Origin of the sequence: Mesorhizobium sp. M0052, from assembly GCF_040323255.1 — a bacterium.
In the GTDB taxonomy this organism is placed as follows: Bacteria; Pseudomonadota; Alphaproteobacteria; order Rhizobiales; family Rhizobiaceae; genus Mesorhizobium.
This window is the reverse complement of record NZ_JAMYUS010000020.1, coordinates 1-56945: the sequence shown is the minus strand read 5'-3', so window position 1 is coordinate 56945 and position 56945 is coordinate 1. Positions and strand designations below refer to the sequence as shown.

Below are 56945 nucleotides of genomic sequence, written 5' to 3'. Positions count from 1 at the left end.
CCGCAACACCGGCATGCGGCTCGATCTCGGCTTCATGGAATCGGTGCGCTCGGTCAATCGCTCGGCGCTGGAGCGCCGCGTCGCCAGCCTGACCAAGCGTCGTTCGATCAAGGCCGACAACCAGGCGGCATGGCTGCTGCGCGCCGTCTCCTGCATGGATTTGACGACGCTGAATTCCAACGACACCGAAGAGCGCGTGCGCCGCCTGTGCGCCAAGGCGATCAACCCGTTCCGCCGCGACATCGTCGAGGGGCTTGGCATCGAGGGCGAAAAAATCCGCCCGGCGGCGGTCTGCGTCTATCATCCATTCGTCGCGACGGCTGTTGATGCCGTGCGCGGCACCGGCATCCATGTCGCCGCCGTCTCCACCGCTTTCCCGCACGGCCTTGCGCCGCTGTCGACCCGCCTGCAGGAGATCGAGGCATCGGTGCGCGACGGCGCGGACGAGATCGACGTCGTCATCCCGCGCGGCCTGGTCTTCGGCGCCAAGTGGCAGGAGCTCTACAACGAGATCGTCTCGATGCGCGAAGCCTGCGGCGATGCGCATCTCAAGGTCATTCTCGGCACCGGCGACCTCGCCACGCTGCGAAATGTCATGCTAGCCTCGATGGTGGCGATGATGGCCGGCGCCGATTTCATCAAGACCTCGACCGGCAAGGAAAGCGTCAACGCCACGCTGCCCGTCGGCCTTGCCATGGTGCGCGCCATCCGAGCCTATTTCGAGGAGACCGGCTTTCTCATCGGCTTCAAGCCGGCCGGCGGCATCTCTACCGCCAAGGCCTCGCTCGACTGGCTGGTGCTGATGAAGGAGGAGCTCGGCCGGCCCTGGCTGGAGCCAGACCTGTTCCGCTTCGGCGCCTCGAGCCTCCTCACCGATATCGAGCGCCAGCTCGAGCATCATCTGACCGGGCATTATTCGGCCAATCACCGCCACGCAATGGCGTGAGGCGGATGAAGGCCTTGAACGTCGTGTTCCTTCGCGCCTCCCTCTGTCCTGCCGGACATCTCCCCCACTTGGGGGGAGATTGGCTAACGTCGGCGATTTCGCCAATTGTCGACGTTTCAGAGCCGACAGGCGCGAAGGCTAATCTCCCTCCTTGTGGGGGAGATGTCCGGCAGGACAGAGGGGGGCGCCACAGAGCGCCTGCCAAGACGATTATCTGGAGCGCGTCATGAACATTCTCGAACGCTATCACGCCATGGAATACGGCCCGGCGCCGGAAGCCCGCACCGAGGCCGATGCCTGGCTTGCCGGACGCGATTTCGGCAAGGCGCTGTTCATCGACGGCGGCTGGAAGGCAGCAGGCGGCGGCAAGACCTTCGAGACCAGCGAACCCTCATCCGGCAAGCTGCTGGCCAAGATCTCCGATGCCGGCGCCGCCGATATCGACGCAGCCGTCGCCGCAGCCACCAGGGCGTTGCCGAAATGGTCGGCATCCTCGGGCTACCAGCGCGCAAAAGTGCTTTACGCCATTGGCCGCGCGATGCAGCGTCATCAGCGCCTGTTCGCAGTGCTTGAGTCAATCGACAACGGCAAGCCGATCCGCGAAAGCCGCGACATCGACGTGCCGCTGGCCATCCGCCATTTCATCCATCATGCCGGCTGGGCGCAGGCGCTGGACAAGGATTTCCCAGGCCACAAGGGTGTCGGCGTCGTCGGCCAGATCATCCCATGGAATTTCCCGCTGCTGATGCTGGCCTGGAAGATTGCGCCGGCGCTCGCCGCCGGCTGCACGGTGGTGCTGAAGCCGGCCGAGTTCACGCCGCTCACCGCCATCCTGTTTGCCGAGATCTGCGAGCGTGCCGGCGTGCCCAAGGGCGTCGTCAACATCGTCCAGGGCGGGCCGGAAGCGGGCGTCGCCATCGTCAACCATCCCGGCATCCAGAAGATCGCCTTCACCGGCTCTTCGGAGGTCGGCAAGATCATCAGGAAAGCCACGGCTGGATCGGGCAAGAAGCTGTCATTGGAGCTTGGCGGCAAATCGGCCTTCATCGTCTTCGAGGACGCCGATCTCGACAGCGCCGTCGAAGGACTGGTCGACGGCATCTGGTTCAACCAGGGCCAGGTCTGCTGCGCAGGCTCGCGGCTTCTGGTGCAGGAAGGCATTGCCGACGCGTTGATCGCAAAGGTCAAGGTCAGGATGAGCCGGCTTCGCGTCGGCAGCCCGCTCGACAAGAACACCGATATCGGACCGCTGGTCGACGCCACACAGCTCGACCGCGTCAAGGGCCTGGTCGCAGAAGGCGCCAGACAGGGCGCCGTCTGCTGGCAGCCCGACGCGGTGCTGCCGTCTTCCGGCTACTACCACCTGCCGACGCTCGCCACCGGTGTTTCGCCGGCAAATATATTGGCGCAGGAAGAGGTGTTCGGCCCGGTTCTGGCCACCATGACCTTCCGCAACACCGAGGAAGCGGTCGAACTCGCCAACAACACGCGCTATGGGCTGGCCGCCTCGGTGTGGAGCGAAAACATCAACCTCACGCTGCATGTCGCGCCGCAGCTGAAGGCCGGCGTCGTCTGGGTCAACGGCACCAACATGTTCGACGCCGCCTGCGGCTTCGGCGGCTATCGCGAAAGCGGCTTTGGCCGCGAGGGCGGGCGCGAGGGCATGTTCGAGTATCTCTCGGCAAAGCTGCCGCTCGGCCCGGTGATCAAGCCGACGGCGGCTTCGGCGCAGCCGGTCGAGCAATCGGATGGCGGCGCCATCGATCGTACCGCAAAGCTGTTCATCGGCGGCAAGCAGGTGCGGCCCGACGGCAATTATTCGCTGGCGATAGCCACTGCCAAGGGCAAGCTCGCCGGCGAAGTCGGTCTCGGCAGCCGCAAGGACATCCGCGACGCCGTTGCCGCCGCCCGCGCCTGCAAGGCCTGGCCGGAGGCGACCGCCTACAATCGCTCCCAGGTGCTATATTATCTCGCCGAAAATCTGTCCGGCCGTGCCGGCGAGTTTACCGCACGCTTGACCGAACTGACCGGCGCCAACGCCAAGGCCGCGCGGGAGGAAGTGGAACAATCGATCGAGCGCCTGTTCCTCTATGCCGGCCTTGCCGACAAGTATGAGGGCAGGGTGCATCAGCCACCGGCCCGCGCCGTCACGCTCGCTTTGCACGAGCCGGTCGGCGTCCTCGGCATCGTCGCCCCGGACAGCGCGCCGCTGCTCGGCTTGATCTCCCTGATCGCACCTGCGCTTGCCATGGGCAACACGGTGGTGGCCGTGCCGTCGGAAAAATACCCGCTGCTTGCCACCGATCTCTACCAGGTGATCGAATATTCCGACGTTCCGGCAGGCGCCATCAACATCGTCACCGGCCGCACGGCGGAGCTTGCCGGCGTGCTGGCCAAGCATGACGATGTCGACGGGCTCTGGCTGTTTGCCGATGCCGACACTTGCGCCAAAGCGGAGGCCGATTCCGTCGGCAATCTCAAGCGCGTCTGGACCGGCAACGGCCGCAGCCTCGACTGGGCGTCCGACGAGGCCGCCGGCGATGCCCTGCTGCGCCGCGCCGTCGAAGTGAAGAACGTCTGGGTGCCATACGGCGACTAATGCCGCCGAAGCGCGCTGTGCTTGAGTGAACCATGGCAGCGTGACTCGTTGTCCGGTTGTCATACATGTTGTTGCATCAGAGCAAGCGATGTGCATTACATCAGCCGTCGCGAAGGTGATCGCGTTCGGGCTTGACGCTTGGACATGTGTTCTTTAACCAGAAAAAACATTTGTTATTTAAGGACTGATGGATTGTGCAGGCCGCATAGTCGCGCCTGTCTGGCACAGGACGCCCCAGTCAGCCGGCAGTAAATCGGGCCGAGCAGTGGCCAAAGAGGGCGAGGAGAAACGGATGGCGGATCTAGCAGGCAAGGTCGTTGTCGTCACCGCGGCGGCACAAGGCATCGGCAGAGCGAGCGCATTGGCCTTCGCCAAGGCAGGTGCCATCGTGCACGCCACCGACATCAACGAGGCGCTGCTGGCCGAACTCGCCAAGACCTCCGGCATCAAGACCCGCAAGCTCGACGTTCTCAACGACGATGCGGTGGCATCCGGCTTCGCCGAAATCGGCCGCGTCGACGTGCTGTTCAACTGCGCCGGCTTCGTCCATTCCGGGTCCATCCTCGAGATGAAGGATGCCGATCTCGACTTCGCCTTCAACCTCAATGTCCGCGCCATGATCCGCACCATTCGGGCGGTACTGCCCGGCATGCTGGAGCGCGGCGATGGCTCGATCATCAACATGTCGTCCGTCGCCGGCGCCGGCAAGGGCGTGCCCAACCGCTTCGCCTATGGCGTCTCCAAGGCGGCCGTGATCGGTCTCACCAAGGCGGTTGCCGCGGACTATGTCGCCAAGGGCATTCGCTGCAACGCCATCTGCCCCGGCACCGTCGAGAGTCCGTCGCTGCAGGACCGCATGCATGCGCAGGGCGATTACGAGGCGGCCCGCGCAGCCTTCATTGCCCGCCAGCCGATGGGCCGTCTCGGCACGCCCGAGGAAATCGCCGACCTTGCCGTCTACCTCGCCGGCGCCACTTACACCTCGGGGCAGGCCTATAATATCGACGGCGGCTGGTCGATCTGAGCATAGTCTCGATACGCAGGTTCCGGGTCGACCAGTCCTAAAGTCCGGCTTGCCCCAGGTCGGATCCGTTAGCCAGAGTCGGCCAGTCCTCGTCGCTTTGGCAGAGTGAGTTGAAAACGGCCTTGGGCCGCAATTTGGAGAGCAAGATGAAACTGCTGCGCTATGGCGAGATAGGGAGCGAACGCCCCGGCCTGCTCGATGCGGATGGAACGATCCGCGATCTTTCGGGTCATGTCGCCGACATTGCCGGCAAGGCGCTCGATCCGGCATCGCTCGAGACATTGTCGAAGCTCGATCCGAAGTCGCTGCCGGTGGTTTCCGGCAAGCCGCGCCTCGGCGCCTGCGTCGCCGGCACGGGCAAGTTCATCTGCATCGGCCTGAATTATTCCGATCATGCCGCCGAAACCGGCGCCACCGTGCCGCCGGAGCCGATCATCTTCATGAAGGCGAGTTCGGCCATTGTCGGCCCCGACGATGATGTGCTGATCCCGCGCGGCTCGGAAAAGACCGACTGGGAGGTTGAACTCGCCGTGGTCATCGGCAGAAAAGCCAAATATGTCAGCGAGGCCGATGCGCTGGATTATGTCGCCGGCTATGCCGTTGCCCATGACGTGTCCGAGCGAGCCTTCCAGGCCGAGCGCCAGGGCCAGTGGACCAAGGGCAAGAGCTGCGACACGTTCGGTCCGACCGGGCCGTGGCTTGTCACCAAGGACGAGGTTGCCGATCCGCAGAACCTCAAAATGTGGCTGACGGTCAACGGCAAGACGATGCAGAACGGCTCGACCAGGACCATGGTCTACGGCGTCGCCTATCTCGTTTCCTATCTCAGCCAGTTCATGTCGCTGCATCCTGGCGACATCATCTCCACCGGCACCCCGCCCGGCGTCGGTCTCGGCATGAAGCCGCCGGTGTTCCTGAAGCCCGGCGATGTGGTGGAACTGGGCATCGAGGGGCTCGGCCAGCAGAAGCAGACCTTCAAGGCGGATGCCTAGCCGCCTCTTCCCTTAGAGCGTTTCACCGTTTGCCGGCGAAACGGTCTATCTCTTTGTTTGCTGGGCGGCTGGCGCCTCTTGTCAGCGCCAGCCCAGAGCCGGCGCGACGTGCTTCAGGATCGCCTCGATGACGTGGGCGTTGTACTCGACGCCAAGCTGGTTGGGGACGGTCAGAAGCAGCGTGTCGGCCTCGGCGATCGCTTCGTCCTCTTTCAGCTGATCGATCAGCACATCGGGCTCCGCGGCATAGGAGCGGCCGAAGACGGCAAGCTTCTCAGGCTCGATATAGCCGAAATGATCTTCGCTGCTGCCGCCGCCGAAATAGGCGCGGTCGCGGTCGTTCACCAGCGCAAAGATGCTGCGGCTGACCGACACGCGCGGCTCGCGTGTGTGGTCGGCCGCCTTCCACGCCGCGCGATAGGCGCGGATCTGTTCGGCCTGCTGGATGTGGAGCGGCTGGCCGCCCTCATCGAACTTCAGCGTCGAACTTTGCAGGTTCATGCCGAGCTTGCCCGCCCATTCGGCGGTCGCGTTGGTAGCGGCGCCCCACCAGATCCGGTCGCGCAGGCCGGCCGAGAATGGCTCGAGCCGCAGCATTCCCGGAGGATTGGGGAACATCGGCCGCGGATTGGGTTGCGCGAAACCTTCGCCGTGCAGCACATTCAGGAAAACCTCGGCATGATTGCGCGCCATGTCGGCATCGCTTTTGCCGTCCTGCGGCACGTAGCCGAAGTAGCGCCAGCCGTCGATCACCTGCTCCGGCGAACCGCGGCTGATGCCAAGCTGCAGCCGGCCACCGGCGATCAGGTCGGCAGCACCCGCATCCTCGGCCATATACAGCGGATTCTCATAGCGCATGTCGATGACGGCGGTGCCGATCTCGATGCGGCTGGTGCGGGCGCCGACCGCGGCCAGAAGCGGAAACGGCGAAGCGAGCTGGCGGGCAAAATGATGGACGCGGAAATAGGCGCCGTCCGCGCCCAGCTCCTCGGCGGCGACGGCCAGGTCGATCGACTGCAGCAGCGCGTCGGACGCCGAGCGCGTCTGCGATTGCAACGAGGGCGACCAATGGCCGAAGGAAAGAAAGCCGATCTTCTTCATGCGCGTATCCTGTTCTTTGATTGCAGTTGCCTACTTCGTCGCCCACGCGATCGGGTTCAATCGACACTGACACAACGCAGTGTCAATGCCGCCGGCCCTTGACGGTTTCGCGACGATACCCATCGGTGCGCAAAGGACCAAGGCCATGGTCCCCGGCGATGCCCTGCGCGACCGCGTCAGCATCTGCCGCGGCGCTTTTGGGGCCAAATGAACCAACCAAAGGCGATGTACCGCAAACTCCATTCGCTTCAGAGCCCGGTTTTGAAATCTTCTCGCTCATTTAATTCTACAAAATCGGTAGGCTTAATGCGGATAGTGCGTTTGCGAGAAGGAGCCTCGGATGTCAAAAAAGCTGGTGGTGGGGTTGTCCGGCAACCTGACCCGTCCGTCCAAGACGAAGGCATTCGTCAGCCACATCGCCGGTGAGGTGGCGAGCCGGGCCGGCTCGGCTTTGAGCGTTTTCGACATCGAGGATCTCGGCCCGTCCTTTGCGCCTGCAAGACAGCTTGGCGATCTCGATCCGGCGGCGCGCGGTATTATCGAGCAGCTGCTCGGCGCCGACGTGCTGGTGGTCGGCTCCCCGACCTTCAAGGGCAGCTACACCGGGCTGTTCAAGCACTTCTTCGACCTGCTCGACCCGTCGTCACTGCGCGGCAAGCCGATCATCCTGGCGGCAACAGGCGGCGGCGAGCGTCATTCGCTTGTCGTCGAACACCAGTTGCGGCCGTTGTTCGGCTTCTTCGAGGCGCAGACCCTGCCGACCGCGATCTACGCCTCGGACAAGGACTTTGCAGATGGCGTGCTGGTGTCAGAGGCAGTCAAGGCGCGAGCCCGGCAGGCGGTCGCCGAGGCATGCCGGGTGGCCGGCGTGCCCTACAGCGTCGTCCTTGCCGCCTGAAACCACGATCCGCGACGCAATATTCCATCCCGCATAGACCAGAAGGACGCCTGCAATGACTCGAGCCAGCAAGTCCGATAGCAGGCCGCGGCAGATCAAGCTAGGCGCTTTCCTGCCCGGCGGCGGGCAGCATATCGCCGCCTGGCGTCATCCCGATGCGCCGGCCGACGGCGCCACCAATTTCGAGTTCCACAAGCAGCTGGCGCTGACCGCCGAGCGCGGCCTGTTCGACGCCTATTTCCTGGCCGACAACCTGACCGTCGGCCTCGGCGCCCGCGAGGGCGGCAACGCCAAGATCGCCGGCTTCGAGCCGGTGACGCTGTTTGCGGCGCTGGCGCCGCTGACGACGCATCTCGGCTTCATCGCAACGGCGTCCACCACTTATGAGGAGCCTTACACGCTGGCGCGCAAATTCGCTTCGCTCGACCTGTTGTCGAACGGCCGCGCCGGCTGGAACGTGGTGACCTCGGCCGGCGACGAAACGGCACGCAATTTCAACCGCGACGTCCAGCCCAGCCATGCCGAGCGCTATGCCAGGGCGCATGAGCATGTCGAGACGGTCAAGGCGCTGTGGGACAGCTGGGAGGATGACGCCTTCATCCGCGACAAGCAGTCGGGCCGTTTCTACGACAAGGACAGATTGCACGACATCGACCACAAGGGCGAGCATTTCAGCGTCAAGGGTCCGCTCAACGTGCCGCGCCCGGTGCAGGGGCATCCGGTTGTCGTACAGGCCGGGCAGTCGGAAGACGGACGCGGGCTTGCCGCGCACTCGGCCGAGGTCATCTTCACCGCCCATCAGAAGCTCGAGACGGCGCAGGAATTCTACCGCGACATCAAGGCGCGCGTGGCTGAAGTCGGCCGCGATCCCGACCAAGTGCTGATCATGCCGGGCGTCGCGCCCTTCGTCGGCCGCACCGAGGACGAGGCCCGCGCCAAATACCAACAGCTCAACGACCTTATCCTGCCCGAGGACGGTGTTGCGCTCCTCAACGGTCTTGCCGGCCAGACGCTCGACATCAGGGGCTATCCGCTCGACGGCCCGTTGCCGCCGAGCAAGGAAACCGAAGGCATGAAGAGCCGCCAGGCGCTGATCCGGCAGATTGCCGACGAGCACAATTTCAGCATCCGCCAGCTTTACCAATGGGTAGCGACGGCGCGCGGCCACTACACCATCGTCGGCAGCGTCACGCAGGTCGCCGATCAGCTGGAGGAATGGTTCACCAGCGAGGCGGCTGACGGCTTCAACATCCTGCCGCCTTGGCTGCCCGGCGCGCTCGACGATTTCGTCGACCTGGTCATTCCCGAACTGCAACGGCGCGGCCTGTTCCGCACGGCTTACGAAGGCCGCACGCTGCGCGAGAATCTCGGCCTCAGGCGCCCGGAAAATCCATGGACCGTCGCCCGCTCGACCGTCCTTGCCGCCGAATGACCTTGGCATCGAAGGGGTGAAGCAATGACGCTGCAGCACATCGATCGGCAGATCACGGTTCGCCGCAGTGGTGGCGAAACCGGGCTCGGCACCGACTTCCTGAACCTCGGCAGCAAGGCGGCTGTTCGCTTCCTGAAGCGCTACGGCGTGCTTGCCGGCTTCCTGGCGCTCTGGCAGGTGGCGAGCAGCGTCGGCTGGGTCAACGCGGCGGTGCTGCCGCCGATCGACATGATCGTCGTCGCACTCTGGAAGGGGCTTGCCGGCGGCAGCCTGCTCGGCGACATCGCCATCAGCCTGCAACGCGCCGGCATCGCCTTTGCGGCGGCTGTCGCCGTTGCCATTCCGCTCGGCCTGTTCATGGGCCAGGTGCGCCCGGTCGAAACCGCGCTCGATCCGATCCTGCAGGTGTTCCGGCAGACGTCGGCGCTGGCGCTCTATCCGGTGTTCATCCTGCTCTTGGGACTTGGCGAGACCTCGAAGATCTTCGTCATCTTCTGGGCGACGCTGTTTCCGCTGCTGCTCAACACCACCAGCGGCGTCAAGGAAGTCGATCCCAAGCTGCTTGAAATGGCGCGCGTCTATGGTGCGAGCCGGCTCACCGTGTTTCGCCGCGTCGTACTGCCGGGCGCCGTGCCGTCGATCTTCGTCGGCTTGCGGCTGAGCGCCACCACGGCGCTGCTGCTGCTGATCGCGTCCGAGATGATCGGTGCCAACAAGGGCATCGGCTTCCAGGTGATGAACGCGCAGTACAATTTCCAGATCCCGCTGATGTTTGCGGCAATCGTCATCCTCGCCGGGCTTGGCCTGATCGCCAACCAGGCATTGGTCACCCTGCAGCGGCGGCTCTGTCGCTGGAGCAATCCTGTCAACTGAGCAGTCCGCCCCTCACCGTTTACCTCCAGGAAGGACCCGATCATGAAAATCACCCGCCGTTCGCTGCTTGCCGGCGCGCCGCTTGCCGCCGGCCTCATCGCCGCCGGCCTGCCGCGCATGGCCTTTGCGCAAGCCGCAGCCGTCAAGTTCCGCTACCTCGCCAGCCGTGGCAGCATCTCCCCGCACGAGCTGGCCGACGAGCTTGGCTACTTCAAAGGGCTCGGCGTCGAGCTGGAGAATGTCGGCTATTCCTCGGGTGGACCGGAATCGCTGTTTGCGCTGTCTTCCGGCAGCGTCGACATCGGCTCGGCCGCCACCGCGGCGGTGATCAACTCGATCTCCGGCGGCAACGACTTCGTCGCGGCGTATCCGAGCAACGGCATCAACAAGGATGTGAAGAGCGTCTTCTACGTGCTGGAAGACAGCCCGATCAAATCGATCGCCGACATTGCCGGCAAGACCATCTCGGTCAACACGCTCGGCGCTCATCTCGACTATACGGTGCGTGAGGCCCTGCACAGCGTCGGCCTGCCGCCGACCGCCGCCAACCTCATTGTCGTGCCCGGCCCGCAGCTTGAGCAGACGCTGCGCTCGCGCCAGGTCGACATTGCCGGCCTCGGCTACTGGCAGGCGACCTTTGCCGGCGCGCTGGTCGCCAACGGCGGCGTGCGCGGCGTGTTCGACGACACCCAGGTGCTCGGCGAACTCGCCGGCGGCTTCGTCGTACTCAGGCGCGACTTCATTGCCGCCAACCCGGATGCGGCGCGCAACTTCGTCGAACAGTCGGCGCGCGCCTCGGACTGGTCGCGCCAGAACCCGGACGAAGCCCGCAAGGTGCTGGCCACTATCCTCGACAAGCGCGGTGAAAACGGCGATCTCGCCCGCTACTGGACCGGCTTTGGTCTGCGCGAAGGTGCACAGGCGACCGACCGCGACATCGACTTCTGGGTCGCCGTGCTGGAGCGCGACGGCCGTCTGGCCCAGGGCAAGCTGAAAGCCGCCGACATCCTGTACCGGCCCGGCGAAACCAAGATCAACTGAGCTTTGAAATAGCTGAGAGACAAGATGGCCGGTTCCAACCGTGGCGGAGAGGTCTCGATCCGCGACCTCTCCAAATCCTTCAGCCTCGGCGGGCGCCAGCTTGCCGTGCTGCGGACGCTCAACCTCGACATTCGTTCGGGGGAATGCCTGGTCATTGTCGGCGCCAGCGGCTCCGGCAAGACCACGCTGCTGCGTATTCTGGCCGGGCTGGAGGCGGCCGACAGCGGCGGTGTCGCGATCGACGGCCAGCCGGTGCATGGCGTCGGCGCCGAGCGTGCCGTGATCTTCCAGGAGCCGCGGCTGCTGCCGTGGCTGAGCGTGCTCGGCAATGTCGCGTTCGGCCTCGAAGTGCGCGGTGTTCCCAAGAGGCAGGCCGAGGAACGCGCCCGCTTCTACGTCGCCCTGGTCGGCCTTGCCGAATTCGCCGATGCTTTTCCGAGCCAGCTTTCCGGCGGCATGGCGCAGCGCGTCGGCATCGCCCGGGCGCTCACCGTGCAGCCCGAGATCCTCCTGCTCGACGAGCCGCTGGGGGCCCTGGACGCCATGACCAAGATCGGCATGCAGGAGGAACTGGCGCGCATCTGGAGCGAGGAGAACGTCACCATGGTGATGGTCACCCACGATCTGGAGGAGGCGATCTATCTGGCTGACCGGGTGCTGATCCTGCCCAAGGAGAAAGGCGGCGCGGCGCGGTTGATCGACATCGACCTGCCACGCCCGCGCGAGCGCAGCGAGAGCCGCTTCGTGCGCTACCGTGAAGAATTGCTGCGCGAATTCGGATTGCACTGATCAAGGGAAGGGGCCAGGCGTGGCTCCCCCGGAAGATTAGCTCTCGCGATTATTGCTTGGTGAACGTGCCCGTATAGGTTCGGTCGGCAAGCCCATAGGTGACGGCCAGCGTTCCGTCCGCCTGAATGACCGCGCTGACGTCCGCGCCATTGGGAAGGCGCCGCAGTTTCAACGTGTTGCCGAAAATCTTGCCTTCGCCATCGGCCACGCCCGGTTTGTTGTCGGCGACATCGCCCCAGGCATAGGTGGCGGTGACATTGCCGCCGCGCGTAATCGTCAGCACGGCGAGCTTGCCGTCATACATCCCGTCCAGCTGTCCGCCCCATATGCCGGAAAACGCGACATATTTGGCCGGGACGCCTTCGCCGGGCGGCATAACCCGCACGGATGGATCGAGGACCGCCGCACCATCAGGAGCAGAGATCGCGGCAGGCGCCATGGGCTGAGGTGCGGGCGCTGGCGGCGGCGATGATGGTTCAGGCGCCGACTGGCAGGCGACAAGCACGAATGCCGCGAAACCGAGCGTCGGAAAAAGACTGTTTGGTGGAGCCAATCGGGATCGAACCGACGACCTCTTGAATGCCATTCAAGCGCTCTCCCAACTGAGCTATGGCCCCACTCCGGCAGTCAGCCGTCGCCGTTGCCGGCGAGAGGTCCGGCGCGGGTTTCAGGACCGCGCCGTTTAGTGCAGGCGGCTTCTAACCCCGCCTTCCCTGAAGATCAAGCCTTCGAGGGCCGCTTTTTCGTCATAGCCCGTGAACGCCGCTAAATGCATGCGTTCGAAGCGTTCCTAGACTTCGTCGTCGTCGTCGCCGACGCCGATCATGTCGGCGACGTCGTCGTCTTCTTCCTCTTCGTCGGCAAGGAAAGTATCGTCCTCATCGTCGCCTAGATCGACATCGTCCTCGTCGTCGCCCAGGTCGGGAAGCTCGTCGCCGGCCTTGACGTCTTCGTCGGCCTCTTCAAGCGAGACGACTTCAACGCCTTCTTCTTCCTCGGCGTCCACTTCCTTCTCGGCCACTTCCTCTTCCTCTTCGAGGGCGGCGATCTTGCCGTCCTCGAAATAGGAACGCGGATACGTCTTGCCCGTATAGGGCGAGACGATAGGGTCCTTGTTCAGGTCGTAGAATTTTCGGCCCGTTTCAGGGTCGACACGCTTTGTGCCAAGTTCGTTTTTTGCCACGTCAAGCCTCGTCAGTAAAAGAGTGGTCCCCTTAACCACAGTTTACCGCGCTGTCAAAGCGAAAAGCCGGCGTCACAAAACCAAGCACTGGAAGGCCTCGCGCCAAGCGACGACCATGGGGATGACCATTCGTGCCCGCCGTGATACGAGACCGCCGCAACAAATGAAAAGCGCCGGTGCGCCGGCATTCCGTCCAGGGAAATTCCATGTCTCACGCCGCCGCTGCCAAGCCGGCCACCGCCCGCAAATCATCCGCCCTTTCCGGCACCGCTCGCGTGCCGGGCGACAAGTCGATTTCGCACCGTTCCATGATGTTCGGCGGCCTTGCCTCCGGCGAAACCCGCGTCACCGGCCTGCTCGAAGGCGAGGATGTGATGCGCACGGCGGCCGCCATGAAGGCGATGGGCGCGCATATCGAGAAGCGCGGCGCCGAGTGGGTGATCCGCGGCACCGGCAATGGCGCGCTGCTGCAGCCGGAAGGCCCGCTCGATTTCGGTAATGCCGGCACCGGCTCCCGCCTCACAATGGGCCTCGTCGGCACTTACGACATGGAAACGACCTTCATCGGCGACGCATCGCTGTCGGGACGGCCGATGGGCCGCGTGCTCGAACCCTTGCGCCAGATGGGCGTGCAGGTGCTGAAGGCGACGCCGGGCGACCGCATGCCGATCACGCTGCATGGGCCGAAACACGCCGCACCCATTACCTACCGCGTGCCGATGGCCTCGGCGCAGGTGAAGTCGGCCGTGCTGCTGGCAGGCCTCAACACGCCCGGCATCACCACCGTGATCGAACCGGTGATGACGCGCGATCATACCGAAAAGATGCTTAGGGGATTTGGCGCCAATCTCTCGGTCGAGACCGACGAGCGCGGCGTGCGCCACATCTTCATCGAGGGCCAGGGCAAATTGACGGGGCAGACCATCGCCGTGCCCGGCGACCCCTCCTCGGCCGGCTTCCCGCTGGTCGCGGCACTGATCGTGCCGGGTTCGGACATCGTCATCGAGAACGTGCTGATGAACCCCACCCGCACCGGCCTGCTTCTAACGTTGCAGGAAATGGGCGGCCAGATCGACATCTTGAACCCGCGCAATGCCGGCGGCGAGGATGTTGCCGATCTGCGCGTGCGCTACTCCGAGCTCAAGGGCGTCACCGTGCCGCCCGAGCGGGCGCCGTCGATGATCGACGAATATCCGGTGCTGGCGGTTGCCGCGAGCTTCGCCGAGGGCGAGACGTTGATGCAGGGGCTGGAAGAGCTGCGGGTGAAGGAATCCGACCGACTGGCAGCGGTTGCCAATGGGCTGAAGCTCAACGGCGTCGACTGCACCGAAGGCGAAGCTTCGCTCGCGGTGCGCGGAAAGCCCGGCGGCAAGGGGCTGGGCGGCCATCCCAATAGCCAGGACACGGCGGTGCAGACGCATCTCGACCATCGTATCGCCATGAGCTTCCTGGTGATGGGGCTGGCAACGGAAAAGCCGGTAACCATCGACGACGCCGCAATGATCGCGACGAGCTTCCCGGAGTTCATGGGGCTGATGACGGGGCTGGGCGCGGAGATTGGGTGATTTTCCCTGTCTCAATGTGCAGTATTCGTGCATGAGAGTGCAATGTCGGAATCGCGGCAATGATGGGCAGGCAGGTCAATTTCTGGTTGTCAGACAAAGATCAAACTGAGCTTCAGTCCATCGTGCTTTCAAAGGGGGTATTCGCGGTGATCAACAGCCAGTCGAAGACCCCCGCACCCTCGCTGAAAGAAAAATTTGAACGAGTGCACCCGGGCCGTAAGGTCGAGGGCTTTCATCTCGTTCCCAAGGCACTGAGGGAGGAAATTGTTTGGAAGCACAATCCATACAACGATACGTATGATCCCGATCTCAGCCGCTCATCTGTGATACAGTACAACCCATCCCGGACCGAAGGCAGTTCAATTTTTCAGGGCCGATTTTATTTCCAAGCGCGCGACTTCCACGATCTTGGGCAGTTGATAGAGAAGCATGCGGCATTCACCAAGATTGGCGACGCGCTGCTACGCCTGGTGCGGAAAAATCTAAATCATCTGCACAGTGGCTTTTACGCTGGAAATGAAGCTCTGAAGCTGAAAGATGCGGGTTTCCAGTTTCGATCCTGATAGTAGCAAATCTTCGAGGTCGCGAATTGCCGTTCACCATCGCCATCGACGGCCCGGCCGGCGCCGGCAAGGGCACGCTGGCCCGCCGGCTGGCCGACCACTACCGTCTCAACCTGCTCGACACCGGCCTCACTTATCGCGCGGTCGCCCATGCGTTGATCCGGCACGCGCTGCCGCTCGACAATGTCTCGGCCGCCGAAACCGCTGCCCGCCAGGTCAATCTAGCCAAGCTCGACCGGGCGGTCTTGTCGGCGCATGCTGTCGGCGAAGCGGCTTCGAAGGTAGCGGTTTACCCTACCGTTCGGCGCATCCTGGTCGAAAAGCAGCGCGATTTCGCCAAAACGCCGCCGGGCGCGGTGCTCGACGGGCGCGACATCGGCACGGTCGTGTGCCCTGACGCCGACATAAAACTCTATGTGACGGCGAGTGCGCAGGTGCGGGCGCAGCGCCGGCTGGCGGAAATCGAGAGCATCGGCGGCACTGCCAATTTCGCCGAAATCCTTGCCGATATCATGCGCCGCGACGAGCGCGACATGGGCAGGGCCGACTCGCCGCTGAAGCCCGCCGCCGACGCGCACTTGCTTGATACCTCCGAAATGGCTATAGAGGCCGCGTTTCTGGCGGCCAAAGCGATCATCGACGACGCCTTGGCCAAGAGAGATAAAGCCTGATCCAGGGTTTTCCCGCTGCCACCGATTGCCGGAAGCGAAGAAAATACCATATCGGGCACGAACCAGCCTGCCAGCATTCTTCATGCGCCGGAATTGCCGCTTAGGCGGCCCAGGGCTTTTGTAGCCCGGAACGCCGGCAGGCCAACGCAACGCTAACCCACGGCGCCCGTCCCGCAAGAGATGCGGGGCACTCCAGGAGAAAATATGTCAGCTGCAAATCCCACTCGCGACGATTTCGCGAGCCTGCTCGAAGAATCATTTACCGCCGGCCACTCCGGCGAAGGTCAGGTCGTCAAGGGCACGATCCTGGCGATCGAAAAAGACATGGCCATCATCGATGTCGGCCTCAAGGTCGAAGGCCGCGTGCCGCTGAAGGAATTCGGCGTCAAGGGCAAGGACTCGACGCTCAAGGTCGGCGACACGGTCGAGGTCATGGTCGAGCGCATCGAAAACGCGCTGGGCGAAGCCGTCCTGTCGCGCGACAAGGCCCGCCGCGAAGAGAGCTGGGTCAAGCTCGAAGAGAAGTTCACCAAGGGTGAGCGCGTCGAAGGCGTCATCTTCAACCAGGTCAAGGGCGGCTTCACTGTCGACCTCGACGGCGCCGTGGCCTTCCTGCCGCGCAGCCAGGTCGATATCCGCCCGATCCGCGATGTCTCGCCGCTGATGCACAACCCGCAGCCCTTCGAGATCCTCAAGATGGATCGCCGCCGCGGCAACATCGTGGTGTCGCGCCGCACCGTGCTCGAGGAAAGCCGCGCCGAACAGCGTTCGGAAATCGTGCAGAACCTCGAAGAAGGCCAGGTTGTCGAAGGCGTCGTCAAGAACATCACCGATTACGGTGCGTTCGTCGACCTCGGCGGCATCGATGGCCTGCTGCATGTCACCGACATGGCATGGCGCCGCGTCAACCACCCGACCGAGATCCTCAACATCGGTCAGACGGTCAAGGTGCAGATCATCCGCATCAACCAGGAAACCCACCGCATCTCGCTCGGCATGAAGCAGCTCGAGAGCGATCCGTGGTCCGAGATCGGCACCAAGTTCCCGATCGGCAAGAAGATCAAGGGTACCGTCACCAACATCACCGACTACGGCGCGTTCGTCGAGCTGGAGCCGGGCATCGAAGGCCTCATCCACGTTTCGGAAATGTCGTGGACCAAGAAGAACGTGCACCCCGGCAAGATCCTGTCGACGACACAGGAAGTCGACGTTGTCGTGCTCGAGGTCGATCCGGCCAAGCGCCGCATCTCGCTCGGCCTCAAGCAGACGCTGGAAAACCCGTGGCAGGCTTTTGCCGCGAGCCATCCGGTCGGCAGCCAGGTCGAGGGCGAGGTCAAGAACAAGACCGAGTTCGGCCTGTTCATCGGCCTCGAAGGCGACGTGGACGGCATGGTGCACCTTTCCGACCTCGACTGGACCCGTCCGGGCGAGCAGGTCATCGAAGAGTACAATCGCGGCGACATGGTCAAGGCGCAGGTGCTCGACGTCGACATCGACAAGGAGCGCATCTCGCTCGGCATCAAGCAGCTGGCCAAGGACACGGTCGGCGAAGCCGCGACTTCAGGCGAACTGCGCAAGAACGCTGTCGTCACCTGCGAAGTCACCGGCATCAAGGATGGCGGTCTGGAAGTGCGGCTGGTCGACAGCGGCATCGAGACCTTCATCAAGCGCAACGACCTCAGCCGGGACCGTGACGAGCAGCGCCCCGAGCGCTTCTCGGTCGGCCAGAAGCTGGACGCCCGCGTCATCGCCTTCGACAAGAAGACCCGCAAGCTGCAGGTCTCGATCAAGGCGCTGGAAATCGCCGAAGAGAAGGAAGCCGTCGCACAGTACGGCTCTACCGACTCCGGCGCTTCGCTGGGCGACATCCTTGGCGCCGCGCTGAAGAAGCAGGGCAGCTAAGCCGCTTCGCGCGCAACGCGTAAGCCGCTTCGCGCAAGCTAGGCCTCGGCTGCGCCTCGCGCGCAGCCTGAACAAGAAAACCCGCGGGCCGCAAGGCTCGCGGGTTTTTCATGCTCGGCTGCGCGATTGGCACAAGACTAAGACCGTGCAACCCCTTCAATTCCGCACGCGCGGTTGTAGGCTCGGCCGTCGTTGCAGACGTAAACACGGAAGGCCCTTCGGGCAACAGAGAAGCATGCGGGATGAAGGTCGCCGAACTCTATCGCTATCCGGTCAAGAGCCTGCGCGGCCATGCCGTGCCGAGCGCCGACATCGAGACAATGGGCATGGAAGGCGACCGCCGCTGGATGGTCGTCGACAAGGATGGGCAGTTCCTCACCATTCGCCAGATACCTGATATGACGACGATCGACGTCGAGCATCGCGAAACGGGCATCCTGTTGAAACATGACAGGCATGGCTCGCACTTCGTCGAGGCTCCGGCTCCCAGCACCGCGCTCCGGCAAGTCAAGATCTGGAAGGATATGGCTGCCGCGCGGCCGGGCGATCCGGCCGCCGGCGCCTATCTCTCGGCTATTCTTGGCCGGCCCGTCGATCTCGTCTATTTCGACGATCCGCAAAACCGGCCGGTCGATGCGGAATTCGGCCAGCCCGGCGATTTCGTCGGCTTTGCCGACGGTTTTCCGCTGCTGATCGCCACGACAGGCTCGCTGAACCATCTGAACAGCCATCTTGCCAGGCCCATCGAGATGGCGCGGTTCCGGCCAAACATCGTCGTCGACGCAGACGGCGCATGGCTCGAAGACAGCTGGAAGACGATCCGCATCGGCGCTGTCGAGTTGCGCATCGCAAAGCCTTGCTCGCGGTGCGTCATCACGACCCGAGATCCGTTGAGCGGCGAGCAGCCGGACCCGCGCGAGCCGTTGCAGACGCTTGGCAAAATCCACCGCTCCGCCAAGGGCGGCATCATCTTCGGCCAGAATGCGATTCCCAACAACGCCGGCGCGATCGCCATTGGCGACGCAGTCGAGGTCGTGGAAGCGGGGGTCTCGAACCTGACGTAGTCGCAGCCCTTCTAATGCCGTGGAGGCGTCGGCGGGTCGCCATGATTGAATGGCCAACCTCCGCTGTAGATCAGGCGAGGTCGGCAAAGGCGCCATCGGAAGCTAAACCAAATGAGCCGCTCTGCGCGGCGGAACTTCAGGCGCGGCCGTAAAGCGGCGCCAGCGTCCCGCTCATTGCCAGATTGGCCGGTGATGCCAGATAGGCGATTGCCTCGGCGGCGGCTTCGAGGCTGACCCATTTGCCGAAATCGGAATCCGGCATGTCGGCGCGGTTGGCCGGCGTATCGAGCGTCGAGGGCGCTACCGCGTTGACCAGTATGCCTTTGTGCTTCAGCTCTTCCGCCATCGCCACGGTCATCGCCGCCACCGCCGCTTTGCTCGCGGTATAGGCGACCATGCCCGCGCCTCTGCGCGGGTCGAGCCCGGCGCGTGCCGTGACATTGACGATGCGGCCCGCTGTGTTCGAGCCCAGCATGGAGCGCACTGCCGCGCGGCAGCACAGAAAGGCGGTGCGGGCGTTGGTGTCCATCATTTCGGCAAAGGATGCGGATTCGATTTTCTCGACGGGGGCCATGGCAAAGCCGCCGGCCAGATGGATGGAGGCCCACAATTCGGGAACGCTATCATAGAAGGCATCGACCTTGGCAGGATCGGCGAGATCGACATTATGCGCCAGCCGGACGCGATCATGGGCCGCGAAGGGGAAATGCGAGGGGGCCGACGCGTGGGCATTGGGCACATGGCAGATCGCGCCGTCCGCCAGCAATTTGCCGACGACCGCGGCACCCAGCGCCCCGGTGCCACCGGTCACCACGATATGCTTGCCCTGAACTGTTTCCGTCATCCTGGACGCTCCTGTCGTTTCTTATATTATGTCGCTTGTCGTGCCGCGCCGACGCAGAGCGTCGCGCCTTTTGCACGATCACTCAACCGACATCTCGACATGGCAGTTGTTGCGTCTTTGCATCGCTCGAAGCCGCCGACCGCCCCTTCCGACCCCCGCGCATGGACGTACGGCGCGCGGCCAGGCGTCAGTCGATGGTGATTTCGATGACGTGCGGCAGTCTGGTTGCGCGTGCGCGTTTGAGCGCATCGGCGAGACCGGCAGTACCGGCAAGCCGCTCGGCTGATATGCCGTAGGCCTCGGCCAGCTTGCAGAAATCCGGCGGCGCCGGGGACACGCCGACCGGCTCGACGCCGACATCGAGCATCGACGTTTCGATCTCGCGATAGCCTCTGTTGTTCCAGACGACGAAGATGACCGGTGCGGGTGCATCGAGCGCCGCGCCCAGCTCCGGCAAGGTGAACTGGAAGCCGCCGTCGCCGGTCAGGCAAACCACCGGCACGCCGGGCATGGCAAGGGCTGCGCCGATCGCCGCCGGCGGTCCGTAGCCGAGCGCGCCGAATCCGGTGGCGGCATTGAACCAGCCGCCTGGCCGGTCATGGTCGTAGTAAAGGTTGGCGGCGTAGATCGGCTGCGTCGAATCGCCGACGATTATGGCGCCCGGCAGCGCGTCGCGGATGGTTTCCACCGCACGCACCTGCGCGGCATAGGCCGGGCTGAGCTCGGCAAAGGCCGCCTTCCTCGACGCGGCTGCGCGGCTCTCGCCGTCCTTCGATGCGGCATGATCAGGGTGGAGCGCGCCAAGCAGTGCACCAAGCGCCTCCGCGCAATCGGCCTGGATGCCGACGCTCACCGGGCGGCGGGCGAGCTGGTCGGCGCCGATATCGATGCGGATCAGATTGGCGGGCAGCACGAAGCCGCCGTCGCTGTAACCGTCATAGTCGGTCGGGCCGAATTCGGTGCCGGCGGCGATGACCAGATCGGCGTCTGCCATCAGCGCACGCACCGCCTTCAGGCTGGGGCTGGCCGGCACGCAAAGCGGATGCGCGTGCAGCAGACCGCGCGCATTGGCGGTCTGGACGACAGGCGCGCCGAGCCGCTCGGCCAGGCGCTGCAGTGGCTGTTCGGCGCGCTTGGCACCGCCACCGGCAAGGATCAGCGGCCGGCGCGCGGCTGCGATCAGTCTGGCGGCCTCGGCAATGGCCGAGCCATCCGGCGCCGGCGCCGCCGCATTGGTGAGCGAAGCAGCGATGCCATCGGCCGGTTTGACCATGACGTCGGTCGGGATCTCGATATGGACGGGGCCCGGCCGCGACGACGAAAACAGCGCAAAGGCCCGCGCCAGAGCGCCCGGCAATTCGCTGGCCTCGGTGACACGCTGCGAAAACAGCGCCACCTTCTCCATCATGCCGCGCTGGTCCGGCAGTTCGTGCAGGAAGCCCAGCCCCTTGCCCAGCGTCGGCATCGCGTTGACGCCCGAAATCACCAGCATCGGCACCGAATCGGCGCGCGCCTGGCCCATTGCGGTGATGGTGTTGGTCAGCCCCGGTCCGGTGATGACAAAGGCAACGCCCGCCCGGCCGCTGGCGCGGGCATAGCCGTCGGCCATGAAGCCGGCGCCCTGTTCGTGACGCGGCGTGACATGGCGTATCTTTGAACGCGCCAGCCCGCGGTAAAGCTCGACAGTGTGGACGCCAGGAATGCCGAAAACGGTGTCGACGCCATGCGCTTCGAGCAGCGTGATCAGCGCTTCGCCGATGGTGGTCATGGCTTCTCTCCCTTTTGCGGCGCGAGGCCGAGCTCGGCCTCTATGGCTTTGACGCCGATCGCCGCCAATTCGCCAGGCGAGAACATCTCTGCGGCCAGACAGCCTTCGATCCAGAGCCCGTCGATGATCGCGTTGATGGCAATGGCATGGCGGCGCAGTTCATTTGCGTTTGGCCTGCGCTGCTCGGCGCCGAGCACTTCGGCAACGACTGCTTCCACCTCGTTGCGAAAGCCGAGATAGCCTTCGCGGTGGGCGCGAGCCAGGCTCGGATCCGCGCCGGCGCGGCCGATGAAGGTTGCCCACAGCGAAAACACGCGTGCATCGATGATCGGCGCGTTGAGGTTGGCAGTAACGAAGGCCGCAAGGCGCTGGCGCGGCGCGGCGTTTTCCATGAGCAATGCCGCCTTCGCCTGCTCGATCATGCGGCCCATCAGCGCCGCGTAGGCTTCCTGCAGCAAGTCTTCCTTGCCGGGGAAATAGTGCCGGATCAGCCCGGCGGTGACGCCGGCGCGCAATGCGATCGTGCGCAGGCTGGCGCCCTCCAGCCCATGTTCGGCCACGCTGTCCAGGGTCGCGTCGATCAGATCCTGCCGCCGCCGCTCCTCGCCCTCGCGGCGGAACTTGCGGCGCTCATTCATTGCCGCAGGATGGGCCGCGTCAGGCATGTCGGCCCACCTTCGCAGGCGATGCAGAGCGCATCCGCCTCGAAGATTTGAACCGTGCAGCCGGCGGCTTCCATCGCGGCCTTGGTCTTGGGAAAGCCGGCGACGGCAATGACCTTATGCGGGCTGGTCGGCAGCACGTTCAGGCTGAGGCCGTTCGAAGCGGCAAACTCTTCGGCGTCGCCTTCCACCAGCCGGATGCCGCGCGCCTTCAGCAACTGATAGAACGGCGCCGGCAAAAGCGGTGAATAGACCAGGGCCAGGTCGTCGGCCAGCGGGCTGATCACCGACATCAGATGCAGGCACGCCTCCTCGCCCTGCCACAGCGGCAGATCGAAACCGTAGACGGAAATGCCGAGCGGCGTCAGCAGATTGGAAACCTGCTGTATGCCTTCCTGGTTGGAGCGCACCCCGCGCCCGATCACCAGCGTGCTGGCATCCAGCCATACGCAATCGCCGCCTTCGACCTGGCCGGGAGCCTGGACGCGGCCGAGGATGGGAATACCCAGGCGTGTGTAGGTTTCCTCATGCAGCGATGGCTCCCGGGCGCGCAATGGCTTGCCCATGGACAGGATCAGCGCGCCGCGGTCGGTCATCAGCGACGGGTCGTGGGTGAATACGGAATCCGACAGCCCGTCGGCCTTGTCATCGATCCATTCGATTTCGGCGCCGGACGCCGTCACCAGCTCAGCGAGAGCCGCGTGCTGCGCCGCCGCTTTCGCCGGGTCGAAACCCGGGCCATAGTGCCAGGTAGCCCGGTCGGCACCGCGCATGGCATTGGCCGCCGACCGCATCAGCACGCGCCGCAACGGCGCCGCCATGGATTGTGATCCGAAAGCGCTCATCAGTGCCCTTTTCAATGCCGTGTTCAAGGTGAAAAAAATGGAAAAAATTTCATCGGAGGCTATTTATACACTTGCACAATAAGGCCGCAAGTGCCGTAATGAGCGGGATTGACGGGCTCGCGCTGTTGGGTCCATGCTGAAGTCTGGAGTGGGCATTACAGCGTATGTTGATTAGCCGGATAGACGTTCGACGATCTGCCGTGGACCCTGTGGCAGAGGTTCCCCGGTGAGCGCGGCGGGAACCGCCGCAGTCCAATCCGGCAAGGCTCAGGACGGCGCCGCCGAGGCCATCCATGTCGAGAACCTGCACAAGAAATTCGGCCATCTGCATGTGCTGAAAGGCGTTTCGCTGTCGGCGCGCGACGGCGAGGTGATCGCCATTATCGGCGGCTCGGGTTCCGGCAAGTCGACGCTGCTGCGCTGCATCAACTGCCTGGAAAACCCGACCAGCGGCATCATCCGCGTCAATGGCGAGGAGATCAAACTCAAGGCCGACAGCCACGGCCACACCGTGCCTGCCGACCGCCGGCAGATCGAACGCATCCGCGCCAAGCTCGGCATGGTGTTTCAGAACTTCAACCTGTGGAGCCACATGACGCTGATCGAGAACGTCATCGAGGTTCCGGTGCATGTTCTGGGCGTCAGGCGCGACGTGGCGATCAGGGAAGCCGAAAAGCTTTTGGCGCGCGTCGGCCTGGCCGAAAAGCGCGACGTCTATCCGGCCTATCTCTCGGGCGGCCAGCAGCAGCGCGCGGCGATCGCCCGCGCCCTGGCCATCAACCCGCGCGTCATGCTGTTCGACGAGCCGACCTCGGCGCTCGACCCAGAGCTGGTCGGCGAGGTGCTGAAGGTGATCGGCGACCTGGCGCGCGAGGGCCGCACCATGGTGCTGGTCACGCATGAAATGAAGTTCGCCCGCGAGGTCGCGACCCATGTCGTCTACCTCTGCAACGGGCTGGTCGAGGAAGAGGGGCCGCCGGAGCAGATATTCGGCGCACCGAAATCCGAAAGGCTGAAGCAGTTCATCCGCAACATCGGCTAGGAAGGCCGGGACGGAAGAAAACCGGGAACCAACAACAAACTGGGAGTCGTGACATGAAGACTGTTCTGAAAACATTCGCCGCAGCGCTGCTGCTCGGCGTAGCCGCCATAGGCGTGGCCAAGGCCGATCCGGTCAAGATCGGTGTCGCCGCCGAGCCCTATCCGCCCTTCACCTCGCCGGACGCTTCCGGCAAATGGGTCGGCTGGGAAATCGATTTCATCGACGCCGTCTGCGCCGAGGAGAAACTCGACTGCGTCATCACGCCTGTCGCCTGGGACGGCATCATCCCGGCGCTGACGACCAAGAAGATCGACGTCATCGCCAGTTCGATGTCGATCACCGCCGAACGCGAGAAGACCATCGACTTCTCGGATAAGTACTACAACACGCCGACCGCCATCATCGGGCCGAAGGACCAGAAATTTGGCGCCACGCCGGACGATCTCAAGGGCAAAGTGCTCGGGGTGCAGGTGTCGACCACCCATTCGGCCTATGCCAAGAAGCATTTCGGCCCCACGGCCGCCGAGATCAAGGAATACCAGACGCAGGACGAAGCCAACAACGATCTGGCCGCAGGCCGCCTCGACGCCGTCCAGGCGGATTCGATCGCGCTCGACGCATTCCTGAAGTCGGACCAGGGCAAGGCCTGCTGCGATCTGAAGGGCATGGTGGCTCCGGACGATGAAGTGCTCGGACCGGGCGTGGGCGCCGGCGTGCGCAAGGAAGACACCGACCTTAAGGCCAAGATCAACGCCGGCATCAAGGCGATCCGCTCGAACGGCAAATATGACGAGATATCGAAGAAATACTTCGATTTCGACATTTACGGTGGTGGCGGCGCGCAGTCGAACTGACGATCCTCGCATGAGCTGAGGGGCATGGCGCCAACGCCATGCCCCTCCTGCCCGACCTTTCCCAGACATGCTTGCCGCCGGCGCTGCCGTCGGCGGTGGTTGGACCCAGCAATCCGGGGGCGACGCTGATCGACGCACTTCTTTCGGCCTCGGCGGCCGGCATCATAGAACTTCTCTCGCCCAATCCGCCGGGCTGGGGCGGCACGCTGTTGCTTGGGCTGCTCCATTCGATCGAGATCGCGCTCGGCGCCACGGTCCTCGGTCTTCTGATCGGCACCGGTGGCGCCTTTGGCAAGCTCTATGGCGGTCCTGTCGTGCGCGACCTGCTGGCGGTTTACACCACCATCGTGCGCGCCGTGCCCGAACTGGTGCTGATCCTGCTGCTCTATTATGCCGGAACAGACCTGATCAACCAGGCGCTGACCGCTATGGGCTACCAGCGCGTCGACATCAGCGGCCTTGCCGCGGGCATCGCCGTGCTCGGCTTTGTCCAGGGCGCCTATTCGACCGAAGTGATCCGCGGCGCCATCCTGGCCATACCGCAGGGCCAGATCGAAGCCGCCCGCGCCTATGGCATGTCACCCGGGCTCATGCTGCGGCGCATCACCTTGCCGGCAATGCTGCCCTTCGCCATACCCGGGCTCGCCAATCTGTGGCTGATCGCCACCAAGGATACGGCCCTTCTGGCGGTCGTCGGCTTTTACGAACTGGCGCTGGCGACGCGGCAGGCGGCGGGCGTCACCAAAGCCTATTTCACCTTCTTTTTCGCCGCGGGCGTGCTCTATCTCATCTTGTCGCTGGTCTCCAACCTGCTCATCGGCCGCCTCGAGGCCTGGTCGCGGCGCGGTATGCCGTCGCTCAAGGATGCGCGCTGATGGCCGGAGAAGCGACCATCATCAACGCTGCCGCGCGCACGTCGCTGTGGCTGCAGCCGCATCGCATCGTGCTGATCCTGGTCGCGATCGCGCTGGTTTTCGGCGCAGCCTTCTTCATGCGCTGGGATTGGCTGCCGCAATATTACGAAATGGGGCTTCTCGGCATCTGGCGGTCGCTGTGGATCCTGGCCGTCACCTGCTTTCTCGGCTTCCTGCTCGCCGTGCCGCTCGGGCTGGCGCAGGCCGCCGGCTCTTTCTGGTTTTCCGCGCCCGCCAGGACATTCTGCACCGTCATCAGGGGCACGCCGCTGCTGATCCAGCTATGGCTGCTCTATTACGGGCTAGGCTCGCTGTTTCCGCAATTTCCCTGGATCCGCGAATCCTGGATGTGGCCGTATCTGAGGCAAGCCTGGCCTTATGGAGTGCTGGCACTGACCTTGTCCTTCGCCGGCTATGAGGGCGAAGTGATGCGCGGCGCCTTTGCCGGCGTGCCGAAGGGGCAGTTAGAGGCGGCCCGCGCTTTCGGCATGAGCCGCTGGAAGATTTTCCGCCGCATCTGGCTGCCGCAGGCCATCTACCGGGCGCTGCCGACGCTGACCGGCGAAACCGTGCTGCAGCTGAAGTCGACGCCGCTGGTGGCGACGATCAGCGTCATCGACATCTTCGCAGTCTCGTCCAAGGTCCGGCAGGACACCTACCTCACCTACGAACCCTTGCTGCTTTTGGCGCTGATCTACATGATCATCACCGGCCTCCTGGTGTTTGCATTCAGCAAGATCGAGGCGCGCATACCGAACAAGGTGGGCTAGGGAATAGTGAGTAGGCAGTAGTGAGTAGTCAGCATATGACCGGGAAACCGCTTGCTTTCGCTACTCCCTACTGACTACTCCCTACTCACTCACCACCAATCGGGTCCGCAACATGCAACTCTCTCTCGATCAGGCAACAGGGCTGTGCCGGATGGCGGCGCTCGGCGCCGGCGCCAATGAGGAGGCGGCGAGGTCGCTCACCGCCTCGATCATTGCCGCCGAGGCGGAAGGGCTTTCGACCGTCGGGCTGACCCATTTCATCGATTACCTCGAAGCGCTGGAAGCCGGCCGCATCGACGGCAATGCCGATCCCGTGATCACCAGGCCGGCGCTCGCCGTCTATCAATCCGATGCGCGTGGCGGCCTCGCCCATACCGGCTTCGACCGCACCATCGATGACCTTGCCAAGGCGGCAAAGCTGTTCGGCGTCGCCATCTTCTCGCAGAAGAACGCTTATACCTGCGGCGCACTAGGCTATTTCACCGGGCGTCTGGCGCAACTGGGATTGGTCTCCTTCGCCGCCACCAACGGGCCGGCGGTGCTGGCAGGCTCGGGCTCGGTCAAGCCGGTCTATTGCACCAACCCGATGTCGTTTGCGGCACCCGCCGCCGATGGCGCGCCGCTGGTCATCGACCAGTCGTCGAGCGCCACGGCGTTCGTCAACATCCGCAAGGCGGCCGAGGACGGCAAGAAGATCCCCGAAGGCTGGGCGCTGGACGCCAGCGGCAACCCGACCACCGATCCGGCCGCGGCCATGAAGGGCGCCATGCTGGCCTTCGGCGGCCAGCGCGGCGCCAACATCGCGCTGATGGTCGAAGTGCTGGCGGCTGGCCTGTCGGGCGCCAACTGGTCGCTCGACGCGCCCTGGTTCTCCGGCGGACCGGACAGCCCGGGAACCGGCCTGTTCGTGCTCGCCGTCGAGCCCAAGCTGCTCGACCCGGATTTCGAGCAACGCATGAAGGACCAGCTCGACCGGCTGCGCCGGCGCTTTGGCGTGCACGTTCCGGGCCGGGCGCGGGCCGAAGCGGCCGAGAAGGCGCAGGCGCGCGGCATCAATGCCCCCAAAGCCGTGGTGCAGCGCATTTCCGAGTTCGCCGAGCGCTATTCGGGCTGAAGCGGTCCTGCGACAACGAATTTTTACGCGACCTGACTGAACCTTTCTACCGATCGCAACGACCAATAGCTGCCGGGTCGGGTTTGCCCGGTCGGTGTCTTCTGTCGGATGCGTTTAGGGCCCGGGCGGGCGTATGCCGTCTCAGGTTATCCGCCCCGTTGCGCTCTGTCTCGACCGTTGCGTCACCCGGAAAACCCCGCTTCCGCGGGGTTTTCTGCGTTCGTGCTCTGTGTGCTAAAACATGTGGCGGAAGTTAACTTTTGTTAACTTGACTTGCCGGAACCATCGGGCGTTTGCAAGGGATCGTCACAAAAACAGGAGCTACGATTTCCGCAACCACCGACGCTTCCCGCGGCAAACTTATCGTTCCGGTGTTTGGCCGCCTGTATTCGTCGCTGCATGATGGCGCCGAAACCCTTCTGCGCGTCGTCGCCGGCGGGTTTCACCATTCACGGCTCGCAGAAGATCGCCAACCCTTTCGGCGCCGCCGAGATGGTCGAAGGCCTCGGCTTCTATCCCGGCGCGTTCTGGTCGTTGCTTTGTCCTGCACCGAATTCTTCGGCGGCATTCTGATCGCCATCGGCCTGTTGACTCGGCCCGCCGCCTTTGCCGGCATGATCGTGCTGCTGGTCACCGTCTGGTTCCACTGGATCACTGCCGGCCAGGGCTTTTCCGGCGCTGAAAAGTCGCTTCTATGGGCGGCGATCCTGCTGTTCTTCGTTATCCGCGGCGGCAACCGCCAGTCGGTCGACGCGCGCATCGGCAAGGCGTTCTGAAGGGTCTATAAGAGGGTGGCAGCGACGACGCGTCACCCTTTGCCTTTGGCCCAAAACGGACTATGAAACGGCTTCAGCCAAGCTTTCGAGCGCCGGAGCCAGCCATGACCGAAATCCTGCAGATCCCCAAGCTCGTGGTCGTCTTCGGCGGCTCCGGCTTCGTCGGCCGCCACATCGTGCGGGCGCTGGCCAAGCGCGGCTACCGCATCAGGGTGGCGGTGCGCCGGCCCGATCTGGCGGGACATCTGCAGCCGCTCGGCAATGTCGGCCAGATCCAGCCGGTGCAGGCCAATGTGCGCGTGCGCTGGTCGGTCGACCGCGCCGTGCAGGGCGCCGACCATGTCATCAATCTGGTCGCCATCCCGCATGAAAGCGGCCGGCAGAAATTCAACACCGTGCACGAATTCGGCGCCCGCGCCGTCGCCGAAGCCGCACGCTCGGTCGGCGCAGGGCTCACCCACATCTCGGCGCTGGGCGCCGACCTCAACGCCGAATCCGACTATGCCCGCACCAAGGCGCTCGGCGAAAAGGCCGTCCTGGAGACGATCCCGGACGCCGTCATCTTCCGTCCGTCGATCAATTTCGGACCCGAGGACAGTTTCTTCAACCGCTTCGCCGACATGGCGCGCTATTCGCCGGTGCTGCCGCTGATCGGCGGCGGCCAGACCAAGTTCCAGCCGGTCTATGTCGGCGATGTCGCCGAAGCGGTGGCGCGTTCGGTCGAGGGCAAGATCAAGGGCGGCCAGATCTATGAACTCGGCGGGCCGCAAGTGCTCACCTTCAAGCAGTGCATGGAAGAGCTGCTGACCGTCATCGAGCGCAAGCGGCTCCTGGTACCGGTGCCGTGGTGGATGGCCAATCTGCAGGCCTCGATCCTCGGCCTGCTGCCCAACCCGTTGCTGACCAAGGACCAGGTGCTGCTGCTGCGCCAGCCCAACATCGTGTCGGAGGAGGCCAACAAGGCCAACCGGAACCTTGCCGGCCTCGATATCCAGCCGCAGTCTATCGGCACCATCCTGCCCAGCTATCTCTGGCGCTTCCGCGCCGCAGGCCAGTTCCAGCGCAAGCCCGCCGGCATCGCGTAACAAGGCGTTGCGCCGTTAAACGCGCCGCGTGACCTGCATCGGCAGGCCGCCCTGCGGCTGTGTCGTCAGTTTCTGCACCGGCCACGGCTTGGTCTCGGCGGTCACATCGAAGCGGAAGCGCGACAGCATGATGGCCAGCGCAATGATCGCCTCCTGCATGGCGAAGCTGGCGCCGATGCAGATGCGCGGACCGGCGCCGAACGGCAGATACTGGAAGCGGTCGATCTTCTCGCGGTTTCCCGGATGGAAGCGTTCGGGCATGAAGGCGTCGGGCATGTCCCACAGTTTTCTGTGGCGGTGGACGACCCAAGGCATCACCAGTACGGCCGCGCGCTTGGGGAGCACCAGATCGTTCCAGGTCTCCGTCTCGATCGGCTCGCGGTTGATCGACGGCGCCGGCGGATAAAGCCGCAGCGCCTCCTCGAAGGCGGCGCGGGTGAACGGCATTGCGTCGAGCCATTTCGTTGGGTCGGGTTCGCGCGCCAGCACGGCCTCGATCTCGCGCTCGACCTTTTCACGCTCCCACGGCGCTTCGGCGAGGCAGTAGATCGTCCAGCCCAGTGCCCGCGCGGTGGTCTCGTGGCCGGCGCCGATGAAGGTGATGATGTTGTCCTCGACTTCCGCCCGCGTCAGCCCGTCGGGGCCTTCGGCGCGCAGCAGAAGCGTCAGGAAATCCTGCGGCGCGGTGTCGGGGTCGCGCTTCAGCCGCTCCTCGCGCATCTTGACCGTATCGGTGACGATCTTGCGGAAATACGCCATGGTCTTGCGGCCGCGGATGCGGGTCAGCCGCGGCAGCCATTCGGGCGCGCGCAACAGGTCGAGCGGATCGACGCGGCCCATGGTCTCGAACAGGCGGTCGATCTCCTGCGCGAAACTGCCGGGCTCGCCCGCAATCTCGCCCGAAAACAGCGTCTCGGCCAGGATATCGTAGGTGAGCAGCGTCATGTCATGGGCGACATCGGTCATGCCGCCTTCGTCATAGCGGGCGACGAACTGCATCGTGCGGCGCAGCATCGGCTCGGCGAAGCCGAAGATATGCCGCGGCGTGAACACCGGCGCCATCGCTTTGCGCGAGCGCTTCCACACCTCGCCTTCGGCGGTCAACAGCCCGTCGCGCAAGATCGGTCGCAGGATCATCTGGCGCACCGTCGCCATCTTGTAGTTCTTGGCGTTGTCGATCAGCACGTGGCGGATAAGGCCGGGATCGTTGGCGACGATCAGATGCCCGCCGACGCCATTCGCCGAAATCCAGGGCTCGTTGTAGGTGTGCTCGCCCCACAGTTCGAGCGGATTGCGGTAGACGATCCGCATCATCTCCAGCGTCGAAGGCGGCGTCGTGCGCGGCTTGGGCGCCGGCGGCACGAAGGGGACGGGCTGCGTGTCCATGAGGTGCTCCGCTGATAGCTCAGATGTAGTGGCTGGCAATCCGGGCGTCCATGTGACCGAACGGCAAACTGAAACGCTGCAGCGCCCGGTGTGCCCGACAGACGGTGTGTTCATCGGATCGTGACCGCCGGTGAAACGGTTGCGGCTTGTCCGGTTGGACACTCTGCCATAGGTGACAGTTACCAACAGCTACTGCCAATCGCCCAGGAGAGCCCGCTTGAAGCACAAGCTGAACATCATAATCGGCAGCACGCGGCCGGGCCGCGCCGGGCCGGTCTTCGCCCACTGGCTGGAGGATTTTGCCCGCGAGCACGGCAAATTCGAACCGGTGCTGACCGACATTGCCACGTTCCATCTGCCGGTTCTGGACGAGCCGCATCACCCCAGGCTCGGCAATTACCAGAACGACCACACCAAAGCCTGGTCGAAGGTCATTGATGCCGCCGACGCCTTCGTGTTCGTTGCGCCGGAGTACAATTATTTCGTGGCGCCTGCGATCGTCAACGCCATCGACTACCTTGCGCGCGAATGGAAATACAAGCCAGCCGCCATCTTCAGCTATGGCGGCGTTTCCGGAGGCCTGCGCGCCGCGCAGGCGCTGAAGCCGCTGCTGACCGCGGTGGGCGTCATGCCCATCTCGGAAGGCGTCGCGCTGCCGATGTATCAGAAACTGCTGGAGAGCGACGGCTCCTTCCAGGCTAGTGAGCAGGTAGAGGGTGGGACCAAGACCATGCTGGACGAGCTCTCGCGCTGGAGCGGGGCGCTGAAGCCGATGCGGGCTACGTAACGCAGCCGGCCCCGGCTTGCTCATGCCATAAAGAGGTGGAATGGTCGGCAGGTGACTGAGCCGGGGGCGGTTCGATTTGCGCCTGTTGTTTGCCTTGCTGTTGATGCTTGCGACCACCGCCACAGCGGTGGCGGAGCGGCGCGTGGCGTTGGTCATTGCCGAGGACGACTACCGGCTGGTGCGGAAGCTCTCCAATCCGGTCAATGACGGCGAGGCGATGGAAGCGGCGCTGAAGAAGCTCGGCTTCGAAGTCGTGCTTGAGACCAATCGTGATCTCAGGCGCATGCGCCGGGCTCTCGACGATTTTCGCGAGGACGCCAAGGGCGCCGACGTGGCGCTGGTGTATTTCTCCGGCCATGGCGTCGAAATCTCCGGCGACAACCGTCTTCTGCCGGTCGATGCCGATGCCTCCTCGCTCGACCAGCTGGAGAAGACCAGCCTGCCGCTGGAGGAAGTGCGCGATGCGGTTGCCGCCACGGCGAAGGTCGGGCTGATCGTGCTCGACGCCTGCCGCAGCGATCCGTTCACGGGCGGCAGCGGCGACGGGCGTGGCGCCACATCGCTGATCAAGGACCTGGTGGACAAGATCAAGCCGGGCCTCGGACGAGTCGGCAAGGCGGAAAACATCCTGTTCGCCTTTTCGGCGGCGCCCGGCGAGACGGCTGCCGACGACGGTACCGGTGCGAATTCGCCCTTTACAGCGGCGCTGACCAAATACCTCGGCACCGACGGGCTCGAAATCCGCTCGGTGCTGACGCTGGTGCAGCAGGAGGTCTACGACCTTTCGCGCGGGAAACAGCTGCCCTACGTCGAGAGCGGGCTGCCGAAGCTGTTCTTCGCCTCGGCGGCCAAGGAACAATTGCCGGAGCGCGAGCGGCTGCTGCTTGCCATGGCCGATGTGACGCCGGAAATGCGCGGCGCGGTCGAGCGGGTCGCCAGCGATGCCGACATGCCGCTGGCGCCGCTCTATGGCGCGCTGATCAGTTCCGACACCAGCCATCTCTCCGGCGAAAGCCTGGACGCCAAGCTGCGCGAGGCGGCCGACGCCTTCGTCAAGGTGCGCGGCGAGATGAAGACGCTGGCCGCCGACGACCCGCAGGTGACCGAACTGCGCCGCCAGGCCGAGGAACAGTTGGCGCTCGGCGCTTTCGATGGTGCACGCGTGATCCTCGCCAAGGCCGCCGACGTCGACAATGTCTCGCGCCAGGCGTTGAAGGCCAATTTCGTCAGCCGCACCCTGTCCGAAGCCGCGACGCGATTTCTCTCGGGCGGCGCGGCGCGTGCCACCCTGGACTATGCAACCGCCATCAAGGACTATGAAACGGTGCTGGCGCTCTATGGCGAAGCCGGGCAGACCTCGCTCAGCCTGGAACAGGCCGACCGCCAAAGCCGCACGCTGGAAGAGCTCGGCATCCTCTACACAACGGTCGGCAACACCGACGCCGCCGGCCGCGCCTTTGCGGCGCTGGTCGCCAATCTTGAGCAGCGAGCGCGCCAGGAAACCGATCCGAGCGTCAAGCGCGACCTGGCCATCGGCCATATCAAGTTCGCCAACATCAAGATGGCGCAAGGCGATCTGCCGGCCTCCCTGCAAAACTATGAGGCGGCCAGGGACATGTTGCAGGGCCTGACCACAGACGTGCCGGACAAGAAGGACTGGCTCGGCGATCTCGCCATGGCCCATGATAAGATCGGCAATGTGCTGGCCACGCAAGGCGACGTGGGTGCGGCAGCCCAGGCCTACCAGCAAAGCCTGTCCATCAAGCAGCAATTGGCCGACGCGGAGCCGAACAGCGTCTATCTGCTGCGCGACCTGACCATTACCTACGACGAAATCGGCGGTCTTGCCCGCACCGCCGGCCAGCTGGATGGCGCCCAGACTGCATTCGAAGAGAGCCTGAGAATTCGGCTGGCGCTGGCGCAGAACAACCCCGACGACCCCAGGCATCAGCGCGCCGTCTCCGTGAGCTACACCAGGATCGGCGACGTCCTGCGCGAGCGTGGCGACGCTGCGGGCGCGCTCGACGCCTACAACAAGAGCCAAATAATCGCCGAAGCGCTGGTGCGCCGCGACTCAAACGACACCGATTTGAAGCGCGACCTGTCGGTCGGTTACGCCAAGATCGGCAATGCTTACGGCGACCAGAAGGACTGGCCACTCGCGTTGGAGGCCTACCAGCAAGCGCGGGCCACGGCGCGAGACCTTGCCGCCAGCGACCCAGGCAACACCGACTGGCAGCGCGACCTATCGGTCTGTTTGGAAAAAATTGCCGGCGTGTTTGATGCCCAGGGCAATATCGCCGGTGCTTTGCAGAACTATCAGGACAGTCTCGTCATTGCCAACCGATTGGCAAATCTCGACCCGGGCAATTCCGACTGGCAGCGCGACCTGTCGATCACGTTCGAGGAAATAGGCCTGCTGGAGACCAAGCAGCGCCACTATGATGGCTCGAAGAAGGCCTTCGAAGCCAGCCTGGCCATCCGCCAGCGGTTGGCCCTGTCCGATCCGGACAATGCGATCTGGCAATTCGATCTGGTACAGGCCTACATCAACTATGCCTATGTGGCGAAGAATCCGAAGGCTGTGTTGTCCCAGGCGCTAGACCTGACGCTGGAGCTTGACCGCACAGGCAAACTGGCGCCGAGGGACAAACCCACGATCAAATATCTGCGCCGTCTTCTGGCCAAATTGAAAGCCGCGAAAAAATAGCCGGCTGCCAGCTCGGGATTCAGCCCTGAAATGCCCGCAAACCTTGGAAAAACCGCCTTTTGCGCCTATATCTAGGACATCAAAGCGGCGTGATTCGAAGCCATTTTTTCGCGCTGAGCATGCGGCATCAATCAGACAGGTTTTCATGAGCGATCAAAGCGACAACGCCAACGGCGCTGAGGCCGAATACGGCGCCGATTCCATCAAGGTTTTGAAGGGGTTGGACGCTGTCCGCAAGCGGCCGGGCATGTATATCGGCGACACCGACGACGGCTCGGGCCTGCATCACATGGTCTATGAGGTGGTCGACAACGCCATCGACGAGGCGCTGGCCGGCCATGCCGATCTCGTCACGGTGACGCTCAATCCCGACGGTTCGGTCACCGTTATCGACAATGGCCGCGGGATTCCGACCGATATTCACACTGGCGAAGGCATTTCGGCGGCCGAAGTGATCATGACGCAGCTGCATGCCGGCGGCAAATTCGACCAGAATTCCTACAAGGTGTCTGGCGGCCTGCACGGCGTCGGCGTCTCGGTGGTCAACGCGTTGTCGGCCTGGCTGAAGCTGAAAATCCGCCGCAACGGCCAGATTTTCGAGATGAGCTTCACGCATGGCAATGCCGATGCGCCGCTCAAGGCGACCGGCAGCTATGAGCAGAACAAGCAGCCCGGCACCTATGAGGGCCGCAGCGGTTCCGAGATCACCTTCTTTCCGTCGTCCGAAACCTTCACCATGGTCGAGTTCGACTTCGGCACGCTGGAGCACCGGCTGCGCGAACTCGCCTTCCTGAATTCCGGCGTACGCATCATCTTGACCGATGCCCGCCATGCCGATCTCGTGCGCCACGAACTGCACTATGATGGCGGCCTGGAAGAGTTCGTCAAATATCTCGACCGGGTCAAGAAACCGCTGATCGACAAGCCGATCGCCATCAAGGCCGAGCGCGACGGCATCACCGTCGAAGTGGCGATGTGGTGGAACGACAGCTACCACGAGAACGTGCTGGCCTTCACCAACAACATCCCGCAGCGCGATGGCGGCACCCATCTGGCCGGCTTCCGTGGCGCGCTGACGCGCCAGATCACCGGCTATGGCGAATCGTCGGGCCTGACCAAGAAGGAAAAGGTGGCGCTGATCGGCGACGACTGCCGCGAAGGCCTGACGGCGGTGCTGTCGGTCAAGGTTCCCGATCCGAAATTCTCCTCGCAGACCAAGGACAAGCTGGTCTCGTCAGAGGTGCGGCCCGTGGTCGAAGGCCTGGTCAACGAGGCGCTTGGCACCTGGCTGGAAGAACACCCGACCGAGGGCAAGGTGGTCATCGACAAGGTGATCCAGGCGGCTGCGGCGCGCGAAGCCGCGCGCAAGGCCCGCGACATCACCCGCAAAAGCTCGCTCGGCGTCACCTCGCTGCCTGGCAAGCTCGCCGACTGCCAGGAGCGCGACCCGGCGAAATCCGAAATCTTCATCGTTGAGGGTGATTCCGCCGGCGGCTCGGCCAAGGGCGGCCGTTCGCGCCAGAACCAGGCGATCCTGCCGTTGCGCGGCAAGATCCTCAATGTCGAGCGCGCCCGCTTCGACCGCATGCTCGGCTCCGAGATGATCGGCACGCTGATCACCGCGCTCGGCACCTCGATCGGCAAGGACGAGTTCAACGCCGACAAATTGCGCTACCACAAGATCATCCTGATGACCGACGCCGACGTCGACGGCGCCCATATCAGGACCTTGCTGCTCACCTTCTTCTTCCGCCAGATGCCGGAGTTGATCGAGCGCGGCCATCTCTACATCGCCCAGCCGCCGCTCTACAAAGTGACGCGCGGAAAAAGCTCGCAATACATCAAGGACGAGAGCGCCTTCGAGGAATTCCTGATCGGCTCCGGGCTGGAGGAGGCGTCGCTGACGCTTGCCTCCGGCGAGGCGCGGGCCGGACAGGATCTGCGCGGCTCGATCGATGATGCACTGGCCGTGCGCCAGCTCATCAACGGGCTGCACACGCGCTACAACAGGGGCGTGGTCGAACAGGCGGCGATCGCCGGCGCGCTCAACGCCGATGTGCTAAACGACCTCGGCCGCGCCAATGCCATGGCCGAACGCGTCGCCCAGCGCCTCGACATCATTGCCGAGGACACCGAGCGCGGCTGGACCGGCCGGCTGTCGACCTCCAATGAAGGCGTCGGCGGCTATGTGTTCGAACGCACGGTGCGCAGCGTCAAGGAATTCGCGCAGCTCGATGCCGGGCTGATAAATTCAGCCGACGCACGCCAGCTCGACCGCTATGCCCCGCGCCTCATGGAAGTCTATGGCGAGCCGCCGGTGCTGCGCCGCAAGGATGTCTCCGAAGTCATTTCGGGGCCGCTGGCGCTGCTCAACGCGGTGTTTGCGACCGGCCGCAAGGGCCTGACCATGCAGCGCTACAAGGGCCTCGGCGAGATGAATGCCGAGCAGCTCTGGGAAACCACGCTCGACCCGAATGTGCGCTCGCTGCTGCAGGTCAAGGTGAATGACGCAACCGATGCTGACAGCTTGTTCTCGCGGCTGATGGGCGACGAGGTCGAGCCGCGGCGCGAATTCATCCAGGACAACGCGCTGTCAGTTGCCAATCTGGACATTTGATGGCTGGGCGCCCATCGCTTCGTCATCCTAGGGCGGAGCAAGGAGCGCAGCGACGCAGCGCAGACCCTAGGATCCATGCCGTGAGGTTAAGTCCTTGAAACGGTGCAGAATTCTACGCCGCTGCATCATTCGACCGAGGCCACGGAATGGATCCCAGGGTCTTCGCGACGGAGCTTCGCTCCTGCTTCGCCCTAGGATGACGAAGTTGAGGGGCTTCAGTCAATCTCCACTCAACTCGGTTCCAGCTTTCGCCCGAGGTCCACCGCGTCGCGCAGCACTTGCAGATGCGAGCGCGGCGCGGTGCCCGCCGGCGGGGCGATTTCGACGCCGTTTGCCGTCGATGACCAATAAAGCGTGTGGGTGAAGATACGGCCAAGTGAGCTGCGAAGCTCGACCTGGATGTTCTCCACACCGGGGCCGAAATTTTCCGTCATCGGACCGGAAATCGGATCGCCTGTCGCCCAGCCATTGCCGCGGTCGTAGACGTTCGTCCAGCGCGTTGCCGCAAACACCGCGCCATGATGCACCGCGCGCTGCGCCTTGCCTGCTTGGCTGTGTCCTTCCTGGTAAAGCACGGTGCCGCCAGCGCGCCCGTCATCGGCAATCGGCGGGCAGGCCGAGAACAGGCGCTCGGCAAGGCCACGCCTGAATTCCGCGAGATTGTAGGTCACCAGGAATTCGCTGTGGGAGAGCGGACTGCCAAGCGTGACGAAATCGCTGATCTTCCAGGGCAGCGGGTGGTCGGCGTCCTTGGTCCGAAGCTGCTGGTAGAGCGCCCATTGGCCGCGCCGGAACCCGGCGAGGTCTTCAAGATTCTTTGGCCACGCTGACCCATCAGAGCCGAGCGTTGCCTTGTCGATGGCCTCGACCGCCGCCAGTTTGGCCTTGTCGCGGACCGCTTCCAGCCTTCGCGGCCGGAACTCGGCCCACAGGATCTGCAGCAAATCATAGGCGATGATCGACCCAAGGCTGTGCGAGACCAGCACGATGCGGTCGTAAGCATCGTCCTTCATCAGCGTCTTGAGCAACGTAAGGCCTCTGTCGCGGATCAGCGCACGCTTCTCGATCGTCGCCGCCTCGGCGCGCACATAAGCGGCGACGTCGCCGAAATAGGGCAGGGCGAACTGATCCACCGCCCAGATGGCAAAAGAAGCGAGGGTGGTGATCATCAGGCCGGTCGTCAAGGTAACGGCCTGTTGCCAGACCGATGTTGCCAGCACGAGTGCTGCGCCCAGAATGACGATAACGATCAGAAGTGTGGCGACGTAAAGCTTGCGGGCGTCGAGCGGAATGTCGGCGGGCTTGCGCCACAACAGGTTCGTCACCCAGGCGGCCAGCCGGCCGCGCGTCGTGCCTTGCGTGATGTCGGCCCAATAAAGCTCGTAGAAATCGGTACGGCGGCCATCGACGTCGTAGGGCGTGGTGATGCGGCGCAGCTCGTGTGACTTGGTCCGGCTGTCGGGCGTGATCCAGCTCTGGTTGATCGTGGCGCCGGAAACGGCCGGATCGGGAATCTGGGCGTAGGGTGGAGCACGGGTGGGATCGCTGCTCCAGACCGCCTGGACGAATCCCCTCAGCGTACCCATCGGCCGCTGCTCGCCCATGCCGTGCACGATCACCACCGCCTGGCCGGGCTGCGCCTTTTTGTAAGCCAGCGATGCGACAGTCTTGGGCATCAGCGTCTCCGTTGACGACATCCGACGGCGGGATCGCTCATGCTACCCCCGGCTCACCGAGCCAACAATACACGGCAGCCCATGTGGAACTCCGTGAACCAATCCACAGTTTCGCAGTTGTGCCTCGGGCCGCGCGGAAAATAGTTCCGTTCCCGGCAAGCAAATCATTTCATTGCCCTTCGGAACGGAAATCGCTCAGGAACATTGTGACGACATCGATCAATTTCTCGCAGGGAGGCTCTTTATGGGACGCGGTATTTTGCTCTGGTTGCTCGGTATTCCGATCCCGATCATCATTCTCATCATGCTGTTCGTACGGTAGGAGGCGTCGATGCAGTCCACCGTATCGGCTGTCGACGTATCCGCCTCAACGGAATCCTCCGCCCCGGCCGTCAGCTGGGGTCCGATCATCGCCGGCGCCTTCGCGGCCTCGACGCTGACCTTCATCCTCATGCTGCTCGGTTCGGGGCTGGGGCTGACCATGGTCTCGCCGTGGTCCGGCGCCAGTGCCTCGCTGACCACCTTCGCGGTGTCCGGCGCCATCTGGCTCATCATCGTGCAATGGCTGTCCTCCGGGGTCGGTGGCTATCTTGCCGGACGCCTGCGCACCAAATGGGTCGGCATCCACACCGACGAGGTCTATTTCCGTGACACCGCGCACGGCCTCCTCGCCTGGGCGCTGGCGACATTGCTGGTCGTCGGCATTCTCGGGTCGGCGCTGTCGGCAGTGCTTGGTTCAGGCGTGCAGGCGGCTTCTACTGTTGCCTCAGGCGCCGCCATGGGTGCTTCGGCCGGCGCGTCCGCCAATGCCGGCAGCGCACCGGCCGACAATGCAACGTCCTATCTCGTGGATACGCTGTTCCGTCCGGCTGATGCCGCCAGGCTCGCGGCGGCCAATCCGGACAGCGATGCGGCTGCGGCCGGGCAGGCTTCGCGCATCCTCATCGCCAGTGCGGCGGCAGGCGAAGTTTCGGCTGACGACAAGACCTATCTGTCGCAGCTGGTCGCCGCCCGCACCGGGCTTTCCGAGGCCGACGCCAAGGCGCGTGTCGACGCCCTGGTGGCCAGGGTCGAGGACGCCAAGGTCAAGGCAAAGCAGGCCGCCGACGCCGCGCGGAAAGGCAGCGCCACCTTCGCCCTGCTTGGCGCCCTGTCGCTGGTTATCGGCGCCTTCATCGCCAGCGCTGCGGCAGCCCTGGGCGGCAGGCAGCGCGACGACGAGGAAGCGGTTTTCCTGACCAGCCGCTGAACCGGTCTTCAACATCAAAAAGCCCGGTCGAACCGGGCTTTTTTGTTTCCGATGATGGACCGACAACCTTCCAGTGGAAGGTTGCGGCGGCTTAGTGATCCATGGCCTTGACGATTTCCTCGGTCATCTTCTTGGCGTCGCCGAGCAGCATCATGGTGCCGTCCTTGTAGAACAGCGTGTTGTCGATGCCGGCGTAGCCCGAGCCGAGCGAGCGCTTGACGAACAGGCAGGTGCGGGCCTTGTCGACGTCGAGGATCGGCATACCGTAGATCGGCGACGACTTGTCGTCGCGGGCGGACGGATTGGTGACGTCATTGGCGCCGATGACATAGGCGACATCGGCCTGCGCGAACTCGGAGTTGATATCTTCCAGTTCGAACACTTCGTCATAGGGAACATTGGCTTCGGCGAGCAGCACGTTCATGTGGCCCGGCATGCGGCCTGCCACGGGGTGGATGGCGTATTTGACGTCGACGCCATTGGCCTTGAGCTTATCGGCCATTTCGCGCAGCGCGTGCTGGGCCTGGGCGACCGCCATGCCGTAGCCCGGCACGATGATGACCTTCTGTGCGTTCATCATCAGATAGGCGGCGTCGTCGGCCGAGCCCTGCTTGACCGTGCGTTCGATGCCGTCATCGGCAACCGCCGCGGTCTCGCCGCCGAAGCCGCCGAGGATGACCGAGATGAACGACCGGTTCATGCCCTTGCACATGATGTAGGACAGGATGGCGCCGGACGAGCCGACCAGCGCGCCGGTGATGATCAACGCCAGATTGCCAAGCGTGAAGCCGAGTGCCGCGGCGGCCCAGCCGGAATAAGAATTCAGCATCGAGACGACGACCGGCATGTCGGCGCCGCCGATCGGGATGATCAAGAGGACGCCGAGCGCCAGCGATGCCGCGACGATCAGCCAGAACACCAGCTTGGCCTCGGTGGTGACCAGAAGCACGATCAGCACGATCAGCGCGATGCCGAGGACCGCGTTGATGATGTGACGGCCGCCGATCATGATCGGCTTGCCCGACATGCGGCCATCGAGCTTGAGGAAGGCGATGACGGAGCCGGTGAAAGTGATGGCGCCGATGGCAACGCCAAGGCTCATCTCGATCAGCGCCTGGGCGTGGATGTCGCCATTCGTGCCGATGCCGAAACTTTCCGGCGCGTAGATGGCGGCTGCCGCGACCATGACGGCGGCAAGGCCGACCAGCGAGTGGAAGGCGGCGACCAGCTGCGGCATCGACGTCATGGCGATGCGGCGCGCTGTAACGGCGCCGACGCCGCCGCCGATGGCCAGACCAAGCACGATCAGGCCGAAGCGCCCGGCGGACGGAGTCGCCAGCGCCAGCGTGGTGGCGATGGCAATGCCCATGCCGATCATGCCGTAGAGATTGCCTTGGCGGCTGGTGGTCGGATGAGATAGGCCGCGAAGCGCCATGATGAACAGGACGCCAGAGACCAGGTAGAGGAAGGACGCGAAGTTGGCGTTCATGGCGCTCTACCGGTCCTTCTTCTTGTACATGGCCAGCATGCGCTGGGTGACCAGGAAGCCGCCAAAGATGTTGACCGAGACCAGCATCAGCGCGACGAAGCCGAAGCCGGTGGCAATGCCGGAGGCCGAGATGCCGACGGCCAGCAGCGCGCCGACGACGATGACCGAGGAGATGGCGTTGGTGACCGCCATCAGCGGCGTGTGCAGCGCCGGCGTCACCGACCAGACGACGTAGTATCCGACGAAGATCGCAAGTACGAAGATGGCGAAGCGGAAGACGAAGGGATCGATGGCGCCGCCGGACAGTGCGTGCGCGGCATCGCCCGCCGCATCGGCGCCACCGGGCGCGGTGGCCAGGTTCTGCACAGCCAGCCGGACGGCGGCACTTGCCTGGTCGAGCTGATCGAGGGCTTTCTGCAAGGTCTGATCCATCACGCGATCCCCTTCGGCTTGGCGGCGGACTTGCCGGCAGTGGCTTTGTCGGACGCCTTTTTCGGTGCAGCCTTCTTCGGCTTGGCATCAGCCACCATGGTCTCCGCCGGAATGGCCGCCGGTTCGACATGGGGCTGTTCCGCCGCCTTGGCGAAGGCCGGATGCACCACGCGGCCAGCGTCGGTCAGCATCGTCGCCTTGACCAGATCGTCTTCGCGGTTGATGGCGAGCGTCTTGCTGGTCTTGTCGACCAGCGTCTCGAGGAAGGCGAACAGGTTCCTGGCGTAGAGCAGCGAGGCCGATGCGGCGACGCGGCCGGGCACGTTGAGGTGGCCGACGATTTTCACGCCATTGGCCGTGGTCACCACGTGGCCTGCAACTGCGCCTTCGACATTGCCGCCGCGCTCGACGGCGAGGTCGACGATCACCGAGCCCGGCTTCATCGAGGCGACCATCGCCGCCGACACCAGCTTCGGCGCCGGACGGCCGGGGATCAGCGCCGTGGTGATGACGATGTCCTGCTTGGCGATGTGCTCAGCGGTGAGCGCTGCCTGCTTGGCCTGGTACTCCTTCGACATTTCCTTGGCGTAGCCGCCGGCGGTCTCGGCCGCCTTGAACTCCTCGTCCTCGACGGCGAGGAACTTTGCGCCGAGCGACGCCACCTGTTCCTTGGCGGCGGGACGAACGTCGGTGGCGGTGACGATGGCGCCGAGACGGCGCGCCGTGGCGATCGCCTGCAGGCCGGCAACGCCGACGCCCATAATGAAGATCTTCGCCGCCGGCACCGTGCCGGCCGCCGTCATCATCATCGGCAGCGCGCGGTCATACTCCGATGCGCCGTCGATCACGGCCTGGTAGCCGGCGAGATTGGCCTGCGACGACAGCACGTCCATCGACTGGGCGCGGGTGATGCGCGGCATGAATTCCATCGAGAAGGCGGTGATCCCAGCCTCGGCAAGCGCCGCGACCGCGGCATCATTGCCGTAGGGATCCATGATGGCAATGACCGCCGCACCCGATTTGTAGCCCTTCAGCTCGGCATCGGTCGGCCGGCGCACCTTCAGCACTACATTCGCCCGGCTCGCATCCGAAGCCTTGCCGATCGCGGCGCCCGCCTTGGCGAACTCCTCATCGGGAATGCGCGACCTGGTGCCGGCGCCCGTCTCGACGGTGACGTCGAAGCCCAGCGCCGCCAGCCGCTTCACGGTATCGGGCGAGGCCGCGACACGAGGCTCGCTGGCATCGAGCTCGCGAGGGATGAAAACCGTCTGTCCCACCGCATGATCCTTTCGGCTGGAACCTGTTTGCGCAAGAGTGCGGCTTTGCGAAAGAGTGCGGCCGGATGTCCGGCTACGCCCTTGGCAAGGGTCTGAAGAGACTATCGGAGAATGAAGGCGCCGAGGGCGAGGATCAGCACGAACAGGATGGTCGCGGAGAAGAAGCCGCCTGCGAAGAAGCCGAAAGCCATGGCCAGGAGCAGGGCGCCGCAGAACAGCGAGCCGTATTTGGCCAGCGCCAGAAAGCCATGATAGGTGCGGTCATGTTCGGCATAGTCCATCTTCGCGCCCAGTTCGACAGGACCGGTCGGCGTGTGATCAGCCATAGGAATACCCCTTCGAAGACATCTTTGAGGCACATAGCGAAAAGCCGGGCCAAGAGCAATGGCGCTATTGCCGCACGACCAGTGACAACAGCCTCAAAGGAATGTTGAAAGCCGGCGGTAGGGCTTGTCGCCGGCCTAACGTCGAACGTTTTGCGTTTCAACCGGCCAGATGCGGAAACAGCCCGAGCAGCCCAATGACGATCAGATAGAGCGCGACGATGTAGTTGAGCAGCCGCGGCATCACCAGGATCAGCACGCCGGCAATCAGCGAGATGAGCGGGGTAAGCGCGAGAGAGTGGATAGTCATGTCGGCATGCTTTCGCGTGAACAATTCGGAGGAACCGCAGGGCTACGGCAGCACCAGGAATGCGGCGCGGCAACCGATAACGACGAAGCCAGCGGAAAGATCCATGGCGCGAGAATGAACATCCGTTCAGGCGGCGTCGCGGTAGTATTTCGCCGTTGGCAGAATGGACAAAGGTGTCAGCCGGTTGATAGCCGGATTGCCAAACATCAGCCTTTGCTCCGTTGCTGTCGATCTGAAGAACGGCAACCGGTGGAGTATCCGTTGAACATTCTCTTCATTACCGGGAATTTCGAACAATGCGAGCGGAGGGAGAACGCCCGGAAACGCCTTGCCCGCGGTCCTCTGCGTGGCGCTGAAGAAGCGGGCATAAAAAGCGGAATGCTCCAACTTAATCGGGATAAACATCGCGGTCTGGCGAAAATAACAGTAGGCCGCCATGCAAATCCTGAGCGTCAGGAAAGGCAGCACTCCGGGCGCCGGCGCGCTGTCCGGATCTGTCGCGAAGCGAGTTCCGTCGATGAACGTTTCCCCGCGGGCAAGCCGGGGAAGCAATACTTCGGGATAGGCGTCGACCGAAGGCGAGTACGGCTGGTCACTGGAAATATAGTGGAGGCGCACTGTACTGACCAACTCGCCGTAGCAGTAGACACCGAACCGATAGGAATTAGGCAGATTGTCCCAGCGATCCTCGAACATGCCGCTGGCCATCGGGCCGCACATACCTGAGCGCAGATAGGACTTATAGCGGAGTCGGTAGATCGCCTCCAGATCTTCGCCCCCGGTAATGAGACGATATTCGACATGATCCAGCAATTGCATCATGGATCGGTTGAGAGCCGAGTCGATCCTCGCGCTGGCCTCAGCCGACGCACTCTTCATCGCAGTATTCATTGCCATTCCTCGAATTCCGCCTGGAAGTAGGCTATTCGAGTTGAAATGAGACACAAGCTGAAAATTCGACATTGCTTGTTTACCGCTTGTTAACCTTAATGAGAGCGGTCGTTCACCGATCTTACACGAGAAAACAGACGGCGCAGCGGGTGGTTGCCTGATCCGGTCTGGCGGCGGTCATCGAAATGATTCTGAAGTCAGATCTTGAAAGCGCCAAGACGTCGCGGGCTTGAACGACGCCTGAGCGGTCATCATCTCATCAAGTGAACAATTGCTGCGTGTTTTTAAATGCAATTCAAGTGGAGAACCGCTCACACTTTTCCTGGATTGCTTTTTGCTCAGGCGCGATTCCGACGGAAAACCGCTTCGCATCTTTCCTGGAATTGCGTTTAGCTGGCTGTCCGTTTGCCGGCGATATGCAGGTCAGCGGCGAACGGCCATGTGACGCTCGACATCGTCTCGATGCCCGATGCGCTGAGCGCGGCGCCGAACAGGAAGCCCTGCACGAAGTCCGGCTTGACCAAATGGACCAGCGTCTTCAGCTGCTCGAAGGTCTCGACCCCTTCGATGGTGACCGAAAGGCCCAATGTCCGGGACAGGCCGACGATGCCCTTCAGTAGGTCGAGCGACCGCCGGTTCTGGTTCACATCGACCAGGAATGAGCGGTCGATCTTGATCTTGTCGAGCGGCAGCTTGTGCAGATAGCTCAGACTGGAGTAGCCGGTCCCGAAATCGTCAAGCGCGATGCGCGCGCCGAGTGCCTTCAATTCCTCGATCGACTCGCGCGTCAGCGACTTGTCGTCGAGCAGGGCGGTCTCGGTGACCTCGATTTCGAGCCGGTGCGCCGCAAGGCCCGACTTGGCCAAGGCATTTTTGACCTTCTCGACGATATCGCGATTGCGGAAGTCCTTGGCCGAAAGGTTGACCGACACGCTGGTCTGGGTCGGCCATTTCGAGCATTCGGCGCACGCGGCCTCCAACACGAAAGTGCTTATGTCGGAAACAATACCCATCTCCTCGGCCAGTGGGATGAAGACACTGGGTGAGATCGGGCCGAGATCCGGGTGGTCCCAACGGCAGAGCGCCTCGCAGCTGGCGATGCGCATGGTGTTTACAGCCACGATCGGCTGATAGACGACGCGTAATTCCCTGGCCTGCACGGCGTTGCGCAGATCGGCCTTCATCATCTGGCGATTGCGGAAGGCGGCGTCCATTGCCGCCTCAAACAGCCTCCAACTGTTCTTGCCGAGCTCCTTGGCCTTGTAGAGGGCAAGGTCGGCTTTGACGATCATTGCATCAACTTCTGTGTCCTTGACCTTGGACAGCACCGCACCGCCGCTGGCCTGGATGCGCAGGTCGTGGCCGGCGACGTCCACCTCACCCTGCAGGTTCGCGAATATATGGTCGAGGAGAGGGCTGAGATGGCTCTCGTCCTCGACACGGTCGAAGAAGATCATGAACTCGTCGCCGCCGAAGCGGCTGACCGTGATGCCAGGTCCGGCAATCGCCGCGAGACGTTCTGCCACGGCGTAGATCAACCCGTCGCCCACAGGATGGCCGAGGGTGTCGTTGACGCTCTTGAAGTCGTCGAGATCGAGCACCGCCAGACCGCAGAGCCGCTCCTGCTCGCCGGAGGCCATGGCTTCACGGACAAGTTCGTGGAAATAGGCGCGGTTCGGCAGGCCGGTCAGACTGTCGTAGCGCGCCATAAAGCGGATCTTTTCCTCCGCCTCGACGCGGGCCGTCACGTCCTCGAATGTAATGACGCCCAGTTCCTGGCTGCCTTCACGGGCGGAGAATTCGTAGTGCTGGCCGTTGGCGAGTGAGACCAGTACCTTGCGGTCGCGGCCTTCGCGCAGGGCGCGCGTCAGTTGTGCCTCGATGTAGCGGCAGTCCTTCGGGGCCAGCATGCCGCCGGCAACGCCGCGCATCAAGAGGCCGTGGATCGACCGCCCCAGCAGCGTGCCCGGCGATTTCAATGACATCAAATGTGCTGCCTCGGCGTTGGCGACGACCACCTTCTCGTTCGAGTCGAGCATGACAAGGCCATGCGACATGGTATTTAGTGCCCGATCGAACTTTTGCGCCAACTCCTTCGCCTGCCTGTGACCGATGACCGCCGAGAACAGAACGTTGCGGACATGGTCGGCGCTGCTGATGGTGACGATTGTCGTCGGGATGATCATCAGCCCGAGGACGAAGTCGGGGACGCCCATGCGCAGGAAGAGCGCAAGTGCTGCTGGCCCAATGAGGGTCACGGAAAAAATCTGCACCATGCGCCTGGATCCGTAGCTTCGGCCGACAACCGTGAGCAGGGTGGTCAATGCCAACGACACAGACGCCACTTCGGCGAAGTCATCGGGACGCAGGTAGATCGACACGAAACACAACGACCCCAACGCGAGGCCCTGCGCACTGCCTTTCAGAATGTAACCGCGTTCCCACGCCTCTGCCTTTTCGACAGTGGTTATAGGGCTGCCTCCCCTGTGGAAGCTGCGGATGCTGAAGTAACGCCAAAGGCTGATCGACAACAGAAGGAACGCGAAGCCAAGATACAGCGGATCGTGCGTCCGCAGGTAGATCGTCAATCCGAGGATCCAGTAGCATACGCCGCCGACCACCAGCATGTAGGCGTTGTCGGATAACGCCCGCACAAACTGGATATAAACATCCGCCGGGATGTCTTCGGTCTTTGCTCTGTCCATACCGTTGGCCCAACGCTAAGCCTTGTCATGCCACACCAGCCTTAAGAAAGGCTTAGAACAGCGGTTTTGGCCCGTTTGCCGAGGGCGGGCGAATGCAGTGCAGATTGGGAAATCAAGCTTCAGGTAAACAAGGCGTATCGATCACTCGGCGGCCTGAAGTTCAGGCCGCGCCGGCGTGTTGGCCAGCCGCTCGACAAGCCTTGTGCGCTCGCCCTCTGCCTTTTCGGCGCTGGCCTGCCTCACATGGCCGTAGCCGCGAATGAGCGCCGGCACCGAGGCAAGGGCGATGGCGGCCTCGATCCTGCCTGGCGCAAGTGCCTTGGCGACAAGCTCCAGATCGGCCTCATAGCGGGCCAGAAGCTGCCGCTCCATGCGCCGCTCGGCGCTGTAGCCGAACACGTCGAAGGCCGTGCCGCGCAGGCTTTTCAGCGCCGCCAGCAGGCGAAAACCCTTCATCATCCACGGGCCGAAGCTCGATTTCCTCGGCTTGCCGTCATTGCCGCGCCTGCCCATGATCGGTGGCGCCAGATGAAATTCGAGTTTGTCGTAGCTCTGGAATTGTTTTGAGAGCTCCATAGGGAAGGAGCCGTCGGTGTAGAGCCGCGCCACCTCATATTCGTCCTTGATCGCCATCAGCTTGAACAGGTTTCTGGCGGCGGCCTCGGTCACCGCGGTCGAGCCAGGCACGGCCTTGGCCTCGGCAGCACGCAAAACCGCCAGCTTCTCGACATAGCGCCTGCCATAGGCGGCATTCTGATAGGCAGAGAGGAAAGCGACGCGGCGGGCGATGATATCGTCCAGCGTCTCGGCGATCTCAGTGGCCTTGCCCGGTTGCGCGATGAGGCCGCGCACAAAGTCCGGCTGATGCGCGGCGCGCCGGCCCCAGCGGAAGGCGGCGATGTTCATCGCCACCGCCTCGCCGTTCAATTCAATCGCTCTTTCAACGGCTTGCGCCGACAGCGGCAGCCCGCCATGCTGGAAAGCGAAGCCGAGCATGAACATGTTGGCGCCGAGCGAATTGCCGAACAATTGGGTGGCGGTGCGCGTGGCGTCGAAGAAATGCGTCTTGTCGTCGCCAGCGGCAGCGCGGATCGCCTTCTTCAGGCGCTCGATGGGCAGCGAGAAATCGGCCGAGCGGGCGAATTCGCCAGGCATGATCTCGGCAGTGTTGGCAAGGAAGATGGTATGGCCTTCGCGCACCGCGCCAAGCACCTTCTTGGCGCCGGACACGACAAGGTCGCAGCCGAGTACCAGGTCGGCCTTGCCGGCCGAAACGCGGATCGCGTGGATGTCGTCCGGCGTGCGGGCGATGCGGACATGGGTGAACACCGAACCGCCCTTCTGGGCGAGGCCGGCCATGTCAATCATGCCGCAGCCCTTGTCCTCGAGATGGGCGGCCATACCGAGCACAGCACCTATGGTGACGACGCCGGTGCCGCCGACGCCGTCGATGATCGCCGCCCAACCCTCGCTGCCGAGCGGGAATTCGGCTGGCACCGGCACGCCGTCAAGCGGGTCGGAGCGCCCGGCAATGCCTTCGGCCTTCCTGATCTTGGCGCCGTGCACGGTGACGAAGGACGGGCAGAAGCCGTTGACGCAGGAGAAGTCCTTGTTGCAGCTCGACTGGTCTATTCTGCGCTTGCGGCCGAACTCGGTTTCGACCGGCTGGATCGAGACGCAGTTCGATTGCACCCCGCAATCGCCGCAGCCCTCGCAGACCAGTTCGTTGATGAAGACCCGCTTGTCGGGATCCGGGAAGGTGCCGCGCTTGCGGCGGCGGCGCTTTTCGGCCGCGCAGGTCTGGTCGTAGAGCAGCACCGAGACGCCCTTGACGTCGCGCAGCTCGCGCTGGACGAGGTCGAGGTCGTCGCGGTGGTGGATGGTGGCGCCGGAGGGGAATTCGGCCTTCCCCGCATATTTGTCCGGCTCGTCGGTGACGATGGCGATGCGCTCGACGCCTTCGGCGCGCACCTGCCTGGCGATCATGTCGACAGTCAGGCCGCCCTCATGCGGCTGGCCGCCGGTCATGGCGACGGCGTCGTTGTAGAGGATCTTGTAGGTGATGTTGGCATCGGTCGACAGCGCGAAGCGGATCGCCAGCGTGCCGGAGTGATTGTAGGTCCCGTCGCCGAGATTCTGGAAGATGTGGCCGCGCTTGGAGAATGGCGCCTGGCCGACCCATTGTGCGCCCTCGCCGCCCATGGCGGTGAAGCCGACCGTGTTGCGGTCCATCCACAGCGCCATGAAATGGCAGCCGATACCGGCGGCGGCGATCGAGCCGTCCGGCACCTTGGTCGAGGAATTGTGCGGGCAGCCGGAGCAGAAGAACGGCGTGCGCGAACCGATATCGCTGGTGTCGGCAAGCATCGCCTGGAACTGGCGCAGCTTTGCCACCTTGGCAGTGATCTCTTCCGAAGGGCCGATTGTACGCAGGATGCGCTCGCCCAGCGCCGTGGCGATCTCGTTGGGGTCAAGCGCGCCCTTGGCCGGGAACAGCCAGTCGCCGCGCTCGTCCTTCTTGCCGACGATCGCCGGCTGGGTGGCGGTGCCGTAGAGGTTTTCGCGCAGCTGCACCTCGATCAGCGAGCGCTTCTCCTCGACGACGACAATGGTGTCGAGGCCGCGGGCGAATTCGGCGATATGCTGCAGGTCGAGCGGCCAGGGGCAGCCGACCTTGAACAGGCGGATGCCGATGCGGTTGGCGGCGGCCTCGTCGATGCCGATGTCTTCCAGCGCCTGGCGGACATCGAGATAGCTCTTGCCCAGCGTGATGATACCGAGCTTCGGCGCGCGGCCGCCCGAATAGACGATGCGGTTCAGGCCGTTGGCATGGATGAAGGCGGATGCAGCGGCGCGCTTGTATTCATGCAGCCGCTCCTCCTGGCCGAGCATGTCGATCTCGTCGCGGATGTTGAGGCCGCCGGGCGGCATATCGAACTCCGGCACGACGATGTTCAGGCGCTCGAGCGCGGCATCGACGGAGGCCGTGGATTCGATGTTGTCCTTGACGCATTTGATAGCCGCCCAGGTGCCGGCGAAGCGCGACATGGCAAAGCCGTAGAGGCCGTAGTCGATGATCTCCTGGACGCCGGCCGGGTTGAGGATCGGCACCATGGTGTCGACGAACAGGAATTCGGTGGCGTGCGCATTGGTCGATGATTCGGCCATATGGTCGTCGCCCATCAGCGCAAGCACGCCGCCATACTTCGACGATCCCGCGAGGTTGGCGTGGCGGAAAACGTCGCCGGAGCGGTCGACGCCCGGTCCCTTGCCGTACCAGACCGAAAACACCCCGTCATGCTTGCCTTCGCCCAGCAATTCCGTCTGCTGAGAGCCCCAGCAGGCGGTGGCGGCAAGCTCCTCGTTGAGGCCCGGCTGGAAGACGATGTCGGCCTGCGCCAGCTGCTTTTTCGCCCGCCACAGCTGCATGTCGAGGCCGCCGAGCGGCGAGCCGCGATAACCGGACACGAAGCCGGCCGTGTTGAGGCCGGCCCGGCGGTCGCGCTCGCGCTGCATCAAAAGCATGCGGATGACCGCCTGTGCGCCGGACAGGAAGATGCGCTCCTTACCAAGATCGAACTTGTCGTCGAGCGCGACGTCGTGCAGCGTCATCAGGCATTTCCTCTGCGGAGACAGCACCGGGGGCGCGCAGCCAACGTAGGAGTGAGCTGGCGCAGTCTTTCTCCGCTTGCAAGGCAGGTCAAACGAAATCGAAAGTGCCAGGCAAAGCGCAACGAACGATCCGCTGCCGTCGCGTATCCGGCACGAAATCGGTCCGCGGCGGTTGTCCGGCGACCGAAAATTTCCACGCAGTCGCGCCCGGCAAAGACGCGTCAGCCTTTCGAGCAATCCGGCTTCGGCTCACCCGGCAGCTTGCCGTCGGGATGGCCGGCAAGATCGGGATTGGCCGTATAGAGCTGGTCGACCACCAGCGGCCGGTCGGGAAGGATCGACTGGTCCTCGCTCGACATCAGCGTCGTGTCGATCTTCTGCAGGAACGTGCCGTCAGGACCCCTGATGCTGATGGAGATCGCATAGGGTTTGTCCTTGACGATGCAGGTGAGCGCCGGGCTCTCCAGGCTGACCTTGTCGAGCTTCGGCCAGACCTTCTGCTCGACTACCAGGGGAGGGCCGCCGGCCGGATTCTGGAAACTGGCGACCGCAACCTGGCCTTCGCCCATCGGCTGCAGGGGCCGCAGCGTCACGACATAGGTCGCCCGGGCGAGACGGTAGTTGAAGACGACGACCTTGCCGGAAACCTCGAACAGCTTGCCGTCGCCGCCGGTGTCGCGGCAGGCGCCAAGCGCAACGGCTGCAATGAGCGCAGCACCGACAAGGATCGAACGAAAAACAACCCTAGGCATTGTTGACCTCATGTGCCGCCGTGCGGCGGCGATAGTGACGGCTTGCTTTCTGGCGGTTGCCGCACACAGCCATATCGCACCAAAGGCGGCTGGAATTGCGGCTCCTGTCGAGAAACAGCCAGCTGCAATTGGGACAGATCCTGAGCCTGGCGACCGTGTCGTCGCGCAGCAGCGACAAGGCCGAAACCGCCAGCGCCGCCTCGAACGCGATCGGCGTCGATGGATCGCCGAACGGTCTACCCGGTGCGCCGATTTCGGCAGGGCTCCGATCGAGGCCGTTGGCGCAGGCCTTGAGAAAAGCGGAGAGGTCGCCGGCGGCAAGCGCACCTTTCGACACCGCGCCGCGAAACAGGCAGTCGGTCGTCTCGCGGATCGCCAGCACCACCGGAGCGATGCTGTCCGGCGAGGTCGCCTCCAACGGTCTGCCGCCAAGCTCGGCACCGCGAAAGCCGGTTGCGGCATCGGCGAAGCGCGCGATCTCGGCCGGATCGTCAAAACGGTCGAAGGTCTTTTCCGGATCGTTGCGCAACACCACGGTGTTGGCCGTATCGAGCGCAAGAATGCCGCCGGTGAAGCGATGTGGGGTCCAAGATACTGTCATATCAGAAATCTAACCCATAAAACGCATTTGACAAGTTAGATTCTACGATGCAAACCTTGGCGCGGGCTCCGGCGCCCGGAAAGCTGTCTATGCTCTATTTCTTCCAGCAGGTGCTGAACGGGCTGCATTCCGGCGCGCTCTATGCGCTGCTTGCCTTCGGCTACGTGCTGACCAACGGCATCCTGCACCGGACCAATCTCGCCTATGGCGCGCTGTTCGCCTTTTGCGGCCAGACGATGATCCTGACCGTGGCCTTCGGCTATCAGGTATTGTGGCTGACCTTGCTGGCGGCAGTGGTGCTCGGCGTCGTCACGGCTTTCCTTTATGCCGCGCTGATCGGCCACGTGCTGTCGCGCAGCGTCTTCGAACCGCTGGCCGACCGCACGCCCAATGCCATTGTGGTGACGACGCTCGGCATCCTGCTGGTGCTGTCGGAAGCAAGCCGTATCGCCGCCGACACGCATGATTGGTGGCTGCCGCCGATGCTGGCGCAACCCATTGTCTTCGCTCAGGATGCCGGCTTCCAGGCGACGCTGACGCTGATCCAGCTCATCGATTGCGCGGTGGTTCTGGCGGCCATCATGCTCGCTGCATGGGCGTTTGCCCGCTCGGGCTTCGGTCGCCGTTGGCGCGCCGTCTCCGACGATCCCAAAGCGGCTGCCATGTGCGGCGTGGACGTGCGCGCAGTGTTCCGGCATGCGGTGCTGTTCGGCGGTTTCTGCGCCGCGCTGGCCGGAATCATGGCCGCCCTTTACTACGGCAATGTCAGCTTCGGCTCCGGCCTCGTCTTCGGGCTGAAAATCCTGTTCGTGACGGCGGTGGGCGGCTATCTCTCTCCGCCTCGGGCCGCGCTCGGTGCGGCCGCCTTCGGCATGACGGAGTCGCTATGGGCCGGCTATTTCCCGATCGAATGGCGCGATGGCTGGATGTATCTGTTCCTGGTCGCGGCACTTGTGCTGATCGGTCCCGGCCGCGACCAGCAGAAGATCGCCTGATCGCCGCATCCGCTGTCAGACTTTGGTTGCATGACGCAGCAGCCGGTCGGCACTTATCCCCTGCCTCCCGTCACGACGGCGTTGATCGCGCCCATGCCATGTTGACCCGCCGAACCACGCACGGCATACCGTTGGGCCACAGCGGCGCGACGGAAAATAGGGGAGCCGGCGCGCCTTCGACCTCAGGGAGGAAATGCATGGCAGGGCTGCTCGCTCTATCCAGAACGATCGACCGTATGAACGAGTTCATCGGCCGGTGGATATCGTGGCTGATCCTGCTGGCAATCCTGGTCAGCGCCGCCAATGCCATCATCCGCAAGGTCTTCGACGTCTCGTCGAATGCCTGGCTGGAACTGCAGTGGTACCTGTTCGGCGCCGCCTTCATGCTGGCCGCCGCCTACACGCTGAAACAGAACGACCATATCCGCATCGACATCGTCTACGGCATGTGGTCGCGCCGCGTGCAGCACTGGATCGACCTGCTCGGTCATGTCTTCTTCCTGATGCCGTTCGTGACGCTGATGGTGATCTATTTTGTCCCCTACGTGTCGCTGTCGTTCCGCAGCGGCGAAATGTCGAACAATTCCGGCGGCCTGATCATCTGGCCGGCCAAGGCAATCCTGCTCGTCGGCTTCTTCCTGCTGGCGCTGCAAGGCATCTCCGAGATCATCAAGAAGATCGCCATCATGCGCGGCGACATGGACGATCCCAATCCGTTCATCTCGGTGCACGAACAGGCCGAGCTCGAGGCTAAAGCCCTTGCTGAAGAGGCCAAGGCGCTCGCCCAGGAGGCGCGCCCATGATCGAGTTCATCGCCCAGAACATGGCGCCGATCATGTTCGCTTCGCTGATCATCTTCCTGCTGATCGGCTATCCCGTCGCTTTTTCACTCGCCGCAAACGGCCTGATGTTCTTCTTCATCGGCGTCGTGCTGTCGCCCTATTCGGGCGGCTCGATCAACCTGGCGTGGCCGCTGCTGCATGCGCTGCCCGACAATTTCTACGGCAGCCGGGTGATGTCTAACGACACGCTCTTGGCAATCCCGTTCTTCACCTTCATGGGCATCGTGCTGGAACGATCGGGCATGGCCGAGGACCTGCTCGACACGATCGGCCAGCTGTTCGGCCCGGTTCGCGGCGGCCTTGCCTATGCTGTGATTTTCGTCGGCGCGCTGCTTGCCGCTACCACGGGCGTGGTCGCGGCTTCGGTCATCGCCATGGGCCTGATCTCGCTGCCGATCATGCTGCGCTACGGCTATGACCGACGACTGGCGTCGGGCGTCATCGCGGCATCCGGCACACTCGCCCAGATCATCCCGCCGTCGCTGGTGCTGATCGTTCTGGCCGACCAGCTCGGCCGTTCGGTCGGCGACATGTATGCCGGCGCGCTGATCCCCGGCCTGGTGCTGACCGGCCTTTACACGCTCTACATCCTGATCATGTCGATCGTCCGGCCGAACTCGATGCCGGCGTTGCCGCTGGCGGCCCGCACGCTTGGCCACGGCGTGCTGTCGCTGCTCGCGGCACTGCTGGTGGCAGTCGCGGCTTCCTATGCGGCCTATCGCTACCTTGCGCCGGCGCATGGCGACAATGCCGATATCCTTGGCGCCAGCATCGGGGTGATCCTGATCTATATCGTGGCGATCGCCGACAAGGGCCTGAACATCAACATGATGTCCAGGTTGGCGCAGCAGGTGATCATCGTTTTGATCCCGCCTCTGGCGCTGATCTTCCTGGTGCTGGGCACCATCTTCCTCGGCATCGCCACCCCGACGGAGGGCGGCGCCATGGGCGCGGTTGGCGCCCTGGCGATGGCGGCAATGAAGGGGCGGTTGTCGCTGGATGTCATCAAACAGGCGCTCGCGTCGACCACCAGGCTTTCCTCCTTCGTGCTGTTCATCCTGATCGGCGCGCGGGTGTTCTCGCTGACCTTCTACGGCGTCAACGGCCACGTCTGGGTCGAGCATTTGTTGACGTCGCTGCCGGGCGGCGAAGTCGGCTTCCTGATCGGCGTCAACATCCTGGTCTTCGTGCTCGCCTTCTTCCTCGACTTCTTCGAGCTCGCCTTCATCATCGTACCGCTCTTGGCGCCGGCTGCCGATAAGCTCGGCATCGACCTGATCTGGTTCGGCGTGCTGCTCGGCGTCAACATGCAGACAAGCTTCATGCACCCGCCTTTCGGCTTTGCGCTGTTCTACCTGCGCTCTGTCGCCGCGCGCGTGCCCTATCTCGATCGCCTCACCGGCAAGCAGATCGCGCCGGTGACCACCGGCCAGATCTATTGGGGCGCCGTGCCCTTCGTCTGCATCCAGGTGATCATGATCGGGCTGACCATCGCCTTCCCGCAAATGGTCATGCGCTACAAGGGTGCGGCCGTCGATCCGGGAACGATCGAGATCAACTTGCCTGATATGCCAAGCCTTGCGCCTCTCGGCACACCACCACCAGCCAACGGTGGCCCATCACCCGCGGCGCCACCGTCGAACGATCTCTCGCAGCCGCCGAATTTCGGCGAGACGCCGCCCGCCAAGCCGGCGGCGCCGGCGACCGACCTGTCGCAGCCGCCGAACTTCAACTGATGTGTGAACACTGAGAACCTGAGTGAGGATGTTATGAGAGCCGTGCGCCTGGAAGCCGTGGGCAGCATTGCGCTACGGGAGGTCGACAAGCCTGTTGCGGGACCGCAGGACGTTCTGGTGCGCGTCGAAGCCTGCGGCGTTTGCGGCACCGACCGTCACCTCCTCCACGGCGAATTCCCTTCGAGCCCGCCGGTGACGCTTGGTCACGAATTCTGCGGCATCGTGGAGGCTGTCGGTGATGCGGTTTCCGGCATCGCCATCGGTGACCGTGTTACCGGCGATCCCAACATCTTCTGCGGACGCTGCAGTCATTGTCGGGCTGGCCGGGTCAATTTGTGCAGCAATCTCAGGGCCATCGGCATCCATCGCGACGGCGGCTTCGCCGACTACGTCGTGATGCCGCAGAGCCAGGCCTTTCTTCTGCCTGCGAACCTCAAGCCAACGCATGGCGCCTTCTGCGAGCCGCTGGCCTGCTGCCTGCACGCTGTCGACCTCGCCGGAATCAGACCCGGCGCTGCCGTGGTGGTGCTTGGTGGCGGCGTCATCGGCCTGCTTACCGTGCAATTGGCGAGGCTCGCAGGAGCGGCGACCATCATCCTGTCGACGCGGCAGGCCTCCCGCCGGGCGCTCGCTGAAGAACTCGGTGCAACGGCGACGGTCGACCCAAACGCGGTCGACCCGATCGAGGCGATCGCCGGCCCAGCCGGCCTTGTGCCCGGCGGGGCCGACGTGGTGCTCGAATGCGCCGGTGTCCCCGATACCGTCGAACAATCGATGCGGCTGGCGAAGTCCGGCGGCACGGTGGTGATCGTCGGCGTGATGCCGCAAGGCGTGAAAGTGCCCTTCGAACCGTTCGACATCCTGTTTCGCGAGCTGAAGGTTCTCGGCTCGTTCATCAATCCCTTCACCCACAGGCGGGCAGCGGACCTTGTCGCGTCCGGCGCAATCGAGATCGACAAGCTCATCTCAAGGCAGGTCGGCCTGGAGGAAGCCGCCTCGGTGATCGCCAACCCGGCCGCCCCCGGCGAGGTCAAGGTGTTGGTGGTGCCGGGCAGGGAATGAAGGGCAGCCTCAATCCTGCGACGTTGGCGATTGGCGAAACGACGATGACCGCGTCCCTCTCCCCGTCACTATACGGGGAGAGGGTAAGGGTTGTCCGAACCGGATAGATAGGTAACAGAATGGACCGATAGCATGGGTGACAGTTTTCTCCTTCGCCGGGAGGACCGGCGATGGTT

At 63.8% G+C, this 56945-nt stretch carries 49 protein-coding genes, 1 tRNA gene and 1 pseudogene (1 of these 51 running past the window's edge); 30 read left to right on the top strand and 21 right to left on the bottom strand.

Going from position 1 to position 56945, the window contains the following annotated elements; all coding sequences use genetic code 11:
- From deoC to NKJ77_RS24285, 4 genes are all read left to right on the top strand, one after another.
- Window positions 1-946: the 3' portion of a deoxyribose-phosphate aldolase gene (gene deoC / locus NKJ77_RS24300; RefSeq protein ID WP_023703681.1), read on the top strand. Its footprint begins 104 nt before the window's first position; the window shows 946 of its 1050 coding nt (coding positions 105-1050); the start codon falls outside the window, past its left edge; its stop codon occupies window positions 944-946.
- A 226-nt stretch (window positions 947-1172) separates the two neighbouring features.
- Window positions 1173-3545, top strand: coding sequence for an aldehyde dehydrogenase family protein (locus NKJ77_RS24295; protein ID WP_352535868.1), 2373 nt, complete (start codon window positions 1173-1175; stop codon window positions 3543-3545).
- Between the two features lie 292 nt (window positions 3546-3837).
- Window positions 3838-4569, top strand: a complete 732-nt coding sequence (locus NKJ77_RS24290; protein WP_023695912.1) for an SDR family oxidoreductase — start codon at window positions 3838-3840, stop codon at window positions 4567-4569.
- Window positions 4570-4715: 146 nt separating this feature from the next.
- Window positions 4716-5561: a fumarylacetoacetate hydrolase family protein gene (locus NKJ77_RS24285; protein WP_023711346.1), complete on the top strand. Its 846-nt coding sequence runs from the start codon at window positions 4716-4718 to the stop codon at window positions 5559-5561.
- Window positions 5562-5642: 81 nt separating this feature from the next.
- Here the strand turns inward: NKJ77_RS24285 and NKJ77_RS24280 are convergent, their stop codons facing one another.
- Together NKJ77_RS24280 and NKJ77_RS24275 are read right to left on the bottom strand one after the other, a co-directional pair.
- Complete coding sequence (locus tag NKJ77_RS24280; RefSeq protein ID WP_023711345.1) at window positions 5643-6662, bottom strand: LLM class flavin-dependent oxidoreductase; 1020 nt, start codon at window positions 6660-6662, stop codon at window positions 5643-5645.
- A gap of 82 nt (window positions 6663-6744) precedes the next feature.
- Window positions 6745-6942 (bottom strand): hypothetical protein, encoded by a 198-nt coding sequence (locus tag NKJ77_RS24275; protein ID WP_155923605.1) that lies wholly within the window; start codon window positions 6940-6942, stop codon window positions 6745-6747.
- Between the two features lie 60 nt (window positions 6943-7002).
- On the opposite strand from NKJ77_RS24275, the gene msuE reads away from it, so the two are divergent.
- From msuE to NKJ77_RS24250, 5 genes are read left to right on the top strand one after another with little or no spacing between them, the layout of a single operon-like run.
- Complete coding sequence (gene msuE / locus NKJ77_RS24270) at window positions 7003-7560, top strand: FMN reductase (protein WP_023683545.1); 558 nt, start codon at window positions 7003-7005, stop codon at window positions 7558-7560.
- Between the two features lie 55 nt (window positions 7561-7615).
- On the top strand, window positions 7616-8992 hold the full coding sequence (locus NKJ77_RS24265) for an LLM class flavin-dependent oxidoreductase (RefSeq protein WP_023683544.1): 1377 nt from the start codon (window positions 7616-7618) through the stop codon (window positions 8990-8992).
- Window positions 8993-9016: 24 nt separating this feature from the next.
- Window positions 9017-9865 carry an ABC transporter permease gene (locus NKJ77_RS24260; RefSeq protein ID WP_023711343.1) on the top strand — a complete coding sequence of 283 codons (849 nt, stop codon included), beginning with the start codon at window positions 9017-9019 and terminating at the stop codon, window positions 9863-9865.
- A gap of 42 nt (window positions 9866-9907) precedes the next feature.
- Window positions 9908-10906 carry an ABC transporter substrate-binding protein gene (locus NKJ77_RS24255; RefSeq protein ID WP_023695917.1) on the top strand — a complete coding sequence of 333 codons (999 nt, stop codon included), beginning with the start codon at window positions 9908-9910 and terminating at the stop codon, window positions 10904-10906.
- 24 nt (window positions 10907-10930) lie between these two features.
- The gene (locus NKJ77_RS24250) at window positions 10931-11695 is read left to right on the top strand and encodes an ABC transporter ATP-binding protein (RefSeq protein WP_023671311.1); all 765 of its coding nucleotides are present in this window, start codon (window positions 10931-10933) and stop codon (window positions 11693-11695) included.
- Between the two features lie 49 nt (window positions 11696-11744).
- On the opposite strand, the gene NKJ77_RS24245 is transcribed toward NKJ77_RS24250, so the two are convergent.
- The 3 genes from NKJ77_RS24245 to NKJ77_RS24235 all read right to left on the bottom strand — a co-directional run bounded on the left by NKJ77_RS24245 (window position 11745) and on the right by NKJ77_RS24235 (window position 12878).
- Window positions 11745-12134, bottom strand: coding sequence for a hypothetical protein (locus tag NKJ77_RS24245; protein WP_023683541.1), 390 nt, complete (start codon window positions 12132-12134; stop codon window positions 11745-11747).
- A 102-nt stretch (window positions 12135-12236) separates the two neighbouring features.
- Window positions 12237-12312: transfer RNA gene (locus tag NKJ77_RS24240), tRNA-Ala, on the bottom strand.
- Window positions 12313-12485: 173 nt separating this feature from the next.
- Window positions 12486-12878, bottom strand: a complete 393-nt coding sequence (locus tag NKJ77_RS24235; RefSeq protein ID WP_023683538.1) for a TIGR02300 family protein — start codon at window positions 12876-12878, stop codon at window positions 12486-12488.
- 206 nt (window positions 12879-13084) lie between these two features.
- On the opposite strand from NKJ77_RS24235, the gene aroA reads away from it, so the two are divergent.
- The 5 genes from aroA (at window position 13085) to NKJ77_RS24210 (ending at window position 18643) form a co-directional block, all read left to right on the top strand.
- A complete protein-coding gene (aroA, locus tag NKJ77_RS24230; RefSeq protein WP_352535867.1) occupies window positions 13085-14443 on the top strand; it encodes a 3-phosphoshikimate 1-carboxyvinyltransferase in 1359 nt (452 codons plus the stop codon).
- Between the two features lie 59 nt (window positions 14444-14502).
- Window positions 14503-15006, top strand: a complete 504-nt coding sequence (locus tag NKJ77_RS24225) for a hypothetical protein (protein ID WP_023832572.1) — start codon at window positions 14503-14505, stop codon at window positions 15004-15006.
- A gap of 26 nt (window positions 15007-15032) precedes the next feature.
- A complete protein-coding gene (cmk, locus tag NKJ77_RS24220) occupies window positions 15033-15677 on the top strand; it encodes a (d)CMP kinase (RefSeq protein ID WP_031195781.1) in 645 nt (214 codons plus the stop codon).
- A 204-nt stretch (window positions 15678-15881) separates the two neighbouring features.
- Window positions 15882-17579 (top strand): 30S ribosomal protein S1, encoded by a 1698-nt coding sequence (rpsA, locus tag NKJ77_RS24215; RefSeq protein ID WP_023703671.1) that lies wholly within the window; start codon window positions 15882-15884, stop codon window positions 17577-17579.
- A gap of 242 nt (window positions 17580-17821) precedes the next feature.
- Window positions 17822-18643, top strand: coding sequence for an MOSC domain-containing protein (locus NKJ77_RS24210; protein ID WP_023822063.1), 822 nt, complete (start codon window positions 17822-17824; stop codon window positions 18641-18643).
- 136 nt (window positions 18644-18779) lie between these two features.
- Here NKJ77_RS24210 and NKJ77_RS24205 read toward each other — a convergent pair whose 3' ends face one another.
- The 4 genes from NKJ77_RS24205 to NKJ77_RS24190 all read right to left on the bottom strand — a co-directional run bounded on the left by NKJ77_RS24205 (window position 18780) and on the right by NKJ77_RS24190 (window position 22762).
- Window positions 18780-19487: an SDR family NAD(P)-dependent oxidoreductase gene (locus NKJ77_RS24205; RefSeq protein ID WP_352535866.1), complete on the bottom strand. Its 708-nt coding sequence runs from the start codon at window positions 19485-19487 to the stop codon at window positions 18780-18782.
- 187 nt (window positions 19488-19674) lie between these two features.
- Window positions 19675-21255, bottom strand: a complete 1581-nt coding sequence (locus tag NKJ77_RS24200; RefSeq protein ID WP_352535865.1) for a 5-guanidino-2-oxopentanoate decarboxylase — start codon at window positions 21253-21255, stop codon at window positions 19675-19677.
- The gene (locus NKJ77_RS24195; RefSeq protein WP_352535864.1) at window positions 21252-21920 is read right to left on the bottom strand and encodes a TetR family transcriptional regulator C-terminal domain-containing protein; all 669 of its coding nucleotides are present in this window, start codon (window positions 21918-21920) and stop codon (window positions 21252-21254) included. The genes NKJ77_RS24200 and NKJ77_RS24195 overlap by 4 nt, the downstream gene beginning before the upstream one ends.
- Window positions 21890-22762, bottom strand: coding sequence for a dimethylarginine dimethylaminohydrolase family protein (locus NKJ77_RS24190; protein ID WP_023725952.1), 873 nt, complete (start codon window positions 22760-22762; stop codon window positions 21890-21892). The genes NKJ77_RS24195 and NKJ77_RS24190 overlap by 31 nt, the downstream gene beginning before the upstream one ends.
- On the opposite strand from NKJ77_RS24190, the gene NKJ77_RS24185 reads away from it, so the two are divergent.
- The 8 genes and pseudogenes from NKJ77_RS24185 (at window position 22689) to NKJ77_RS24150 (ending at window position 29317) form a co-directional block, all read left to right on the top strand.
- Window positions 22689-22844, top strand: coding sequence for a hypothetical protein (locus NKJ77_RS24185; RefSeq protein WP_196813600.1), 156 nt, complete (start codon window positions 22689-22691; stop codon window positions 22842-22844). The genes NKJ77_RS24190 and NKJ77_RS24185 overlap by 74 nt on opposite strands.
- A gap of 144 nt (window positions 22845-22988) precedes the next feature.
- The gene (locus tag NKJ77_RS24180) at window positions 22989-23804 is read left to right on the top strand and encodes an ABC transporter ATP-binding protein (protein WP_023671322.1); all 816 of its coding nucleotides are present in this window, start codon (window positions 22989-22991) and stop codon (window positions 23802-23804) included.
- A 53-nt stretch (window positions 23805-23857) separates the two neighbouring features.
- The gene (locus NKJ77_RS24175) at window positions 23858-24658 is read left to right on the top strand and encodes a transporter substrate-binding domain-containing protein (RefSeq protein WP_352535863.1); all 801 of its coding nucleotides are present in this window, start codon (window positions 23858-23860) and stop codon (window positions 24656-24658) included.
- Window positions 24659-24819: 161 nt separating this feature from the next.
- The gene (locus NKJ77_RS24170) at window positions 24820-25533 is read left to right on the top strand and encodes an ABC transporter permease (RefSeq protein WP_196813869.1); all 714 of its coding nucleotides are present in this window, start codon (window positions 24820-24822) and stop codon (window positions 25531-25533) included.
- Window positions 25533-26342 carry an ABC transporter permease gene (locus NKJ77_RS24165; protein ID WP_352535862.1) on the top strand — a complete coding sequence of 270 codons (810 nt, stop codon included), beginning with the start codon at window positions 25533-25535 and terminating at the stop codon, window positions 26340-26342. The genes NKJ77_RS24170 and NKJ77_RS24165 overlap by 1 nt, the downstream gene beginning before the upstream one ends.
- Before the next feature lie 112 nt (window positions 26343-26454).
- Window positions 26455-27456 carry an Ldh family oxidoreductase gene (locus tag NKJ77_RS24160; RefSeq protein WP_023689222.1) on the top strand — a complete coding sequence of 334 codons (1002 nt, stop codon included), beginning with the start codon at window positions 26455-26457 and terminating at the stop codon, window positions 27454-27456.
- 326 nt (window positions 27457-27782) lie between these two features.
- Window positions 27783-28232: pseudogene (locus tag NKJ77_RS24155) on the top strand (DoxX family protein).
- 104 nt (window positions 28233-28336) lie between these two features.
- Window positions 28337-29317, top strand: a complete 981-nt coding sequence (locus NKJ77_RS24150) for a complex I NDUFA9 subunit family protein (RefSeq protein WP_023693143.1) — start codon at window positions 28337-28339, stop codon at window positions 29315-29317.
- A 15-nt stretch (window positions 29318-29332) separates the two neighbouring features.
- Here NKJ77_RS24150 and NKJ77_RS24145 read toward each other — a convergent pair whose 3' ends face one another.
- Complete coding sequence (locus NKJ77_RS24145; RefSeq protein WP_023736883.1) at window positions 29333-30703, bottom strand: cytochrome P450; 1371 nt, start codon at window positions 30701-30703, stop codon at window positions 29333-29335.
- A 217-nt stretch (window positions 30704-30920) separates the two neighbouring features.
- On the opposite strand from NKJ77_RS24145, the gene NKJ77_RS24140 reads away from it, so the two are divergent.
- From NKJ77_RS24140 to gyrB, 3 genes are all read left to right on the top strand, one after another.
- Window positions 30921-31490, top strand: a complete 570-nt coding sequence (locus NKJ77_RS24140; RefSeq protein ID WP_023745825.1) for an NADPH-dependent FMN reductase — start codon at window positions 30921-30923, stop codon at window positions 31488-31490.
- A gap of 76 nt (window positions 31491-31566) precedes the next feature.
- Window positions 31567-34200, top strand: a complete 2634-nt coding sequence (locus NKJ77_RS24135) for a caspase family protein (protein ID WP_352535861.1) — start codon at window positions 31567-31569, stop codon at window positions 34198-34200.
- Window positions 34201-34345: 145 nt separating this feature from the next.
- Entirely contained in the window at window positions 34346-36817 is a 2472-nt protein-coding gene (gene gyrB, locus NKJ77_RS24130; RefSeq protein ID WP_023732636.1) for a DNA topoisomerase (ATP-hydrolyzing) subunit B, read from the top strand.
- Between the two features lie 230 nt (window positions 36818-37047).
- Here the strand turns inward: gyrB and NKJ77_RS24125 are convergent, their stop codons facing one another.
- On the bottom strand, window positions 37048-38493 hold the full coding sequence (locus NKJ77_RS24125; protein WP_352535860.1) for a hypothetical protein: 1446 nt from the start codon (window positions 38491-38493) through the stop codon (window positions 37048-37050).
- Between the two features lie 331 nt (window positions 38494-38824).
- On the opposite strand from NKJ77_RS24125, the gene NKJ77_RS24120 reads away from it, so the two are divergent.
- A complete protein-coding gene (locus NKJ77_RS24120) occupies window positions 38825-39742 on the top strand; it encodes a membrane protein (protein ID WP_023700421.1) in 918 nt (305 codons plus the stop codon).
- Between the two features lie 91 nt (window positions 39743-39833).
- Here the strand turns inward: NKJ77_RS24120 and NKJ77_RS24115 are convergent, their stop codons facing one another.
- From NKJ77_RS24115 to NKJ77_RS24070, 10 genes are all read right to left on the bottom strand, one after another.
- Window positions 39834-41231 carry an NAD(P)(+) transhydrogenase (Re/Si-specific) subunit beta gene (locus NKJ77_RS24115; protein ID WP_023671337.1) on the bottom strand — a complete coding sequence of 466 codons (1398 nt, stop codon included), beginning with the start codon at window positions 41229-41231 and terminating at the stop codon, window positions 39834-39836.
- Window positions 41232-41237: 6 nt separating this feature from the next.
- The gene (locus NKJ77_RS24110; protein ID WP_032898085.1) at window positions 41238-41663 is read right to left on the bottom strand and encodes a proton-translocating transhydrogenase family protein; all 426 of its coding nucleotides are present in this window, start codon (window positions 41661-41663) and stop codon (window positions 41238-41240) included.
- Window positions 41663-42940, bottom strand: coding sequence for a Re/Si-specific NAD(P)(+) transhydrogenase subunit alpha (locus NKJ77_RS24105; protein ID WP_023832577.1), 1278 nt, complete (start codon window positions 42938-42940; stop codon window positions 41663-41665). Before NKJ77_RS24105 ends, NKJ77_RS24110 begins: the two co-directional genes overlap by 1 nt.
- A gap of 101 nt (window positions 42941-43041) precedes the next feature.
- Window positions 43042-43266: an aa3-type cytochrome c oxidase subunit IV gene (locus tag NKJ77_RS24100; RefSeq protein WP_023671340.1), complete on the bottom strand. Its 225-nt coding sequence runs from the start codon at window positions 43264-43266 to the stop codon at window positions 43042-43044.
- A gap of 157 nt (window positions 43267-43423) precedes the next feature.
- Window positions 43424-43573 (bottom strand): DUF3096 domain-containing protein, encoded by a 150-nt coding sequence (locus NKJ77_RS24095; RefSeq protein WP_023832578.1) that lies wholly within the window; start codon window positions 43571-43573, stop codon window positions 43424-43426.
- A gap of 126 nt (window positions 43574-43699) precedes the next feature.
- On the bottom strand, window positions 43700-44470 hold the full coding sequence (locus NKJ77_RS24090; RefSeq protein ID WP_352535859.1) for an N-acyl amino acid synthase FeeM domain-containing protein: 771 nt from the start codon (window positions 44468-44470) through the stop codon (window positions 43700-43702).
- A gap of 383 nt (window positions 44471-44853) precedes the next feature.
- Window positions 44854-47169 (bottom strand): putative bifunctional diguanylate cyclase/phosphodiesterase, encoded by a 2316-nt coding sequence (locus tag NKJ77_RS24085; protein ID WP_023832580.1) that lies wholly within the window; start codon window positions 47167-47169, stop codon window positions 44854-44856.
- 141 nt (window positions 47170-47310) lie between these two features.
- Window positions 47311-50781 (bottom strand): indolepyruvate ferredoxin oxidoreductase family protein, encoded by a 3471-nt coding sequence (locus NKJ77_RS24080; RefSeq protein ID WP_352535858.1) that lies wholly within the window; start codon window positions 50779-50781, stop codon window positions 47311-47313.
- Between the two features lie 221 nt (window positions 50782-51002).
- The gene (locus tag NKJ77_RS24075) at window positions 51003-51533 is read right to left on the bottom strand and encodes a hypothetical protein (RefSeq protein WP_023729725.1); all 531 of its coding nucleotides are present in this window, start codon (window positions 51531-51533) and stop codon (window positions 51003-51005) included.
- Window positions 51526-52134, bottom strand: a complete 609-nt coding sequence (locus NKJ77_RS24070) for a CGNR zinc finger domain-containing protein (protein ID WP_023832582.1) — start codon at window positions 52132-52134, stop codon at window positions 51526-51528. The genes NKJ77_RS24075 and NKJ77_RS24070 overlap by 8 nt, the downstream gene beginning before the upstream one ends.
- A gap of 89 nt (window positions 52135-52223) precedes the next feature.
- Between NKJ77_RS24070 and NKJ77_RS24065 the strand changes: the two genes are divergently transcribed.
- From NKJ77_RS24065 to NKJ77_RS24050, 4 genes are all read left to right on the top strand, one after another.
- Window positions 52224-53129 carry a branched-chain amino acid ABC transporter permease gene (locus NKJ77_RS24065; RefSeq protein ID WP_023752465.1) on the top strand — a complete coding sequence of 302 codons (906 nt, stop codon included), beginning with the start codon at window positions 52224-52226 and terminating at the stop codon, window positions 53127-53129.
- 197 nt (window positions 53130-53326) lie between these two features.
- On the top strand, window positions 53327-53932 hold the full coding sequence (locus NKJ77_RS24060; RefSeq protein ID WP_023683517.1) for a TRAP transporter small permease subunit: 606 nt from the start codon (window positions 53327-53329) through the stop codon (window positions 53930-53932).
- Window positions 53929-55707, top strand: coding sequence for a TRAP transporter large permease (locus NKJ77_RS24055; RefSeq protein WP_023819682.1), 1779 nt, complete (start codon window positions 53929-53931; stop codon window positions 55705-55707). The genes NKJ77_RS24060 and NKJ77_RS24055 overlap by 4 nt, the downstream gene beginning before the upstream one ends.
- A 33-nt stretch (window positions 55708-55740) precedes the next feature.
- Window positions 55741-56769, top strand: coding sequence for a zinc-dependent alcohol dehydrogenase family protein (locus NKJ77_RS24050; RefSeq protein ID WP_023832583.1), 1029 nt, complete (start codon window positions 55741-55743; stop codon window positions 56767-56769).
- The last annotated feature ends 176 nt before the right edge of the window (window positions 56770-56945 follow it).

What these genes read in the sequence shown, in the direction of transcription:
- NKJ77_RS24150 (WP_023693143.1), top strand. Translation starts at nt 28,337, where the DNA reads ATGACCGAAATCCTGCAGATCCCCAAGCTCGTGGTCGTCTTCGGCGGC.
- NKJ77_RS24090 (WP_352535859.1), bottom strand. Translation starts at nt 44,470, where the DNA reads ATGGCAATGAATACTGCGATGAAGAGTGCGTCGGCTGAGGCCAGCGCG.
- NKJ77_RS24275 (WP_155923605.1), bottom strand. Translation starts at nt 6,942, where the DNA reads ATGAGCGAGAAGATTTCAAAACCGGGCTCTGAAGCGAATGGAGTTTGC.
- NKJ77_RS24060 (WP_023683517.1), top strand. Translation starts at nt 53,327, where the DNA reads ATGGCAGGGCTGCTCGCTCTATCCAGAACGATCGACCGTATGAACGAG.
- NKJ77_RS24195 (WP_352535864.1), bottom strand. Translation starts at nt 21,920, where the DNA reads ATGCCTGACGCGGCCCATCCTGCGGCAATGAATGAGCGCCGCAAGTTC.
- NKJ77_RS24050 (WP_023832583.1), top strand. Translation starts at nt 55,741, where the DNA reads ATGAGAGCCGTGCGCCTGGAAGCCGTGGGCAGCATTGCGCTACGGGAG.
- NKJ77_RS24185 (WP_196813600.1), top strand. Translation starts at nt 22,689, where the DNA reads ATGGCATTGGCCGCCGACCGCATCAGCACGCGCCGCAACGGCGCCGCC.
- NKJ77_RS24160 (WP_023689222.1), top strand. Translation starts at nt 26,455, where the DNA reads ATGCAACTCTCTCTCGATCAGGCAACAGGGCTGTGCCGGATGGCGGCG.
- NKJ77_RS24225 (WP_023832572.1), top strand. Translation starts at nt 14,503, where the DNA reads ATGATGGGCAGGCAGGTCAATTTCTGGTTGTCAGACAAAGATCAAACT.
- NKJ77_RS24125 (WP_352535860.1), bottom strand. Translation starts at nt 38,493, where the DNA reads ATGCCCAAGACTGTCGCATCGCTGGCTTACAAAAAGGCGCAGCCCGGC.
- NKJ77_RS24210 (WP_023822063.1), top strand. Translation starts at nt 17,822, where the DNA reads ATGAAGGTCGCCGAACTCTATCGCTATCCGGTCAAGAGCCTGCGCGGC.
- NKJ77_RS24055 (WP_023819682.1), top strand. Translation starts at nt 53,929, where the DNA reads ATGATCGAGTTCATCGCCCAGAACATGGCGCCGATCATGTTCGCTTCG.
- NKJ77_RS24260 (WP_023711343.1), top strand. Translation starts at nt 9,017, where the DNA reads ATGACGCTGCAGCACATCGATCGGCAGATCACGGTTCGCCGCAGTGGT.
- NKJ77_RS24075 (WP_023729725.1), bottom strand. Translation starts at nt 51,533, where the DNA reads ATGCCTAGGGTTGTTTTTCGTTCGATCCTTGTCGGTGCTGCGCTCATT.
- NKJ77_RS24100 (WP_023671340.1), bottom strand. Translation starts at nt 43,266, where the DNA reads ATGGCTGATCACACGCCGACCGGTCCTGTCGAACTGGGCGCGAAGATG.
- NKJ77_RS24080 (WP_352535858.1), bottom strand. Translation starts at nt 50,781, where the DNA reads ATGACGCTGCACGACGTCGCGCTCGACGACAAGTTCGATCTTGGTAAG.
- NKJ77_RS24095 (WP_023832578.1), bottom strand. Translation starts at nt 43,573, where the DNA reads ATGACTATCCACTCTCTCGCGCTTACCCCGCTCATCTCGCTGATTGCC.
- gyrB (WP_023732636.1), top strand. Translation starts at nt 34,346, where the DNA reads ATGAGCGATCAAAGCGACAACGCCAACGGCGCTGAGGCCGAATACGGC.
- NKJ77_RS24290 (WP_023695912.1), top strand. Translation starts at nt 3,838, where the DNA reads ATGGCGGATCTAGCAGGCAAGGTCGTTGTCGTCACCGCGGCGGCACAA.
- NKJ77_RS24145 (WP_023736883.1), bottom strand. Translation starts at nt 30,703, where the DNA reads ATGGACACGCAGCCCGTCCCCTTCGTGCCGCCGGCGCCCAAGCCGCGC.
- NKJ77_RS24245 (WP_023683541.1), bottom strand. Translation starts at nt 12,134, where the DNA reads ATGGCGCCTGCCGCGATCTCTGCTCCTGATGGTGCGGCGGTCCTCGAT.
- NKJ77_RS24285 (WP_023711346.1), top strand. Translation starts at nt 4,716, where the DNA reads ATGAAACTGCTGCGCTATGGCGAGATAGGGAGCGAACGCCCCGGCCTG.
- NKJ77_RS24205 (WP_352535866.1), bottom strand. Translation starts at nt 19,487, where the DNA reads ATGACGGAAACAGTTCAGGGCAAGCATATCGTGGTGACCGGTGGCACC.
- NKJ77_RS24295 (WP_352535868.1), top strand. Translation starts at nt 1,173, where the DNA reads ATGAACATTCTCGAACGCTATCACGCCATGGAATACGGCCCGGCGCCG.
- rpsA (WP_023703671.1), top strand. Translation starts at nt 15,882, where the DNA reads ATGTCAGCTGCAAATCCCACTCGCGACGATTTCGCGAGCCTGCTCGAA.
- NKJ77_RS24115 (WP_023671337.1), bottom strand. Translation starts at nt 41,231, where the DNA reads ATGAACGCCAACTTCGCGTCCTTCCTCTACCTGGTCTCTGGCGTCCTG.
- NKJ77_RS24110 (WP_032898085.1), bottom strand. Translation starts at nt 41,663, where the DNA reads ATGGATCAGACCTTGCAGAAAGCCCTCGATCAGCTCGACCAGGCAAGT.
- NKJ77_RS24175 (WP_352535863.1), top strand. Translation starts at nt 23,858, where the DNA reads ATGAAGACTGTTCTGAAAACATTCGCCGCAGCGCTGCTGCTCGGCGTA.
- NKJ77_RS24070 (WP_023832582.1), bottom strand. Translation starts at nt 52,134, where the DNA reads ATGACAGTATCTTGGACCCCACATCGCTTCACCGGCGGCATTCTTGCG.
- NKJ77_RS24265 (WP_023683544.1), top strand. Translation starts at nt 7,616, where the DNA reads ATGACTCGAGCCAGCAAGTCCGATAGCAGGCCGCGGCAGATCAAGCTA.
- NKJ77_RS24165 (WP_352535862.1), top strand. Translation starts at nt 25,533, where the DNA reads ATGGCCGGAGAAGCGACCATCATCAACGCTGCCGCGCGCACGTCGCTG.
- aroA (WP_352535867.1), top strand. Translation starts at nt 13,085, where the DNA reads ATGTCTCACGCCGCCGCTGCCAAGCCGGCCACCGCCCGCAAATCATCC.
- NKJ77_RS24250 (WP_023671311.1), top strand. Translation starts at nt 10,931, where the DNA reads ATGGCCGGTTCCAACCGTGGCGGAGAGGTCTCGATCCGCGACCTCTCC.
- msuE (WP_023683545.1), top strand. Translation starts at nt 7,003, where the DNA reads ATGTCAAAAAAGCTGGTGGTGGGGTTGTCCGGCAACCTGACCCGTCCG.
- NKJ77_RS24065 (WP_023752465.1), top strand. Translation starts at nt 52,224, where the DNA reads ATGCTCTATTTCTTCCAGCAGGTGCTGAACGGGCTGCATTCCGGCGCG.
- NKJ77_RS24200 (WP_352535865.1), bottom strand. Translation starts at nt 21,255, where the DNA reads ATGACCACCATCGGCGAAGCGCTGATCACGCTGCTCGAAGCGCATGGC.
- NKJ77_RS24120 (WP_023700421.1), top strand. Translation starts at nt 38,825, where the DNA reads ATGCAGTCCACCGTATCGGCTGTCGACGTATCCGCCTCAACGGAATCC.
- NKJ77_RS24085 (WP_023832580.1), bottom strand. Translation starts at nt 47,169, where the DNA reads ATGGACAGAGCAAAGACCGAAGACATCCCGGCGGATGTTTATATCCAG.
- NKJ77_RS24255 (WP_023695917.1), top strand. Translation starts at nt 9,908, where the DNA reads ATGAAAATCACCCGCCGTTCGCTGCTTGCCGGCGCGCCGCTTGCCGCC.
- NKJ77_RS24190 (WP_023725952.1), bottom strand. Translation starts at nt 22,762, where the DNA reads ATGAGCGCTTTCGGATCACAATCCATGGCGGCGCCGTTGCGGCGCGTG.
- NKJ77_RS24280 (WP_023711345.1), bottom strand. Translation starts at nt 6,662, where the DNA reads ATGAAGAAGATCGGCTTTCTTTCCTTCGGCCATTGGTCGCCCTCGTTG.